The organism is Tumebacillus amylolyticus (assembly GCF_016722965.1).
Lineage (GTDB): Bacteria > Bacillota > Bacilli > Tumebacillales > Tumebacillaceae > Tumebacillus > Tumebacillus amylolyticus.
Genome location: NZ_JAEQNB010000006.1, coordinates 230,687 through 288,357, shown reverse-complemented (window position 1 = coordinate 288,357; position 57,671 = coordinate 230,687). Strand labels below are relative to the sequence as shown.

Sequence of the window (57,671 nt, the reverse complement as noted above, 5' to 3'; positions counted from 1 at the left end):
AGGAGTTGCAAGTGATCGAAAAAGCGGCCGTCGCCATCGCAAACGGCCGGATTGCACTCGTCGGTACTGAACAAGATGTGCGCGAGACGTTGCAAAAAGCGGGCGTCGAAATTCACGAAGAACTCGACGCCGGCGGACGTTTGGTCACACCGGGTCTCGTCGATCCGCACACCCACCTCGTTCACGGCGGTTCCCGCGAGCACGAACTGGCGCTGAAACGCTCCGGCGTCCCGTACTTGGAGATTCTCGCGATGGGCGGCGGCATCCTCAGCACCGTAACTTCAACCCGCAAAGCAAGTGAGGACGACCTCTACACCAAAGCCCGCAAGAGTCTCAACGAGATGATGCTCCAAGGCGTCACCACCGTCGAAGCAAAAAGCGGCTATGGCCTGACTCTCGAAGACGAGTTGAAACAGTTGCGTGTCGCAAAACGCCTCAACGAAACGCATCCTCTTGACCTCGTCTCGACCTTTATGGGCGCACACGCCGTTCCGCCGGAGTACAAGGGACGCGAGGAGGAGTTCGTCGATCTCATCGTCAACGAGATGCTCCCACGCGTCACCGACGAAGGCTTGGCGGAGTTTTGCGACGTGTTCTGTGAACATGGCGTTTTCTCCGTGGAGCAATCTCGCCGTATCTTGATGGAAGGCAAGCGTAACGGCTTGATTCCGAAGATTCACGCCGACGAGATCGTGCCGCTCGGCGGGGCGGAATTGGCAGGAGAAGTGGGCGCAATCTCGGCGGAACATCTGCTGGCCACTTCAGATGAGGGCATGCAAGAGATGGCGAACGCAGGTGTGATTCCCGTCTTGCTCCCGGGGACGTCGTTCAACCTCGGCCTTACCCAACACGCTCGAGCTCGCGATATGATCGACACCTACGAACTGCCGGTCGCGCTGTCCACCGACTACAACCCCGGCTCTTGCCCGACCGAGTCGATCCAACTGATCATCGCGCTGGCATCTGTGAACCTCAAGATGACCCCTGAGGAAATTCTGACCGCTTGCACGATCAACGCCGCCAACGCGCTGGGTCGCGGCTTTGAGATCGGAACGATCGAAGGAGGCAAGAAAGCGGACCTCGCGATTTTTGACGCCCCGAACTTGGCGTACTTGCCGTATCATTTCGGCATCAACCACACGTTCGGTGTACTCAAGGACGGTCGTGTCGTCGTCTGGGAACGCGGGGTAACCGTATGAGCGAGATCCCGTTCCTGAAAACTCCCGAGCAAGCGGCGTTTCGCGATCATATGGAAACCAAAGTCGCCCACTGGCTGACCCAGTGGGACGGCCGGGAATCAATCGCGGCGGGTCTCATCGGCCTGCCGCTCTCCAAACCGTCGATTTCGCACTCCGGTGCTTCCACCACCCCGGCTGCCGTCCGAGCGGCGTTCAAATCGTTCACCACGTACAGTTTGGAGTACGGTGTCGACCTGCAAACCCTCGCTGTGCGCGACTTGGGCGACATCCAGATGCACCCGACCGACATCCACGAGTGCCATCGCCGCATCGAAGAAGGTCTGAGCGCACTCTATCAGGAACACCCACACCTCGTCCCGATCTTGATCGGAGGCGATCACTCGACCTCGTGCCCGTCGATCAAAGCGTTCGCCGCCAAATACCCGGACAAAAAAATCGGCATCCTCCACTTCGACGCCCACCACGACGTGCGCAATCTCGAAGACGGAGGTCCGACCAACGGCACGCCGTTCCGTGGACTGTTGGAGTCGGGAGTCGTGGAGGGTCGTCACATCGTCCAGATCGGCATCCGGGGTTTCATGAATTCCAAAGCCTACCACGAGTATGTGAAAAGCCACGGCGTTCACATCTTCACGTCTCGCGATGTCCGACGTATGGGCATTGACGCTGTGCTCGACCAAGCGTTGGAGCTGGCGGGGGACGGGACGGAAGCGTTGTTTGTCTCGTTTGACGTCGATGTGATCGACCAAGCGTATGCACCGGGTTGTCCGGCGGTCGGCACAGGCGGGATGAACCCTTGGGACGCGCTGGATGCTCTGTACAGACTCGGTCAGCTGCCGCAGGTACAGGGTCTGGACTTCGTCGAGTTCGATCCGACCGTCGATGTGCGCAACTTGACCACGCGAATGACGGTGCAGTTTTTGCTGACGTTCCTCGCCGGTTTCAGCCAACGTCCAACGTCGGAGTGAGCCTCCGCCTCCGGTTGGATTGCGGTTTGCCTTTGATGTGGTAAACTGGGAATTGAAAAATAGAGAGATTCAGGGATTTCGAGGAGGGTAATTAGGTTTGAGTAGTGGCACTTCCAGCACGGCAAGTTTTTTCCGTAATCGTTTCGTTCGTGCGATCTTGTTGTCCGGCCTGTTCTTGCAGTTGGGCATCTGGATCCGAAATTTTGCAGTTTTGTTGTACGTTATGGAGAAGACCAACAACGATCCGACCGCGGTTTCGTTGATTTCGGTGGCGGAGTTTGCGCCGATCTTCCTGTTTTCGTTCATCGGCGGTACGTTTGCAGACCGTTGGCGTCCGAAGCGCACGATGGTTTGGTGTGACTTCCTGAGTGCGATCTCCGTGTTCGTGGTCTTGCTGACCTTGTTGGTGGGGACGTGGCAAGTGATCTTCTTCGCGACGCTGGTTTCTGCGATTCTCTCGCAGTTCTCGCAGCCGTCGGGGATGAAGCTGTTCAAACTCCACGTGCCGGAAGAACAGATGCAGATGGGCATGTCGATGTACCAGACGATGTTCGCGATGTTCATGATCATCGGCCCGGCACTCGGTACCTGGGTGTATCAAACCTACGGCATTCATTGGTCGGTCGGGATCATGGGCATCGCGTTCCTGCTCTCCGCAGCGACGTTGATGTTCCTCCCGCCGGATCGAGTGGAGGAACAGAGCACGACGACCTCGCTTGGACAGGAAATGAAAGAGGGCGTTCGCTATGTGCTGAAACGCCCGGTTCTGCGCAGCATGGCAGGCGGTTTTATGGGGGCGGGCTTGGCAGTCGGTCTCATCCAGCCGCTCGGCGTGTTCGTCGTCTTGGAGCAGTTGGGCCAGCCCAAGGAGTTCCTCCAATGGTTGCTGATGATCAACGGCGTCGCCATGATCGTCGGCGGAGGTCTCGCCATGACGATCGGCAAAAAAATGCCGCCGCAGTTGATGCTCACCATCGGGATGATCGTCTCTGCGATTACGGTCGTCATGATGGGCTTCTCGACGAGCATCTATCTGACATTTGCAGCACAGTTCTTCAGTGGGCTGGTAATGCCGCTGATCCAGATTGGCATCAACACGATGATGCTCAAAGCAACGGAGGAGCAGTTCATCGGTCGTGTCAACGGCATCCTCAACCCGCTGTTCATGGGGATGATGGTGATCACGATGAGTTTGGCCGGCATGTTGAAAGGTCTGACCTCTCTGTCGATCGTGTACACGATCTCGGGTGTGTTTTTCCTGATCGGGATGGTCGCCGTTCTGCCGCTGTTCCGCTTGTTGCCGAACAAAGTAGAGAGCGCCGAAGCGTAAGTGAAAAAGAGGGACTGTACCGCCTGGGCGGTACAGTCCCTTTTTTTAGGATCGTTTCTTGTAGGTGCCGAGGAGTTCGCGGAGAATCACTCGCCACGACTTCAACCCTTGTGAGCGATTGCGACCGTAGAGCAGGCGGGTGAGACCTGCCAAGGCTTGGTCTCGGTCGGGCGTATAGGGGTGCCAGCCGATCTCGCGAGGCTTCTTGCCGGGGCTCGCCATCACAGACGTCTGGTGAGAGAACGTGTGCAACCCAATCGGCCCGTGGTAGCGGCCCATGCCGCTTTGTTTAACCCCGCCAAACGGCAAGTGAGGGTTCGCCATCGACGTGATGACTTCGTTGATGCAGACGTTGCCGGAGATCAATTGCCGGGTGACGCGCTTCGCTTTTGCGAGATCGAGGGTGAACACCGACGCGTTGAGACCGTAGATGGAGTCGTTGGCGAGGCGCAGGGCTTCCTCCTCCGTTCGAAACGTCATGATCGGAAGCACCGGCCCGAACGTCTCGTCGATCATCAGTTGCATGCTGTGGTCGACTCCCGACACGACCGTCGGTTCAAAGTAGAGAGTCCCGTCCTCAGCCGCCCGACCGCCACACTCGACCTTCGCACCGCGAGCCACGGCGTCGCGTAAGTGAGTCTGCACGATCTCCACTTGCGGGGGGAACGTCATCGAGCCGTAGTCGACGCCTCGGCGGAGCGCGGCTGTTTTTTCCAAGACTTTGGTCAGGAAGGCTTGGTAGACCGCTTCGTGAACGTACACGCGTTCAACCGACATGCAGACTTGACCCGCATTCGTAAAAGCACCCCAGACGGCGGCGTTGGCGGCACGTTCGAGATCGGCGTCTTCGAACACGATCATCGGGTCCTTGCCGCCCAATTCCAGTTCAACGGGGATCAAGTGTTCGGCGGCGGCCGCCATGATCTTGCGACCCGTTGCGACACTGCCGGTGAAGAAAATTTTATCAGGACGAGACGCGGTCAACGCCGCTCCCGTTTCACGGCCCCCGTGCGCAACTTGAAACACCCCGTCGGGGAGCTTCATCGCTTGGAAGCAGCGCTCGATCAACACACCGACACCCGGAGCGACTTCGGAGGGCTTGAGCATCACGCAATTTCCTGCAAGCAGTGCGGAGATCACAGGTGTTACCGAGAGCAGGAACGGGAAGTTCCACGGTGCAATGACCGCGATAACGCCCATCGGCTTGTATTCAATATAGGAATGGTTGCCGAAGAAGACGATCGGGGTCTTCACACGCTGAGCTGCCAGAATTTTCACGGCATTCTGCTCGTAATACGCCAGCGAATCGGCGACGGGGAACACCTCCAACACCATCGCTTCGGTATACACTTTGCCCGTATAGGAGGCGAGTTCGCGGGCGAGCTCTTCCACATGATCTGTGATGTATTCGCGCAGACGAGCGACATAGCGCAGGCGTTCCGTCAGCGGAGTGGACGCCCAGCCGGGAGATGCGGAGCGGGCCCGCTCCATGCCGGCGCGAACTTCGTCGGCGCTCCATTCCTCTACAGGGGTCAAAATTTCACCTGTAGCCGGGTTGATTTGGGTGAGGCTGCTCATGGAAGTTCCTCCTCTTGCAGTTCTTGGTATGACTATTGTACTTGATCCCAGACCCTCTTGCATATCATCTAGCAACGACAGATGCAGGGGGAGAGGAGGCGTGCCTATGAACATGAGCGATCCGGATGTCTTCATGGCGGTGAGTTGGCTGGAAGTGGTGGGGGTGTTTTTCATCGTCCTCGCCCTGTTTGAAATTTTCCAGATGTCCAAGCGATAGAAAAAAAAAGACCTTCCCCACACGACGGTGGGGAAGGTCTTCGTCTCTCTAGATGCAGGAGCCTTCGTGAACATCAGCAGTTGAGGGGCGCGATCCGGCGCTTTCCTTCTCCTCGCGATAGAGGGCGACGCGGTTGCGTCCGGCTCGTTTGGCACCGATGTACATGGCACGGTCAGCGAAGCGCATCAGCGACAGCGAGTCTTCGGCATCGTCCGGATAGGCGGCGATCCCAATCGAGACGGTCAATTTGATGGTCACGATGTTGCCGTCCAGCGTCGGCACGGGAACTTCCATCGCTTCCACGGTGGAGCGAATGTCTTCGCCAAGACGCAGAGCCTGCGCCGAATCGGAGCCCGGCAACACGATGATAAATTCCTCTCCGCCGTACCGGGCGGCGAACTCTCGGCCTTCCAGCGCGTCTTCGAACGTGCGGGCGATGGTCTGCAAGACTTTGTTGCCCGCGAGATGTCCGTACGTATCGTTGATTTTCTTGAAATGATCCAAATCGATCAGCAGGAGAGACAGCGCAACTCCGTCGGTCAGCATCTCCATCTCTTCCGTCAACCGCTTCTCCCCATAGCGATGGTTGGGCAATTGGGTGAGTTCGTCGTACAAGCTCTGCTTCTCGACGTTCTCGTAGCGCATCGCATTGTGGTACGAGATCGAGAGTTGGTTGGCGAGGATGGAAACGGCATCGAGCGTCGTGGCGTCAAAAATATTGCTCTTCGGTGCGAGCAGGCAACAGAACCCGTAATCGGCATAGCTTGAATGGAACGGAGCGACCACCAAGTTTTTGTACACCGTCCCGGCAAACTGCGGGTCATCGCCGAGCCGCTTCGTGAGCGTCGGGTCATCGCGCAGAGAGTCTTCATGCTGGGAGAGATAGCGGTGCAGCGCGTCGAGGTCTTGGCTTCCACACCCGGCCGAGCGGGAGATGGCGTTCAAGTTCTCGTCTTGACGGAGGAAGATCACACAGTGGACGTTGTCAAACCACTTCGGTAATTCTTCCGTCACGCGGGCAAACAAGGCTTCTACTTCCAAAACACCTGAGAAGTCCCCAGTCAGAGCGGCCAAATTGCGAAACAGCGTGTTCGACCTCCACACGTCGTTGAACAGTTTGAAAACGTATACGCAGAGCACCATCGGCATCCCGAAGGCGATCAGGCCGTACAGCCCGTCCCCCTCATAGAGCATGATGACGAGAAAACCGAGGGAGGCAGCAAACAGGGTGGAGAAGATGTCGAACTTGGTGCGCTTCAAATGCGCCTGAAAAGTCGTTGTGCCGTCTAATTTGCGGAAGTACAGGAAGAGAATCAGGTGGTTGAACAGAAAGTGGGCGGCACAATACCCGAACAGCGGGAACAAATTCACCGACATCTTGTCATGGTGGGTGCCGCCGAGCAGATAGAACGTGGCGGACGAACCTCCATTAACGAACAGGAACATCCCGTTGTTCGCAAGGGTCTTCCAAAATTCAAACTTCCGTTGTCGGTACCATCTAGAGAAGAAGTGAACGACCTGACTCGTGAACACGAGCGCAACCAGACCGAACTTCACAAAAATCACAAGATCCACACACAGCAGCAACGAAATCGAGAATTGATCGCGCTTCAGAGGAAAAAACTCCGTAAACCCGTACAAGCCAAACAGCGTGACCAAAATCAAAGCGTCATGGGTGTGAAGATTCGGTGAGATCGAGATGGCAACGATGAGAACGAGGATCAAGCCGAGAAGAGTCGTACCAGTCGCGAGTTGCTTAAATGACAAGGCTCGAATCCCCTTTCCACGACTTACTTTAGAAACAAATTCTCCAAGAAACTTCAAACACCTTTTCAAATCCCGAAAAAAATATGGGTAAATCTACTTGGTTCAGTATACCTAAGGATTTAATCGGATCATGTAGCCGAAAAGACAGGAAAGTACGCTTCGACCTATTTATCGAAGCGTACTATAGGTATAAAGTATTGTTTAGTACTTACGGAAGTGGAAGTTCTCGTCCTGCCGACCAGAGGATGTACCAATCCTCGTGGCTGAGTTCGATGCGTGTGGCGCCGACCGCTTCGCGGATGTTTTCCGGGTTGTTGCTGCCAAACAGCGGGATGATGCCCGCCGGGTGTTGCATCAGCCAAGCGAGGCTGAGTTGTGCCGGAGTGGCGTTGTATTTCTCACCGAGGACTTCGAATGCGGTGAGCAACTTCGGCAGACGGGGGTCGTCTTGGTGTTTCTCCAAGTTTTTTCCCGCCAGCACGCCGCCGCCAAGCGGAGAATAGGCGAGTGGGCGAATGTTTTTTTCCAGAGCTTGATCGAGGACGCCGTTGTACATCGTCTCTTGGTTCCACAGCGAAATCGCCGGTTGCGTGGAGACGATCGGCACGTCGAGGTAGGCTTGCAAAGCCAATACATGTGAAGGCAAGTGGTTGGAAACGCCGATGTAGCGGACGAGACCATCCTTGACAAGTTGGTTCAGCGCGGAGGCCGTCTCGCGCGGGTGTGTATGCGGATCGGGGCGGTGGATCTGGTAGAGATCGATGTAGTCGGTCTGGAGACGTTTCAAGGAACCTTGGACGCTCTCTAAGATGTAGGGTTTGGACAAGTTGTAATGATACGGAGTCTGCTCATCGCCGAGGATGATGCCGCATTTGGAAGCGAGAAACAAACGTTCGCGCAGGCCGGAGTTCATGTCGAGGAACTCGCCGAACACGCTCTCACACATCGTGCGCCCGTAGATGTCGGCATGGTCGTAGAACGTAATGCCCGCTTCGACCGCCGTTTCCAGAGCTGCGATGCCGCGCTTCAGATGATCGGCGGAGAACTCCTCCGGGTCCCACGTGCCCGCCAACCCCATACAACCCAGCGCCAATGCGCTGACTTCCACTTCCTGCGGACCAAAGGAAAGGGTGCGGGTAAACTGTGCTGTCATGTTTTCAACTCTCCTTGCGCTCATAAATTCAATTCTACAAGTATAGCAAAACCCTACAGGCTTGCAAAGTTATTCCACTGTGTGCAAGGAGGAAGTATACTGACAAGGTACATAATTGGAAAAAGGTGGCGAGGAGACTTTGAAAAAAATCTACGTAGTTCGTCATTGCAAAGCGGCAGGACAAGCGGAGGACGCACCCTTGACGGAGGAAGGGCAAGAGCAGGCCGAGCAACTGGCCGATTTTTTACAAAATGTAGGAGCGCAGCAGTTGGTAGCCAGCCAGTATCTGCGCGCTGTGCAGACCCTGGAACCGTTGGCCGCTCGTCTGGGTCTGTCGATCCGTCAAGACGAGCGTCTCGGCGAGCGTGTGCTGTCCGCCAAGGACGAGCCGAATTGGATGGAGATGTTGCAAGCGGCGTTTGAAGATCTGCACTTGTGTTATGAAGGCGGGGAATCCGGCATTCAAGTGATGGAGCGCGCCGTGGGAGCTGTCCAGGAGATCTTGACGTCTGGTGCGGAAACAACCGTGCTTGCGTCTCATGGAGGTCTTGTCACGCACCTTTTGAAACATTTTGACGACTCGTTTGGTTTTGAGTCATGGAAAGCGTTACGCAATCCGGATGTTTTCGTACTGACGTTTGAAGGGGATGCTGTGCAAATCAAACGGGCGTGGAAGTAACATAGGGGATGAATGAAAAGCACCGGGCGTAAGCTCGGTGCTTTTTATTTTTATGTCAATTTAGTGAATATAGATAGTCTAATTTGACTATTTACGTAGCGAGGACGATTTCTTTATTCTCAAGTAGAAAGAATTGAGGTATATTTATTTTAAACTATATTTCTTTACTCGAAGATGACTCTTAATATTTCGTTTGCTGAAACGATGGGGAGGTTGAGTATGAACGACAAGCACCCTTATATACAGTTTGATATCCGTCCATCTAAACATTTTGAACACAACTGTATCGACGATGTGATCGCTTCTCTTACCGAATGGTTAGAACGGCGGTATGAATTGATGTACTTCGGCTCTTGGAATTTCGGGTTTGCATCGGAAGGAACCGGTTCCTTGGGGGAGCGGTTGCACGTGAAGCCAAGCCGCTATCGGGAGTTCTTGGAGCGCTACCACGGGATGAAAAGCACCGTGTTGACGTCGGGAACGTCGGAGGACGCGCTGCGGATGATCGTTCGTGAACTTCGCGCAGACCGCCCGGTGGTGCTGACGATGAATTCGTACTGGGTTCCTTGGGATGAGAATTATCAACAAAACGATGTCGTTCATTCGTTGATCATCACAGGACACAACCCGGAAACGGACGACCTGTATGCCACCGATCCGTATTTCAAAATGCAAGGGGCTCTGCTGCCGGTTCAAGAATTTCACCGAGGTTTCCAGCACGTGACGATGATGGAAGTTGTCGCCGATGAAGTGATCGACACCGGCGTGCTCACCGATCTGCAAGCTTACTTGGAGCAGACCCTGGAAGAGGGCGTGCCGTTTCAGCAGATGGAAGTCTTCGCCGATGCGTTGGCGACACACTTCGACTTGCAGCGAGAGACGGAGGGATTCGCGCATTTTACAGACGTTCCCCTGTTCTCACAACTGGGCGACGTTGCGGACGGGCGCGTGAAGTTTGCGCTGCTGCTCGACTTCTTAGGGAGCCAATTCCACAGCGGATTTTTCGCATTGGGTGAATCCATGAAAAAAGCGGCGGCGAACTGGGGCGTGATCCGAGGGTCGCTGATCAAGATGTTTTTGACGAAAAAGACGTCCCAGGCGTTGCTGGACAAATCGGCAGAGCGGATTCGACAAGCAGCGGTTGTGGAGTCGAAGTTGGCGGCCGACCTACTTGCGTTTTTGAAACGCTTGCAGAGTGGAGCAGATCTGGACGGCGCGATGGAGATGACGGCTGCAACGACCGAGATGCGGTCGGAGTTTGTTGCACCGCAAGGAGATCTGGAAACGAAGCTGGCCGCCGTTTGGCAAGAGGTGTTGCGTGTTGAACGAATCGGTGTAGAAGATCCATTTTTCGAATTGGGGGGGCAGTCGTTGCAAGCGCTGGCTTGTGCGACGCTTTTACATAAGGAACTGGGGATGCAAGTTCCGGTTCGGCTGTTTTTTGAATATCCGACGATCCGTGAGCTCGCAGAGGCGTTGCAAGCGGGGCAGGGACTGGGATTTACGTCCTTGCAGGCCGTTGAACAGCGGGAGTTCTATCCGCTGACGTCCCAACAGAAGCGGATGTATGTGTTGCATCAGTTTTCCGGTGCCGCGACCTCTTACAACATTCCAAGCGCGATGGTGATCCAAGGAGCGATTGATGCGGAACGGTTGGCGCAGAGTTTGCAACGGCTGGCCGTACGGCATGAGTCGTTTCGTACTTCGTTCCATCTCGTCGACGGCGTCCCGTTGCAAAAAATCGCGGAAGCAGTCGAGATGCCGCTTGAACGCGAAGATGCGTCCTCGTGGTCGTGCGAGAGTGAGCAGGAGCAAATCGAGCGAAGTGTGGCGTCGTTTCTCCGTCCCTTCGATTTGCAAGTTGCACCCTTGGCACGGTTCGCGTTGGTGAAGTTGGCGGACGATCGGCATCTGTTTCTCGCCGACCTGCACCATATCGTGGCAGACGGCGTGTCGCTTGCGGTGCTCAACCGGGAATGCATGGCGTTGTATCACGGCGAGGAATTGCCTGATGTGCGCGTACAGGTCAAGGAGTACGCGGTCTGGCAACAGGAGCAGGTGCGCTCGACGGTTCTGCAAGAGCAGGAGCGATACTGGCTGGACACGCTGGCGGGGATTCCGCCGATGCTCGACATCCCGCTCGATTACGTGAGACCTTCCACCCAGACGTTTGCTGGCCGCCGGTTGTTTTTCACGGTGTCAGAGGACGTGACGGCGGGCTTGAAGCGCATCGCGACGGAGACGGGAAGCACGTTGTACATGGTGCTGCTCGCGCTCTACTCGATGTTGATCTCGGCGTATGCACGAGAGCAAGACGTGGTGGTCGGCACCCCGATTTCCGGGCGAACGCATGCGGATACGGAGCAAGTGATCGGGATGTTCGTCAATACGCTGGTGATGCGCAACTGGGTGGATGGAGAGTTGGTGTTGGCGGAGTTTGTGAAGCAGGTGAAAGAACGTGCTCTGCAAGCGTACGAGAACCAAGACTACCCGTTCGAGGAATTGGTTGAAAAATTGCATGTTCCGCGCGATATGGGCCGCAATCCGGTGTTCGATACGCTGTTCGTCATGCAAAACACGGAGAGTTTGGCTTCTGTTGTGAACGGCCTGACGTGTACCCCATGTGCATTCGATCATTCTGTTTCGAAGTTCGACCTCTCGATGGAAGCGACCGAACAGAGCGGTGTGTTGGAATTCTGTTTGGATTATCGTACGGACTTGTTCGCAGAAGATTCGATGCGCGGGATGATCGAGCATTTCCAAGCCTTGTTGCGGTCCGCCGCCGATGATCCGCTGGCAAAGATCGCGGATCTCGCGCTGATGAACGAGGCGGAGCAAGATCGACTGTTGGTGCCGCGGACTTCCGATGCAGATGTGCGTTGGGAGGAGAGCGCTACGCTGCACGGGTTGTTCGAGGAGCAGGTACGTCGAACGTCCGATCAGGTGGCGGTTGTCTGTGGAGACGAGCAGGTGACGTACCGAGAACTGGACGAACAGGCAAACCGAGTGGCACGCGTTCTGAGGGAAAAAGGGATCGGCCCCGATGGGCTCGTCGCGGTGATGATGGAGCGGTCGGTGAAAATGATCGCCGTGTTGCTTGGCGTCTTGAAAGCGGGCGGGGCCTATCTGCCTCTCGATCCCGAGTACCCGGAAGATCGTATTTCTTTCACGTTGGAGGATAGTCAGGTTCGATGGCTGGTGATCGATCAAGTTTTGATGGACCGGATGAAATTCAGCGGTGACGTGCTTGGCGCGGATGACCTGTTGGCAGAGCACACAGGAAGTTCGTTCGAGCATGGGACGGCTGAAGTTCGTGCCGAGAACCTCGCGTATGTGATCTACACGTCCGGCACAACCGGACGACCGAAAGGGGTCATGATCGAGCATCGTCAAGTGGTGCAGTTGATGACGCACGAGCCGAAGAAGTTTTCTTTTTCCGAACGAGATGTGTGGACGATGTTCCATTCGTTTTGCTTCGACTTCTCGGTTTGGGAGATGTATGGGGCTCTGTTGACGGGCGGAAAGTTGGTCGTGGTGCCCAAGGAGGTCGCTCGCGATCCGCAGGCGTTTGCCAAGTTGGTTTCCCACGAGGAAGTGACGGTGTTGAACCAGACGCCGTCTGCGTTTTACGCACTCCAACAGGCCGTGCTCGATCAGCAGCAACTGTCGTTGTCTGTGCGCGTGGTGATCTTCGGCGGTGAGGCGTTGAAGCCGGCCTTGCTCAAGAGCTGGAAGAGCCGCTGGCCGCAGACGAGCTTCGTAAACATGTACGGCATCACCGAAACCACCGTCCACGTCACCTACAAGGAAATCGGCGACGCGGAGATGGAGCGCAATTTGAGTGCGATCGGGCAGCCGCTTCCTACGTATGCCGCTTATGTGTTCGACGAGCAGAAGCGTTTGGTTCCCACCGGTGTTCCGGGTGAACTGTACGTCGGGGGGGCGGGCGTGGCACGTGGCTATCTGAACCGTCCCGAGTTGACCGCAGAGCGCTTCGTGGAGAATCCCTACCGTCCGGGAGAGCGCTTGTACAGATCGGGAGACTTGGTGCGTTTGTTGCCCACGGGTGAGTTGGAGTATCGGGGTCGCATCGATCACCAAGTTAAGATTCGAGGGTATCGCATCGAGACCGGAGAGATCGAGCATCGACTGCAACAACTTGACTTTGTGGAAGAAGCGGTCGTGCTGGCGGTGGCAGACGTACAGGGAACGAACGAGTTGTGCGCGTATGTTGTCACCTCGCAAGACGTGGAGGTTCAGCAACTGCGCGGGCACTTGGCTCAGGATCTGCCCGCTTATATGATTCCTGCGCATTTCGTTCGTCTGGAGCGGATGCCGCTTACGTCGAACGGAAAAGTGGATCGCCGTGCGCTCCCGAAGCCGGACGAAAGCCAGCGCATCGGGACTGTGTATGTCGCGCCTGTTGATGCGTTGGAAATGGAGTTGGCCGCGCTCTGGCAAGACGTGTTGCGTGTGGAGAGAGTGGGCGCCGAGGATGACTTTTTCGCTCTGGGTGGTCATTCCTTAAACGCGACGACGTTGGTGGCGCGGATCGCCAAACAGTTGGGACGAGAGGTACCGTTGGCGCAATTTTTTGCAACGCCGACGTTGCGGGGACTTGCAGACGTGTTGCGGCGCTCGTCAAAAGCGGATGCAGTACGGATTGCCCCCGTCGCACAAACGGATGTCTACCCGGTGACGTCTGCGCAGAAGCGACTTTTGTTGTTGCAAGAGCTGGACGGTGTCGATACCAGCTATAACATGCCGGCGGCATTTTTGCTGGAAGGGCAAGTGGATCGAGAGCGATTGACCCGTGCGTTCCAACAGTTGACCGCACGGCATGAAAGTCTGCGAACCGAATTTGATTGGCACGGGAAGGAACCGGTCCAGCGCGTGTGCGAGGACATTCCGTTTGAGTTGCTGCAGATCGAAGGCGGATTGGAAGGCTGGGTTTCTCCGTTCGATTTGACCTGTGCTCCACTGTGGCGGGCGGGATTGTGGACGCAGGAGGAGAGTCGGCATGTGCTGGTTCTCGACATGCACCACATCATCTCCGATGGCGTTTCGATGACGTTGCTGATTCAGGATCTGATTGCGCTCTATGCTGGGGAGACACTTCCGGAGTTGGAGTTGCAGTACAAGGACTACGCCGTCAAAGAGCAAGAGTTGCACAATCGCGAGGCGATGCGAGTGCATGAATCGTATTGGTTGCAAAAATTCCAAGGCGGGGCTCCCATTCTGCAAATGCCGTTCGATCGCCCGCGCCCTGCTGTCAAAAGCTTCGCGGGGAGTCTGGTGAGTTTCCGGGCAGAGGCAGCACTTTCTGCAAAGTTGGACGCATTCGCAAGGCAGACGGGTACGACCCTGTACATGTTGCTGGTGGCGGCGTTCACGGCACTCTTGTACAAGCACGGGGGTCAGGAGGACATCGTCATCGGGACTCCGGTTGCGGGCCGCCTCCATGCGGACGTGGAACCCATCGTCGGCTTGTTCGTCAATACGTTGGCGTTGCGCAATCAAGTGAATCCGGAGGCGTCGTTTGCCAAGTTCTTGCATGAGGTGAAGTCCAACACCTTGAAAGCCCTTGAGCACCAAGCGTACCCGCTCGATCAACTCGTCAACGCGTTGGAAGTGCCCCGAGATTTGAGTCGCAATGCGCTGTTCGATGTCATGTTCGCCCTCCAGAATTTTGCCGGGGCAAGGATCGAACTGGACGGACTCTCCATCCGTCCTTATGAAATCGAGCAGACGACGAGCCGAATGGATCTGACGTTGATGGCTGAGGAACGTGACGAGGGGCTCCACTTCGTGTTTGAGTATTCGACCGCGTTGTTTGATCGCCGCACGATCGAAAACTTGGCCGCCCGCTTCCTCGTGCTGTTGGAACGAGTGACGGCAGACGCTGACGTGAAGATGAAAGACCTCGATGTGCTGACAGACGTGGAAAAACACAACCTGCTGGCGCCAACTGTAGCCCCTGTCCCGACGTTGGAGTTGAACGGGTTGACGATCCACCAAGTATTTGAAGATCACGTGCGTCGCGCGCCGGATGCGCCTGCGGTTTCCTGTGGGTCGGACATGTTGACCTACGCTGAATTGGATCGTTGGGCGAACCGGTTGGCGCGCAAATTGAGACGTCAGGGTGTGTCGCCCGATCAGATCGTGGGCGTGTTGACAGAGCCGTCTGTGGAGATGATGGTCGCGATTCTCGGCGTCTTGAAAGCCGGGGGTGCCTATGTGCCGATTGACCCGGCGCACCCCCTCGATCGGATTGCGTACATGTTGGAGAACAGTGGGGCCAGCGTGCTGGTGACGCAGCAGAAGGTGTACGCAAGTCTACAGGAGCAGTTGACGTTTACAGGCGATGTACTGAGGGTCGAGGACCCGGCGTTGGCTGAGGAAGACAGTTGCGCACCGGCTCCTGTGGCCACTTCGGAGAACCTTGCCTATGTGATCTACACGTCCGGTACCACGGGGCGACCCAAAGGTGTTGGAGTTGAACACCGGAACTTGCTGGAAGTGATCTTGCGTTTGCCTGCGGAAGACTTCCGTTTCGGGCCGGGAGATGTCTGGACACAGTTTCATTCCTATGGATTTGATTTCTCCGTCTGGGAGATGTTCGGCTGTCTGCTCACCGGCGGGAAGTTGGTCGTCGTGCCGCGCGACATCGGGCGGGATACTCCTGTTTTCCTCGAATTGGTTCGCCGCGAGAAAGTGACGGTTCTTGGACAGACGCCGTCCGCCTTCTATTCGTTCACGTCTTGGGAAGACAAAGGATCGCCGGACCTACACGTCCACACGGTCATTTTTGGGGGAGAAGCGTTAAAAGCACCGCTGCTTGCCTCTTGGAAAAATCGGTATCCCAACTCCCGCCTGATCAACATCTATGGCATCACCGAGACTGCGATCGTCGGGACGTACAAAGACGTCGGATGCTATGAGATCGAACACAATGTGTCATCCATCGGCAATCCGTTCCCTGCGTACACTTGCACGGTGCTCGATGAACATCGAAAACTCGTGCCACCAGGTTCGGTGGGGGAGTTGTACATCGGAGGACCGGGCGTGGCGCGCGGATATGTGAACAACTCGGAGTTGACCGGCGAACGATTTATACCACATCCCTATAACCAAGCAGAGCGCGTGTACAAGTCGGGCGACTTGGTGCGGGTCTTGCACAACGGCGAGTTTGAATATCTAGGCCGCCTCGATCATCAAGTCAAGATCCGTGGGCACCGCATCGAGATTGGCGAGATCGAGCATCGACTACAAGAGCATGAGGCGACGTTGGAAGCGGTCGTTCTCGCGATGGAAGATGAGCGTGGCTTGCAGGAATTGTGTGCGTATCTGGTGACGGAGGGCGAAGTGTCACTGACAGAGATCCGAAGCCATCTGGCGGAGCAGGTGCCGGGGTATATGATCCCCGCCCACTTTGTTTTGTTACAAAAAATGCCCTTGACCGCAAACGGCAAGGTCGATCGTCGGGCACTGCCCAAACCGGATGCATCGACGCGTCTGGGGTGGCAGTATGTCGCGCCCTCCGATGAGGTGGAGACGCAGATGGCTGCGCTGTGGCAGGAGGTACTTTCTGTGGAGGTAGTCGGCGCAGAGGACGACTTTTTCGCAATCGGGGGTCACTCCTTGCTTGCGACGGTGCTGATCTCGCGCATTCACAAAGAGTTTGGGGTGTCGATCCCGTTGCGTCAACTGTTCCTCACGCCGACGGTGCGTTCCTTTGCCGAGGAGATTCGAAAGAACCGTGCCGGGCACTACAACTCGATCGGCGAGGCTGCTCCGGCTGACTGCTATCCACTTTCGTCCGCTCAGAAGCGGATGTTTCTCCTCCAAGAGTTGGAAGGTGCAGGCACGGCGTACAACATCCCTGCGATGTTCGAACTGGAAGGGAAGTTGGATCGAGACCGCGTCGAAGAGGCGTTTCGTCGCTTGATCACTCGACATGAGAGTTTGCGGACATCGTTTGCATGGCGAGCGGGGGAGCCTGTTCAGGTGGTTGAAGAGCACGTGGAGTTCTCGCTGGAACACGTGGAGGCGAGCGACGTTGAGAAAGCAGCGAAGGAGTGGGTCCGTCCCTTTGATTTGACACAAGCTCCGCTGTTGCGAGCCGGTTTGAGCCACGGGGCCGAGCGTCATGTGCTGTTCCTCGACTTGCACCATATCATTGCGGACGGTGTGTCGATGGGTGTGTTGGTGCGCGACTTTGCGGCGCTCTACGCAGGTGAGGAGTTGCCGCCGCTTCGCTTGCAATACAAGGACTACGCGTTGTGGCAACAGGAGCAACTCGACAGTACGGAGATGCAAAAGCAAGAGGCGTACTGGCTGAAGGAGTTCGCTCAAGGGGTGCCCGTTCTCGACCTGCCTACTGATCGTGAGCGCCCTGCGGTGAAGTCGTTCGCCGGTGCTCTGTGGAGCCACAAAGCCGACGCAGAGCTGACTGCGCGATTGAAGCTCTTGGCGCAGAAGACGGGCAGTACGTTGTACATGGTGTTGTTGGCGGCGTTTCAGGCCTTGTTGTACAAACACAGCGGCCACGAGGACATCGTGATCGGTTCGCCTGTCGCGGGACGAACCCATGCGGACTTGGAGAACACCTTGGGAATGTTTGTCGGGACGGTGGCGTTGCGCTGTCAGCCGACCGGAGGCAAGACGTTCACGGAATTCCTTAAAGAAGTGCGGGAAACGGCGCTTTCGGCCATCGAGAATCAGGACTATCCCTTCGATCTCTGGGTCAGTCGCTTAGACCTGCCTCGCGATATGAGCAGAAGCGCTTTGTTCGATGTCATGTTTGTCATGCAGAACTTGGAAGACGTCAAATTGGAAGAGGTCTTCGGAGAACTCGTGATCCGTCCCTATGAGACGGAGCATACCACCAGCAAATTTGATCTGACGCTGACCGCCAAGGAAGAGGATGACGGACTGACGTTGGCTTGGGAGTATGCAACCGAGCTGTTTGACGAGCGCACGGTAACCGGGTTTGGGAGACGGTTGCAGATGCTCTTGGAGGAAGTCACGTCCAACCCGGACGTGCGTCTTGCCGAGTTGACGTTGCTCGCGCCGGACGAGCACAAGTTTTTGCTGAGTGGTCTGCAAGCAGAGCAAGAGCCGGTGACAGAGACCGACTTCGACTGGGAGTTTGAAACAGGAGCTCTTGCTGCGACGAGCCTGCATCAGCGAATCGAGGAGCAAGCGCGCCGCCAACCTCACCGTGTGGCGGTCGTCTGCGGAGACGAATCCTTCACGTATGCAGAGTTGGATGCCAAAGCAAACGGCATCGCCGTTGCGCTCACGGCGCATGGCGTGACCTCGGAAGCGATTGTGGGGGTATTGATGGAGCGGTCGCTCGACATGATCGCCGCCTTGCTTGGGGTTTTGAAGGCGGGAGGTGCCTATCTGCCTCTCGATCCGGATGCGCCACGAGAGCGCATCGAGTTCACATTGGAGGACAGTGGGGCTCGTTGGCTGGTGACGCAACGAGGGCTGGCTCAAGAGATCGAGTTTTCCGGCATCCTCCTCTCTGTGGAGGACATGGACCCAGTGGTCAACTCCGCGTCCATCGCGGTGCAAGAAGAGCAGTTGGCGTATGTGATTTATACCTCGGGCACAACCGGGAAACCGAAGGGCGTGCAAATTCAACATCACAACGTTCTGCAATTGATCGACCAGACCGCAAAGAAGTTCTCATTTGACGCTGAGGATGTCTGGACGATGTTCCATTCGTTCGCGTTCGATTTCTCGGTTTGGGAGATGTATGGAGCTTTGATGCACGGCGGGAAGCTCATCATCGTTCCCAAAATGATCGCGCAAGACGCGGGGGCCTTCCTGCACTTGGTACAGGAGGAGAACGTGACCGTGCTCAACCAAACCCCCTCTGCGTTCTATTCCCTGCAGCAAGCAGCGGTGGAGAGAGGCGAATTCCCTGAGCGTGTACGTCTGGTGATCTTCGGCGGAGAGGCGTTGAAGCCAATCCTGCTCAAACCGTGGAAGCAAAATGCGCCCCAAACGAGGCTGGTCAACATGTATGGGATCACGGAGACCACCGTTCACGTCACGTTCAAAGAGTTGAGTGGAAGTGACTTAGAAAGTTCCGTGAGTACGATTGGCACACCGCTGCCTCTCTATACCTGCTACGTGCTGGATGAAAACCGACGCTTCCTCCCGCCGGGAGTACCGGGCGAATTGTATGTCGGAGGTTCGGGAGTCGCTCGCGGCTATCTGAACCGCGAGCACTTGACGGAGGAGCGATTCGTCGAGAATCCCTATCGACCCCAAGAACGTTTGTACAAGTCGGGCGACTTGGTGCGCTTGCTTCCAAACGGAGAGCTGGAGTATCGCGGACGCATCGACCACCAAGTCAAGATTCGCGGATATCGTATCGAGATTGGCGAGATTGAGCATCGACTACAAGAGCATGAGGCGACGTTGGAAGCGGTCGTTCTCGCGATGGAAGATGAGCATGGCTTGCAGGAATTGTGTGCGTATCTGGTGACGGAGGGCGAAGTGTCACTGACAGAGATCCGAAGCCACCTGGCGGAGCAGGTGCCGGGGTATATGATCCCCGCCCACTTTGTTTTGTTACAAAAAATGCCCTTGACCGCAAACGGCAAGGTCGATCGTCGGGCTTTGCCCAAACCGGATGCATCGACGCGTCTGGGGTGGCAGTATGTCGCGCCTTCCGATGCGATGGAGACGCAGATGGCTGCGCTGTGGCAGGAGGTACTTTCTGTGGAGGTAGTCGGCGCAGAGGACGACTTTTTCGCAATCGGGGGTCACTCCTTGCTTGCGACGGTACTGATCTCGCGCATTCACAAAGAGTTTGGAGTGTCGATCCCGTTGCGTCAACTGTTCCTCACACCGACGGTGCGTTCCTTTGCCGAGGAGATTCGAAAGAACCGTGCCGGGCACTACAACTCAATCGGCGAGGCTGCTCCGGCTGACTGTTATCCACTTTCGTCCGCTCAGAAGCGTATGTTTCTCCTCCAAGAGTTGGAAGGTGCAGGCACGGCGTACAACATCCCTGCGATGTTCGAACTGGAAGGGAAGTTGGATCGAGACCGCGTCGAAGAGGCGTTTCGTCGCTTGATCACTCGACATGAGAGTTTGCGGACATCGTTTGCATGGCGAGCGGGGGAGCCTGTTCAGGTGGTTGAAGAGCACGTGGAGTTCTCGTTGGAACACGTGGAGGCGAGCGACGTTGAGAAAGCAGCGAAGGAGTGGGTCCGTCCCTTTGATTTGACACAAGCTCCGCTGTTGCGAGCTGGTTTGAGCCACGGGGCCGAGCGTCATGTGCTGTTCCTCGATCTGCACCATATCATTGCGGACGGTGTGTCGATGGGCGTGTTGGTGCGCGACTTTGCGGCGCTCTACGCAGGTGAGGAGTTGCCGCCGCTTCGCTTGCAATACAAGGACTACGCGGTGTGGCAACAGGAGCAACTCGACAGTACGGAGATGCAAAAGCAAGAGGCGTACTGGCTGAAGGAGTTCGCTCAAGGGGCTCCCGTTCTCGACCTGCCTACTGATCGTGAGCGCCCTGCGGTGAAGTCGTTCGCCGGTGCTCTGTGGAGCCACAAAGCCGACGCAGAGCTGACTGCGCGATTGAAGTTCTTGGCGCAGAAGACGGGCAGTACGTTGTACATGGTGTTGTTGGCGGCGTTTCAGGCCTTGTTGTACAAACACAGCGGCCATGAGGACATCGTGATCGGTTCGCCTGTCGCGGGACGAACCCATGCGGACTTGGCGAACACCTTGGGGATGTTTGTCGGGACGGTGGCGTTGCGCTGTCAGCCGACCGGGGGCAAGACGTTCATGGAATTCCTTCAAGAAGTGCGGGAAACGGCGCTTTCGGCCATCGAGAATCAGGACTATCCCTTCGATCTCTTGGTCAGTCGCTTAGACCTGCCTCGTGATATGAGCAGAAGCGCTTTGTTCGATGTCATGTTTGTCATGCAGAACTTGGAAGACGTCAAATTGGAAGAGGTCTTCGGAGAACTCGTGATCCGTCCCTATGAGACGGAGCATACCACCAGCAAATTTGATTTGACGCTGACCGCCAAGGAAGAGGATGACGGACTGACTCTGGCTTGGGAGTATGCAACCGAGCTGTTTGACGAGCGCACGGTAACCGGGTTTGGGAGACGGTTGCAGATGCTCTTGGAGGAAGTCACGTCCAACCCGGACGTGCGTCTTGCCGAGTTGACGTTGCTCGCGCCGGACGAGCAAAAGTTGTTGCTGAGTGGTCTGCAAGCAGAGCAAGAGCCGGTGACAGAGACCGGGGAGACGGACGACTTCGACTGGGAGTTTGAAACGGGAGCTCATAGCCTGCATCGGCGAATCGAGGAGCAAGCGCGCCGCCAACCTCACCGTGTGGCGGTCGTCTGCGGAGACGAATCCTTCACGTATGCAGAGTTGGATGCCAAAGCAAACGGCATCGCCGTTGCGCTCTCGGCGCATGGCGTGACCTCGGAAGCGATTGTGGGGGTATTGATGGAGCGGTCGCTCGACATGATCGCCGCCTTGCTTGGGGTTTTGAAGGCGGGAGGTGCTTATCTGCCTCTCGATCCGGATGCGCCACGAGAGCGCATCGAGTTCACATTGGAGGACAGTGGAGCTCGTTGGCTGGTGACGCAACGAGGGCTGGCTCAAGAGATCGAGTTTTCCGGCACCCTCTTCTCTGTGGAGGACATGGTTCCAGTGGTCGACTCCGCGTCCATCGCGGTGCAAGAAGAGCAGTTGGCGTATGTGATTTATACCTCAGGCACAACCGGGAAACCGAAGGGCGTGCAAATTCAACATCACAACGTCCTGCAATTGATCGACCAGACCGCCAAGAAGTTCTCGTTTGACGCTGAGGATGTCTGGACGATGTTCCATTCGTTCGCGTTCGATTTCTCGGTTTGGGAGATGTATGGAGCTTTGATGCACGGCGGGAAGCTCATCATCGTTCCCAAAATGATCGCGCAAGACGCGGGGGCCTTCCTGAACTTGGTACAGGAGGAGAACGTGACCGTGCTCAACCAAACTCCCTCTGCGTTCTATTCCCTGCAACAAGCAGCGGTGGAGCGAAACGAATTCCCTGAGCGAGTACGTCTGGTGATCTTCGGCGGAGAGGCGTTGAAGCCAATCCAGCTCAAACCGTGGAAGAAAAATGCGCCCCAAACGAGGCTGGTCAACATGTATGGGATCACGGAGACCACCGTTCACGTCACGTTCAAAGAGTTGAGTGGAAGTGACTTAGAAAGTTCCGTGAGCACGATTGGCACACCGCTGCCTCTCTATACCTGCTACGTGCTGGATGAAAACCGACGCTTCCTCCCGCCGGGGGTACCGGGCGAATTGTATGTCGGAGGTTCGGGAGTCGCTCGCGGCTATCTGAACCGAGAGCACTTGACGGAGGAACGATTCGTCGTGAATCCCTATCGACCCCAAGAACGTTTGTACAAGTCGGGCGACTTGGTGCGCTTGCTTCCTAACGGAGAGCTGGAGTATCGCGGACGCATCGACCACCAAGTCAAGATTCGCGGGTATCGTATCGAACTTGGGGAGATTGAACATCGACTTCTCCAACATGACACTGTGCAAGAAACGGTCGTGCTGGCGATGGAGCAAGAGCTCTGCGCCTATGTGGTGACAAAAAGCGAAGTGTCGCTTCAAGAGTTGCGTGGGCATCTCGCAGAGACATTGCCTTCCTATATGGTGCCGTCCCATTTCCTCCTCCTCGATTCACTCCCTCTGACCCACAACGGGAAAGTGGACCGTCGAGCCTTGCCTACGCCCAATGCTTCCGTTCGTCTCCTATCCGAATACGAAGCACCCTCCAACGACCGTGAGCGTCAACTCGCCGAAATCTGGCAAGACGTGTTGCAAATCGAGCGGATCGGGGTGGGAGATGATTTCTTCGCAAGTGGAGGACATTCGTTAAAGGCAGTTCGCATGACAGCTCGGGTCTACGAGCGTCTTGGACTCGAAGTCTCCCTGCGGGATGTGTACCAGCATCCGACGATTCGCCACCTCGCCAATCATCTGGGTCGTGATGAATCCCCCCGTGAACTCTTGGTTCACCTCGGGGGGGCAGAGCAGGCGGTACGAACGCTGTTCGCCTTCCCGCCACTTGGTGGTGACGCCTACACCTTCAAGGGGTTGGCAGCGCATCTTTTGGACTCGGAGCTTTATGGATTTGACTTCCTCGTGACTGAAGATCGTATCGAACAGTACGTTCGACTCCTGCGAGAGGTGCAACCGCAAGGCCCTTACCACTTGCTGGCGTACTCAGCCGGTGGGAACCTCGCATATGAAGTGGCTCGAACCTTGGAAGCAGAAGGGCTGGACGTTGCAATGCTTCTCTTGGTGGACTCCTTGCCAGGGCTTGAAGAAGAGTTGAAAGAGTTCAATGATGCAGACCTGCTCCGCTTCGTGGAACAAATCGGCGGCGGGTATTGGTCCGAGTGGCTCTCTCAACCCGGCCTGCGAAAACGCATGGTGGAGGAGATGAATGTCTATCTGGCTGTTTGCGCGAAGATGCAGTTTGAAACGAAACTTCACGCACCCATCCATCTGATCAAATCGACAGACCCGGTTCCGGATCGTGAGCGTTGGGCACAGATCACGCAAGGAGAGTTCCACGCGTACCAAGGGGTAGGGGGGCACTTTGAAATGCTGGGAGCGTCCGCACTTTCACACAATGCGGAACGAATTCGCCAGATCTTGGGAGACAGGAGGACGCAATCATGATCCATCCGCTGACGCATCCGCAGAAACGCATCTGGTACATCGAGCAGACGTATCCCGGAACGCCGATGTACAACATTGGAGGTGCGGTGCGTGTGCAGGGCCGAGTGCATCTCGACGTGTTGGAGCAGGCGATTTCCCGGTTCATCCAGTCTCATGAAGGTGTTCGCTTGCAGTTGACCTTGCAGAACGGGGAGGTCGGTCAATACGTGGCCGACTTCACGGGTCTGCACGTCACCCGACAGATCTTTCAAACGGAAGTGGAGTTTGAGACATGGGCGAGGGCGGAGTTCGAGACACCGTTTGAGCTCTATGACAGCCCGCTTTTTTCCTTCACATTGTTCGAGGTGAAGGAGACGCTTCTCTCCGGCTACTTTGTCAAACTGCACCACATCGTCGCAGACGGCTGGTCCGTTCAACTGATGACGAATCAAATACTGGCATTTTATGAAGGAATTTTGCAGGGGGAACGCGCGACCGCGGAGGACGCTCCACGATATCTCGCACGCATTGAACGGGAGCAAGCGTACTTGGACTCCCCCCGATCCGAGAAAAACCGTGCCTACTGGTGCGAGAAATTCCGGACGCTGCCAGACGGATTTTTACTAAAAAGCACGGAGGACGTGCGGGGACAGCGCAAGGTCGTGGAACTGGACAGCTTGCTTTCCGAACGGATTCGCGAATTCACGTCCCGACATGGATTGTCACTGAACTCGCTGTTCGTCTCGTTGATGGTGTTGTATCTGCACAAGCGAACACAAGCTCCTGAGCTGATCCTCGGCATCCCGGTGTTAAACCGCTCCGGCGCGAAGGAAAAAGCCACGTTTGGCATGTTCACGGGCACGATGCCTCTGCGCGTCGCACTGGATGATGAGTGGAGCAACACCGAGTTGTTGAAACAAGTGCAAGCGGAGATAACGGCGAGCCTCTTTCACCAACGCTATCCGTTCGACAAGCTCGTACAGGACATCGAACTGAAAAAGCGCGGGTATGAGAGCTTGTTCCAAGTTTCTGTAAACACGTACAACACGCAATTGAACCGTACCTTGCACGGGTACGCCCTTGAGAACCAGGAGTTCTACAGCGGATACCAACCCTATTCGTTGCAACTTGTGGTCAAGGAGTGGTCTGGTGATGGGCGGCTGACTTTGTTCTTCGATACGAAGTGCGGCGATTTTACGGAGCGACAAGTGGAGGAGTTGGCGGCGCGGATGCTCGTTCTGTTGGAGGACGTGATCGCCAAGCCTGATGATCGCCTCTCGCAGTTGTCGCTCGTCTCCGCGAAGGAACGCCACGATCTCCTAGAGGGTCGGAATCAGACGCAGACGGCATATCCACGAGAGAAAACCATCGTGCAGCTTTTCGAAGAGCAAACGATCGCAACACCCGATCGGGTGGCGGTTCGAGATCGAGGTCGAACGTGGACGTATAAGGAACTCAATGAAAAAGCCAACCAGTTGGCGTCCTCCTTGCCTTCGAACTCGTTGGTGGCGGTGCTGTCCAAGCATTCGGCGGAAGTGGTCGCAGGACTGCTCGCGGTGCTGAAGTCCGGCAGTGCTTATGTGCCCCTCGATCCAGAACATCCTGCGACTCGCATATGTGAAGTGTTGGAAGACTCCGAGGCGGAGGTCCTCTTGACAGACGGAAGCGTGCACATCCCGAAATCGTTCACCGGACAAGTGATTGTACTCGGGACGTTTGAGGGGCCGACGGAGAACACAGCACCTCGGGCTCGCCCGGAAGATCTGGCGTATCTCATCTACACGTCCGGCTCCACAGGCAAACCCAAGGGCGCCATGATCGAGCATCGCGGGCTGGTGAACTACATCACGTGGGCTGCAAACACGTACGCGCCGAAAAAAGGGCAGATGGCGTTTCCCTTGTACTCTTCACTGGCCTTTGATCTGACGGTCACCTCGATCTTCACTCCGTTGATCTGCGGGGGAGAAGTGATCGTGTATCGAGAGGACGGCACGGAGTTTGTGTTGCATCGCGTGTTGCGTGAAAACTGCGCAAACGTGCTCAAACTCACGCCGGCGCATCTCGCGTATCTGAACGGTCTCGACCTTCGCGAGTCTAACGTGGAGAAGTTGATCGTCGGCGGAGAAGATCTGAAAGCGTCACTCGCAAGTGGAATTCACCAAAGCTTCGGCGGCGACGTCGAAATCTACAACGAATACGGCCCAACCGAGACGGTGGTCGGATGCATGATTCATCGCTACGATCCAAGCCTTGGCACGTCTGGTTCAGTTCCCATTGGGGTTCCCATTCAGAACACGCAACTCTATGTGCTCGACGAACAGGGGCAGCCGGTGCCGGATGGGATGTCCGGTGAGATTCACATCGGCGGTGACGGCGTGGCGCGAGGATATCTGCATCGCGCGGAACTAACCCGAGAGCGATTTGTGGAGAATTCCTTCCGACCGGGCACGCGCATGTACAAGACGGGCGACCTCGCCCGCTGGTTGCCAAGCGGAGTTCTGGAGTACCTCGGACGCCGTGACCACCAAGTGAAGATTCGCGGTCATCGCATCGAGTTGGGGGAAATCGAGAACGAATTGCTGGCTCACGAAGATGTGCGCGAGGCGGTCGTGATGGTTCGTGAAGACGAGCGAGGACAGAACTACCTCGTGGCCTACTTCATCCCGGAACAACCTGCAACTCCTCAAAAGCCGGTTGGAACAGCGCATCTCCGGCGTCACTTGATCGAGTTGATGCCCGCCTATATGGTTCCGTCGTACTTGCTTTCGCTGGAGAAATTTCCGCTCACCGCCAACGGCAAAATCGACCGTGACTCCTTGCCCGACCCGTTGATGATCGAAGAGGCCGCTCCCCGAACGGAGGAACTCGCAGACGAAACGCAAGAGATCTTGATACAGGTGTTGCGAGAACTGTTGCAAGTCGAGGAAATCAAGCCTCGCGATAACTTCTACTTCCTCGGCGGCGATTCGGTCAAAGCGATTCAACTGGCAAGCAAGCTGAGAGAACACGGCTTGCACATCGCCGTCAAAGATGTGCTCGCGTACCCGGTCATCTGCGAGTTGGCGGCGGCCGTTGAACACCGTGTCACTCCGTCTGCTCCACAAAAAGCGGCGGTCGGGGAAGTGTTGCCGACACCGATTCTGTCGTGGTTCGCCCGACAACGTTTCCCGCTGGCACACCATTGGAACCAATCGGTGCTGTTGCGCGTACAGCGCGACATTCAGGTGGCGCATCTCCAATCGGCGCTCGATTTGTTGGTGGCTCACCATGACTCGTTGCGGCTCACGTTCAACGTGGAGAGCAATCGTTTTGCGTATGCAGAACGATTGGACAGCCACGTGCCTCTCCAAGAGGTGAAGACAACCTCCGATTGGCTGCCCACGATTGCAGAGTCTGTCAAAGCAAGCATGAATCTTGAAACAGGTCCTGTTTTTCAAGCGGCGTTGTTCGAACTCGGACCTGAAGGACGGCGGTTGTTGTTGACTGCGCACCATATCGCGGTAGATGCGGTCTCCTGGCGCATCTTGTTGGAGGATCTCAGCCGCCTCTGTACGCACTTGCAAGACGGGACCTCTCCTCGATTGCCGGAGAAGTCGCATACCGTCCAAGCGTTTGCAGAGCGGTTGCATGAACAGGGAGGCACGCTGGTTCAAGAGGAACTCTCTTATTGGAAGGAAGTAGATGGAGACGGGCCGTTGTCGCCAGAGTTGGAGCCAGCAGAGAGCGAACGATGTGAAAGGCGAGTACGACTGCTCGCAGACGAGACGCAGACGCTTTTAACCACTGCAAACGTCGCGTATTCCACACAAACGAACGACCTCCTCGTCACGGCGCTGGCCCTCGCTCTACGAGACCTCACGGGACACACGAACCTCGTGATCGAGCTGGAAGGTCATGGGCGTGAGTCACTTTTTCCCGAACTGGACTTGACTCGTACAGTCGGTTGGTTCACATCGATGTACCCGGTTCGCTTGCAACTCCCGAGTTCTGCACATTCTGATCCCGGCACGGCTCTGAAAGCGGTAAAAGAACATCTGCATCGCATCCCGCAAAAAGGCATTGGGTACGGAATCTTGCGTGAAGTTGTCGGAGCCATCTCCACGCAACCGAGGCGGGATGTGCGCTTCAACTATTTGGGCGAGTTTTCACAGGAGCTTCCTCATGGTGGTTTTAGCATCGCGGAGGAGGAAAGTGGAGTGGACGTCGCGCGGGAGAATCCGATGACATGCGGACTGGACATTCAAGCGATGGTGCAAGCGGGGCAGTTGGAGATCAAGATCTCCAGCGAGCTCTACCGTTCCTCCACAGTCGAAAGCCTGTTGCAGGCCTTCCTGAAAAACTTGCGGGTTCTGCTGGACCATTGCGGCGGAGCAGAGGAGCGTATGGACATCACCCCGTCCGACTTTGACACGCTGGATCTCTCACAGGATGAATTGGACGGGCTGTTCGAGTAACGAGGGGGCATAGGCATGAGAAAAAAACGATTCATCGGCTGGACGGCTCTGGTGCTCTCCCTGTTGTTGCTCCCGCTTTCGACGGCAGCAGAGGCGCAAGGGTTGCATTCGTTCGACGAAGCTGCCGTTCAAGCGTTTATCGAAGACGAGCAGGGGGCTTCCAAGATCCCCGGTCTCGCCGTTGTCATCGTCGAGGGTGACAAAACGATCTATCAAAAAGGATTCGGGTACGCCAACACCTCCGACAAACGTCCTGTTACGGAAAAAACACTGTTTGAATTGGGTTCCAATTCAAAAGCGTTCACGGCGCTCGCCGTGCTCCAACTGGAATCCGAAGGCAAACTGCATCTGTCCGATCCAGTTACGAAGTACCTCCCTTGGTTCGCGATGAAGGGGAAGGGCAACAGCGATGAGATTACGGTCGGCGACCTGTTACACCACACCAGCGGGATTCCGGCGAAGTCGCTGGGGGAACTCCCGGTCAGTCAAGGCGACCGCGCAATCGAAGAGACGGTGCGAGCGATCCTGCCTCTGGAACTCAAGTGGGAGCCGGGCACCAAGTTCGAGTACGCGACCGTCAACTATGACGTTCTGGGCCTGATCATCGAGCGCGTCACGGGCCAGCCCTTTCAGGCTTATTCGCAAGAGCATGTCTTGCACGCGCTCGGGTTGACCTCCACCTATGCGGGGCGAGAGTCCGTTCCGACCGATCAGTTGGCGCTCGGATACAAACGTAATTTTTTGCACGCGTCTCCCTACGAGGCTCCGTACTTTGAAGGCAACACACCTGCGGGGTACTTCATTTCCGACGCAGAGGACATGGCGCAATGGCTGAAAATTCAACTGGGCACGGCGACTCCGCCGATGCTGTCCTCCGACTTGATCCGGAAGTCTCATGAGCCGGATCGCTCGGTCGCACCTGACGCGGACGGCTCGTCCTATGCAGACGGGTGGAGCATCTACCAAAGCGGTGGTGGAGAAGTGGTTCACCAAGGGCAGAATCCCAACTTCTCCTCCTACCTTGCGTTTCGTCCCGGAGAAGAGATCGGCGTGGCGGTGCTGGCTAACCAGAACAGCGATTACACGTCGCACATCGGCGACGGCATCTTGAAACTCATGCTTGGCAAGGAGATCAAACCACTGGTTTCCGATACGACGAAAAAAATGGACCAGATCGCATCTGCCGTTCTCTTGTTGCTGGTCCTCGGTTTGCTCTCCCTGATCGCTCTGGTGGGTCGGCAGGTTCTGCAAGTCGCACGAAGAGCCCGCACGTTCCGGTTCCCACGGGGCAAGTCTTGGGTGCGACTCCTCACAGCGCCCGCCATGCTCGGGTTGTTTTACGAGGCGTTGTACCAACTGCCAGACCTGCTGTACGGGGGGATGCCTTGGACTTTTATCAAAGTTTGGGGTCCGGAGACGTTGTGGCTCGCCGTTCAAGGAGCCGCCCTCCTTGGGACTGTGTACGCGGTGTATGCCGTTCTCAACGTGTTGTTCCCCAAGCCTGATGATCGGTCTCTGCTCTCGCTCGTGCTGTTGAGCGTGATTTCCGGGTTTGGCAACGCATTCTTGATCTTCGTGATCAACGAGACGTTCGTACGCACCGACAATCTCAAAAACGGACTGTTGTTCTTTTTCCTGCTTGGGATCGTCATGTACGTCCTCACCCAGCGGTTCATCCGGGCCAGGATCGTCACCTACGCAAACGAACTCGTCTACAGCAAGCGCATGGAATTGATCGACAAGCTCCTCAAGACTCCGTACTACAAGCTGGAATCTGTCGAAAAGGGACGCATCGAAGCGACTCTGAACAACGACACCGAAGTGATCTCCCGTTCGCTGAACCTGATGGTAACCAGCGGGACGAGCACCGTCACGCTGTTGTTCTGTTTCCTCTATCTGGGGCTTATGAACGTGTATGCGTTTCTGATCTCGCTCGTGATCATCGGCATCACGGTCGGCCTCTACACGCTCGTCGGGCAACAGGTGGACAAGGTCTACAACGAGACGCGAGATATCCAGAACAAGTTTTTCCGACTGATTCAAGATCTGACGCGCGGCGCCAAAGAATTGAGCTTGCATCGGAAAAAAAGCGAGGGCTTCCGCGACACGATGGACGAGACGTGTGGCGAGTATCGGGACAAGCGGACGCTTGGCGACGTGAAGTTTGCCAACGTGTTCGTGCTCGGCGAGCTGCTGTTTGTGATCGTGATCGGTGTGGTTGCGTTCGTGTTTCCCGAAATTTTTACCAACCTTCCGAAAGACACCATTCACAATTACGTGTTGGTCTTCCTCTACATGACCGGCCCGGTCAACGACCTGCTCAACGGATTCCCGCAACTCGTCGTCGTGCGCATCTCTTGGCAACGCATCCAGGAAATGCTGAAGTCGATCTCCGATCTGCAGGGGATGCAACAGGCGGCCGCAACGGCAGAGCCTGTGGAGGCGCCGGTGCTTTTGAAACTCAGCGGGGTGAGCTACACGTACAAACACGGGGAAGGTCACACGTTCGGCGTCGGTCCGATTCATTATGAGTTCCGTTCCGGCGAAATCGTGTTCATCACCGGGGGGAACGGGAGCGGCAAATCGACCCTCTCCAAGCTGATCACCGGGCTCTATGCACCCGATGAGGGGGAGATTCGATTGAACGGGCGGGTGGTGACGCCGGAAGAACTCACCCAGAACTACTCGGCGATTCTCAGCGACTTCCACCTCTTCGATCGTTTGTACGGCATCGACGCAGAAGCCAAAGCGAACGAGATCAAACACTATCTCGACCTGCTGCAACTCAGCGACAAAGTGCAGGTCGAGCAGGGCCGTTTCAGCACGACAAAGCTCTCCACCGGTCAGAAAAAACGTCTCGCTTTGCTCTTGTCCTACTTGGAAGATCGACCGATTCTCTTGTTCGACGAATGGGCGGCCGACCAAGACCCGGAATACCGCCGCTTTTTCTACCAAGATTTGCTTCCGCAGATGCGGGACAGCGGCAAGTGCATCATCGCCATCACTCATGACGATCACTACTTCGACCTCGCTGACCATATTCTCGCGATGGACATGGGTCAGATTCGAAACCAATCACCCGAGGAGGTACGAACATGAGCAAAGAGATCAAATGCGTGGTCTGGGACCTCGACAACACAGTCTGGGACGGCGTGCTGCTTGAATCGGCAGACGTAACGCTCAAGCCCGGAATCGCCGAGATCGTTCGCGAGCTCGACAATCGTGGGATCGTACAGTCGATCGCCAGCAAAAACAACCGCACAGACGCGCTCGCCAAATTGCAAGAATTCGGACTCGCAGACTATTTCCTCTATCCGGAAATCCACTGGAACGCCAAGTCCACTTCGGTGGAGAACATCCGCAAGAACTTGAACTTGGGAATCGACACGTTCCTTTTCATCGACGACCAGCCGTTCGAGTTGGAGGAAGTCCAGAGCGTTCACGAGCAAGTGCTGTGCTTCGATGCAGCGGAGTATGAGGGGCTGCTGGAGTTGCCGAGGCTCAACCCGAAGCTGATCACAGACGATTCTCGCCGTCGTCGGTTGATGTATCTGGAAGACATGCAACGCAACGCGGACGAAGAATCGTATGAAGGTCCCAAAGAGGAGTTTCTGGCAACGCTTGACATGAAGTTTGTGATCTCCGAGGCGCAGGAAGTCGACTTGCAGCGGGCGGAGGAGCTGACCCTGCGCACCAACCAGCTCAACTCGACGGGCATCACCTACGACTATGACGAGTTGGACGCGTTGCGCACCGACGAGAACCACCAACTCTTGGTCTGTGAATTGACCGACAAGTATGGCTCGTATGGAAAAATCGGACTTGCCCTCGTCGAGATCAAGCCCGATGCCCACCACTTGAAGTTGCTCTTGATGTCTTGCCGCGTCCTGTCGCGCTCGGTGGGCTCTGTGTTTCTCACGTATTTGATGCAGAGCGCGAAGGAGGCCGGCAAGAAATTCCGCGCCGATTTCCGACAGACCGAACGCAACCGGATGATGTTTGTGACCTACCGCTTCGCCGGTTTCCGAGAAGTGAGCAACGAAGCGGGGATGACGCTGTTGGAACACGATCTGGCGGTCATAAGCCCTTATCCCGGATACATTGACTTGCACGTCCCGGCCACGAGCCACAACTAAGGAGGAAGAAAGCTGATGACGACAATGGAAGAGCAAATCCGTTCCTTTATAAAAAGCAATCTCGTCGTGTTCGCAGGAGACGCTGTGTTCACAGACGACGATAACATTTTTGAACTGGGGTATGTGAATTCGCTGTTCGCCATGCAGATGCTGTCTTACATCGAGAACGAATTCGCCTTGACCGTTGACAACGACGATCTGGTGATCAGCAATTTCGCCACCGTCACGAACATCGCCACGTTGATTCGAAAAATCCAAGGGAGCCAGTCCGCATGAGGACGGCGCAAGAGATCCTTCAAGCGGCGCAGGCGTTCGCCGAGGAGGAACTCCGCCCGCAAGCCGGGGCGTTTGAAGCTGAGGAGGAAATTCCGCGCGAGGTCATACGTCGATTGGCGCAACAAGGCTTCCTCGCGGCGAGTTTCCCGGTGCAGTATGGCGGTCTGGCTCTCGATCCGGTCGAGTACGGTCTGTTTACCGAAGAGATCGGCAAGGCCTGCAACTCCATGCGGGAACTGATCACCGTCCATACTTCACTGGTTGGAGAATCGTTGCTCCGATGGGGCACTCCTGCGCAAAAAGAGCACTGGCTCCCCAAGATGGCAAGGGGTGAACTCTTGGCGGCCTTCGCATTAACAGAACCGGACGTCGGCTCTGATGCCCGTGGCGTGCGCACGACCTACGTGAAAACGGAGGAGGGTTTCCTCCTCCAAGGGCGCAAGAAATGGATCTCGTTTGCCGACATTGCCGATCTGTTTCTCGTCATCGCGTCGGACGCACAGACAGGCGAGGTGACCGCTTTCCTCGTGGAACGCAGTCAAACGGGCGTCTCCACGACCAAGATGAGCGGGCTGCTCGCGAGTAAAGCGTCACATCTCGCCGAGATCGACTTGCACGACGTCGTCGTGCCGCACGAAAACGTGCTGGGCCGCATCGGGGGCGGGTTCTCCTACATCGTGAACAGCGCATTGGATCACGGACGCTACAGCATCGCTTGGGCAGGGGTGGCCATCGCACAGGAATCGCTCAACGCGATGGCGACCTACGCGAGGACGCGTCGACAGGGCGGCAAACTCATCTGCGAATACGATGCGGTGCAAGCGCTGCTCGCAGACGCGCACGTCCAACTCCAAGCGGCCCGCGCTCTCTGCTTGAGTGTGGGACGCTTGCGAAAGGACAAGCACCACGAGGCGATGATCCAGACTTCGATCGCCAAAGTCTTCACGTCCAAGATGGCGATGAAAGTTGCCACCGATGCGGTGCAAGTGTTTGGTGGGAACGGGTTTTCAAATCAATATCCGGTTGAGCGGTTGTTCCGTGAAGCGAAGGTGCTGGAAATCATCGAAGGAACTTCACAAGTGCTTCAACCGGTGATCGCGCAACAGGTGTTGCGAACCTGTCACCATCGAGGGGCAGAAGCATGAGGCAAGACAGAGAGGGAGAGGTGCAAGTGGCGAACGCGGTGTTCATGTTTCCGGGAGTCGGCTCCCATTACTCCGGAATGGGCAAGTATTTTTTTGACAATTTCCAAGTGGCTCGCGAGACATTTGAAGAAGCAAGCGAGACACTGGGTTTCGACATGGCGACGCTTTGTCTGGACAAGTCGCACAAGGCGGAACTCGACCAACTCCAACATGCGCAGACCGCGTTGGTCACCGTCAGCGTGGCGACCTATCGCGTGTTCCAGCAGGAGATCGGCCTGAAACCGGACGCGATGCTCGGCTATTCGCTGGGCGAGTATTCCGCACTCTGTTGTGCGGGCGCGTTTGGGCTCTCCGATGCTCTTCGCTTGGTGAAAGCGCGTGGAGAGATCGTCAGCGAACACGCCGCATCGGTCGATGGCACGATGGCGTGGGTGACCAATCTCGCTCCCGCTGCGGTGGAAGAGATTTGCGCAAACGTGTCGGAAATGGGAGAGCCGGTGTACGTATCAGCCTATGACACGCCGCTGAAAACATCGATCTCCGGCACACAGGCGGCCATTCGTCTGGCAGGCGATCTCGTCGTCAAGCAAGGGGGGATCGCGATTCCGATCAAGATGAGCGGCCCGTTCCACTCGCCGATCATGCAACCGGCAGCCGACCGTTTCTTGAACTTATTGCAGGAGACGCAGATGCGCGTTCCCTCCGTTCCTGTAATCGCCAACCGCAACGCCCTGCCTTACGGAACCTCTGAAACGGTAGCGGACAACTTGTACCAACAGTTGGTGCATCCCGTTCGTTGGTTGGATTCCTTGCGCTATCTGCTGGAAGCGGGCCTGACGACCGCCGTGGAGATCGGACCGAAAAACGTCTTGCAATACCTCTTGCAAGCCGTCGCACCCGATGTGCTGTCCTGCACGTACGACAAGGAAAAAGACGTGCGCAAGTCGGAGCGGATGTTGGTCGTGCAGCAAGAGGACTATCCGCACATCATCGCTCAATGTTTGGCTGTCGTAGCGGGGACGAGGAACCACAACCGAGACGGTGCCGATTACGAACGCCGCGTTGTGAATCCGTTCCGACACGTTCAAAACGCATGGGAAGAGCGAAACGCATCCGGTTTGGCGACGAGTCAAGCCGATGTGCAAGAAGCTCTCCAGATGATGCAGACGGCGCTGGAAGCCAAGCGTGTGCGCCAAGAAGAACGCGAGCGCCATCTGCGCGACGTACTCGGGCGAAAATTGTTGAAAATTCAAGCCTAAGGGCAAAGGGAGTTCCTTCCATGTTCAAAAAAATCGGAATTGTAGGAGCCGGCACGATGGGGATCGGGATGTCGGTCGATCTGGCGCTGCACGGTCTGGAAACCGTGTTGGTCGACGTCACAGAGGAGCAACTGCAAAAAGCGGAAGCGGAAATTCTCCAAACGGTGCGCTTTGCACCCTTGGTGAACAAAAAACTTCCACGCCTGCAAGCAGATGAAGTCCGTGCAAGGCTGCACTTGACCACCGACCTCGACGATGTCGCCGATTGCGACTTCATCGTGGAGAACGTGCCGGAAAACTGGAGTATCAAAGAGCCGATCTATCGTCGACTGGACGAAATCTGCAAGGAAGAGACGGTGTTTGGCGTCAATACGTCCTGCATTTCGATCACAAAAGTCGGGGGTGTGACAAAGCGGCCGGATCGCATCATCGGCATGCACTTCATGAACCCGGTCTATTTGAAGCCGACCATCGAAGTGATCCGGGGCTACCTCACGTCTGATGAGACGGTGGCGAACGCAGAAGCCTTCCTTGCCCAACTGGACAAAGATGCGATCGTCGTCAACGACCAGACCGGGTTCGTCTCCAACCGCATCTCACATTTGTTCATGAACGAAGCGGCGTTCGTCGTCATGGACGGAGTCGGCACGGCCAAGCAAGTCGATGAAATTTTCAAGAAATGTTTCGGGCACAAAATGGGCCCGCTGGAAACTGCCGATCTGATCGGGCTGGACACCGTTATGCACTCGTTGCAAGTGCTGTACGAAGAGTATCAAGATCCGAAGTTCCGCTGTTGCCCGCTGTTGAAAAAGCTGGTGGATGCCGGGTACTGCGGACGCAAATCGGGGCAGGGGTTCTATTCGTATTCCAACTAAACCAAGGGAGTGTGCTTGCACATGGCTGAGAAAAAAATCGAAACGATCCTTCACGACTACATCTCCGAGCATGTAGACGACGTGGAGTTTGACCACGAAACCGAACTGTTCGAAGAAGGACTGGTGAACTCGCTGTTCGCCATTCAGTTGATGACGTTCTTGGAGAAAGAGTTTGGCATCAAAGTCACGATGGATGATCTGGACATGGACAACTACAAATCGGTATCGGCGATTGCGTGCTTCATTCGAGCCAAGCAAGCGGCACAGGTGTAACGCCATGAAACAACACCTGTCCTCTGCTCAACAGGAGCTCTACTCCGAGTTCCTGACGTTTGTCCACGAACACGTGGAACCCAGCGCCAACCGGTGGGACATCGACCAAGGCATCCCGCATGAGACGATCTCGCTCTGTGCAGCGCGCGGATATCTGGGTGGGACGGTTCCGACCGAGTTCGGCGGTCAAGGTTGGGACTATGTAACCTACGGCCTATTTAATGAAGCAATTGGCCGTGGGAGCATCTCCCTGTCCGGCATGTTCAACGTACACACGATGGTGACCGAAACGCTTTGCAAGTGGGGAACAGACGACCAACAGAAGTTCTGGCTTCCAAAGCTTGCCTCCGGGGAACAGGTGGCGGCACTTGCGTTGACCGAGCCGGGAGCGGGTTCCGACTTGCAGATGATGAAGACGAACTATCGCCGAGAAGGGGACACCTTCATTCTCAACGGCGTAAAAAAATGGATCACGTTCGGCGCAGCAGCCGATGTGTTGTTGGTGTTTGGGAAACTGGATGGGGAACAGCCGATTGCTTGCTTGGTCCACAAGGACACGCCGGGCCTGACGATCACCCACATCCCGGACATGCTCGGGTTCAAAGCGTCGTACCTCGCGATGCTGGAGTTTGACAACGTCCAAGTTCCCGTGGAGAACATGATCGGTCGCCCGGGTTTTGCCATCTCCTATCTCGCGCCGTATGCCTTGGAATTCGGGCGCATCTCCATTGCCTGGGCATCGCTTGGGCTGTTGCGCGCGTGTGTCGAGACTTGCGGGGCACATGTGATGGATCGTGCGGCGTTTGGAGCCAATCTGATCGACCACGGAATGATCTCTCACATGATCACCGATATGGGCGTCGATTTGGAAGCAGCGACCTTGCTTTGTCTTGAAGCATGTCGAGCCAAGAACGAGCACCGGGCGGATGCCACGGAAAAGATCATGATCGCCAAATATTTCGCATCGCGGGCAGGAGCGCGCCACTCTGCAAATGCCGTGCAGATTATGGGAGCCCTCGGGTGCAATGACAACCACTCCGTCTCTCGGTATTACCGCGATTCGAAAACGATGGAAATCGTCGAAGGCAGCAACCAGATTCATCAACTTTTGCTTGGAAAAAGCTTTGCGAAAAAAGCCAAGCGGGCGGTGCGCAAATGAGGTTCCCGTTGATGCACCAGTATTTGGAGGAGCAGGCTGCAAAAACGCCGGATGCGGTTGCAGCCGTTTTTCGAAACGAGTCCCTTACGTATCGTGAGTTGAACGCCAAAGCGAACCAACTCGCTCATCACTTGCGTCAACAAGGGGTCAGGCCGGAGAGTGTTGTCGGGTTGATGCTCGACCGCTCGCTTTGGATGATCATTGGCATCTACGGCATCTTGAAAGCGGGCGGCGCCTATCTGCCACTCGCACCGTCAAACCCTGTGCAACGGTTGCAGTACATTCAGGAGGACAGCGGCGTTCAGGTGGTTCTGACGGAGAGCAAGCACCTCGGAAAGCTTACCGCGCAGATGATCGCGCTGGACGACGAAGATCTCTACACCGGTTCGGAGGAAGACCTTCTTTGCGTAAACCAACCATCCGACTTGGTGTATGTGATTTACACCTCAGGCTCTACTGGCAAGCCCAAAGGAGTCATGATCGAGCATGGTGCGTTGGTGAATCGCCTGGAATGGATGCAAGCCGCGTACCCGATCGGGTCAAGGGATGTCATCTTGCAAAAAACTCCGTTCACGTTCGATGTCTCCGTCTGGGAGATGTTCTGGTGGTCGATGGTCGGGGCAAAAGTTTGCTTCCTCGCACCGGGGATGGAGAAATTTCCACAAGCGATTATGGAAGCCACCGAAACGCAACAGGTGACGGTGATGCACTTCGTGCCTTCGATGCTCAACGCGTTCTTGAACTACGTGGAAGGAGCCGGCGAGATGTCTCGCTTACAGTCTCTGCGTTTGGTGTTCGCAAGCGGAGAAGCGCTGGCGTCTCAACATGTCGAGAAGTTCAACGAACTGCTCCATCACCGCAACGGAACGCGGTTGATCAATCTCTACGGTCCCACAGAGGCGACGATCGACGTCTCCTCGTACGATTGCCCGACAACAGGTGTCCTCAGCGGCTCCGTTCCGATTGGAAAAGCGATCACCAACATCGGCCTCCATGTGCTAAACGTTCAGGGGGACCTCGTCCCGGACGGGGAAGTCGGAGAGTTGGTCATCACGGGGATTGGGGTGGCGCGAGGATATCTGAACAATCCAAAATTGACGGCTGAGAAGTTTGTGGACTCTCCTCTTGGACGCCTGTACAAAACGGGTGACCTCGCACGGGTGTTGCCGGATGGGAACATCGAATACCATGGACGGATCGACCATCAAGTCAAGATACGCGGGTTGCGCATTGAGTTGGGAGAGATTGAAGCGTGTGCGCTGGACTACGAAGGAGTGGATCAGTGTGCGGTGGTCGTGCGCGAAGAATCGGAGACGGTCGTCAAGTTGGTCGCTTGTCTCGTGACGGAGACATCCTTCGATCTCAAGGGTCTTCGCAAACATCTCAAAGACCGACTGCCGGACTACATGCTGCCCGGAGCGTATGAGCTGTACGTGACCTTGCCGTTGACAGACAACGGGAAAGTGGACCGCAAAGCATTGGTGGCACGAGAAGTGCTGTAAGCAAAAAGAGGGAGGGTTCTTACGTTGGTGTCTGCAGCAAAGATTCGAAAACAAGACCTCGAAGACATCCTCGCACTCACGCCCGTTCAGGAGGGGATGCTGTTCCACCATCTGCACGATCCCGACGGGCGTCAGTACCGGGAAGAGTTGCGGTTGCGCATTCATGGGGAGATTTCGATCCCCCTGTTCGATGCGGCTTGGCAGCATGTCGTCCGAACGAACGAAATGCTCCGCACGGTCATTCGCTGGCAAGGTGTCAAACAGCCGGTCCAACTCATCTTAAAAGACCATCCGCCTTATCTGCTCCACACGGAGGGGCAGGTTTCGGATGAGATGTCGGTCTACGATCTGTCGTCGGTTCCTTTTGGAGTGGAGTTGTGCAAGCTGTCCGAGACGGAGTACGAGATGGTACTCCGTCATCACCACATCTTGTACGACGGATGGAGCAATGGCATTCTCCTGCGCGAGTTCGTTACCGCCTATCGCCAACTGGCGCAGAGCGAGAGTCCGTCCCATCCAAGAAAACCGAAATTCAAGGAATACATCCGCTGGGTGCAAGCACAAGACCAAGCCAAACAACAAGCGTTCTGGAGTTCCTATCTGGAAGAGTTGGGGGAGCAGGTTCCTTTTTCTATAAAAAACAAAGGAGCACTGACCGCAGCAAAACCATCTAAGCATGAACTCGCGCTGGGCGTTGAGCGGAGTGCCCGCATGCGTGAGTTTGCCCGCTCGCAAGGAGTCACGCTTGCGACTCTTTTCTACGCGGCGTGGGGTCAACTTTTGCAACGATACAACAACTCCGAGGACGTGGTGTTCGGAACGACGGTGTCGGGTCGCTCAGGAGGCTTGCCCGGTGCGGACGATGTGGTGGGGCTGTTTATCAACACGTTGCCTTTGCGCGTGAAGCACCGCAAAGGGCAGACTGCGGCAGACTTGCTGCAAGAGATGCAACGGGCGCTGAATGAAAGAGCCGAGTTTGAAAGCACACCGCTGGTGGATGTGAAGGCTGCGTTTGACACGATTTTGGTCGTGGAGAACTATCCGCTGAATACTGAACTGCTTTCCGGTGGGGCGGGGCCGTTCGCAGTGACCGGATACGAAATGCGCGAGATGACCAACTACGATCTGACCGTCGCAATCGAGTGTTTCGACTCGATCAACGTGATCCTGACATGGCCGGAAGCGCTGTTTGACGAAGAGATGATCGCCCGCTGTGCGGCTCATCTCGTTCAGCTCCTAGACGAAATCGTCGCTGATGCGGCGACTCCGGCCGAACGTTTAAACCTGCTGACGGCTCAAGAGCGTGCAGATCTGTTGGAGTCGACGCGGACGGAGGCATTTTTTCCAGAGCTCATGATTCATGAGTTGTTCGAGGAGCAGGTGCGTTTGCATCCGCAGAGAGTCGCGCTGGAATTTCAGGGCGGAAAGCTTACGTATGGCGAGCTGAACGAGCGGGCGAATCGTATGGCGCGCGTGTTGCGTGACAGAGGAGTCGGTCCGGAGTCGCTCGTCGCGCTTTGCACCGATCGCTCTCTTGAGATGTACATCGCGCTGTTCGCCATCTTGAAAGCGGGCGGTGCCTATCTGCCCCTGGCACCCCATCTGCCGCTGGAACGTGCCGCTTACATGTTGGAGGAGAGCCAACCGGTGCTCCTGCTCTGCCAACGAACGTATGCGCACACGTACCGCGGACTGTGTGAGGTACTGGAACTGGAAGACGAGCAGTTTCAGCAGGGCTCAGGCGAGGATCTCGGTCTGTCTGGCTCGGCAAGCCAATTGGCGTATGTGCTGTACACCTCGGGTTCGACGGGTCGACCGAAGGGCGTTTTGATCGAACATCGTTCGGTCGTCAACCGTCTGCATTGGATGCAACAGACGTACCCCATCGGGGCGGACGATGTGATCTTGCAGAAAACACCGTACATGTTCGATGTTTCGGTGTGGGAACTGTTCTGGTGGTCGTTTGTCGGGGCGCGGTTGCACATTTTGGCTCAAGGCGATGAAGGAAACCCGCAAGCGCTGTATGAGATCATCGAGAGCGCAAATGTGACGACGATGCACTTCGTGCCGTCGATGTTGCAGGTGTTCTTGGAGTACGGGGAACTGACGGGTGGAAGTTCGCGTCTCTCCTCGTTGCGGCAGGTGTTCGCAAGCGGTGAAGCGCTCGGGTCGAAGCAGGTGGAGACGTTCCGGCGCTTGCTCGCCGATGTGAAACTGGTCAACCTGTACGGCCCCACAGAGGCGACCGTCGATGTGACGCACTATGACTGCGCTGATCATCGGATCGAGCGCCCGGTACCGATTGGCAGGGCAATCGACAACATCCGTCTCTACGTGCTGTCCTCGCAAGGGCAACTCCAACCGGTCGGTGTGCCGGGCGAATTGTGCATCGCAGGCGTCGGAGTGGGGCGCGGGTATCTGAAGCGGCCCGAGCTGACCGAGGCGGTGTTTGTGCCCGATCCGTTTGTGGCGGGAGAGCGGATGTACCGGACAGGCGATCTCGTTCGCCAACTCTCGGATGGAAATCTCGACTACTTGGGGCGTTTCGATAACCAAGTGAAGATTCGCGGGTACCGCATCGAACTCGGTGAAATTGAGCATCGGTTGGCACAGGTGGACGGGATTCGCGAGGCGTTGGTGCTCGTGAAGGGCGATGCGTCCGAAGATCGTGAACTGGTCGCCTACGTGGTCGCCGACGCGTCCCTTGACATCTCGGGGACGCAATCAGAACTGCACCAACATCTCCCTGCCTATATGGTTCCGCAAAAATTCGTACTGTTGGAAAAAATGCCGCTGACACCGAACGGCAAGGCCGATCGAAAAGCGTTGCCGGAACCTAACGCCGTCTCGAAGCCGAACGCTCGCCAAGCGGGGACTGTAGTGCAGCAGATCGCCGCCATTTGGCAAGATGTCTTGGGTGTGGAGAAAGTGGGCTTGCACGAAAGCTTCTTCGAACTTGGCGGCAACTCCCTCAAAATGGTGCGGGTGTTTTCCCGCTTACAAAGCGCGTTTGAAAAGGAAATCACGATGCCGACTTTGTTCCGTTACCCGACCGTCTATGATCTCGCTGGATACTACCGAGCGGAAGAGAGCATCGAAGAGCCTACAGGTGTTGCGATCGAGGATTCGCAAGCCGACGATGTGGCGGTGGTGGGCATGGCGGTGCGCGTTCCCGGTGCGGGAGACGTCGAGCAGTTTTGGACGAACTTGGCGCAGGGGGTGGAATCGATTGCTTTCTTCACCGACGAAGAGCTTCGGGAGGCAGGAATTGCCGAAGAGGTGATCGCCAAGCCGAACTATGTGAAAGCCAAGGGCTATCTCGAAGATGCGGATCTGTTCGACGCGGCGTTTTTCGAGTACGGAGCGAAGGAAGCAGAGATGTTAGACCCGCAAGTGCGCCTCTTGCATGAATGTGCGTGGGAAGCGTTGGAACATGCGGGGGAAGCGGCCCGTGCAGGAGGGGCGTCGGTCGGTGTCTATGTGGGCGGCTCTCCGAACTTCCACTGGTTGCGCCACGTCGCAGGCGATGCGTCGAGCGCGCTGGAGGAGTTTCAGGCGATGTTGCTCAATGAGAAGGACTTCTTCAGCACGAGACTGTCGTACAAGCTCAACCTTACGGGGCCGAGCGTGACGGTGCAGTCCGCGTGTTCGACGTCTCTCGTTGCCATCGAGAAGGCATGGGGGGATTTGCGTCGCGGAAGTTGCGATCTCGCGCTGGCAGGCGGGGTGAGCGTGACCTATCCGACGAAAACCGGGTATCTGCACGAAGACGGCATGATTCATTCGCCGGACGGCCATTGCCGAGCGTTTGACGAACAGGCACAGGGGACTGTCGGCGGCAATGGTGTCGGAATCGTCGTGCTCAAGCGTCTCCAAGATGCATTGCGCGACGGGAACAGGATCTACGCGGTGGTCAAGGGCGCGTCCGTCAACAATGACGGAGCTCGCAAAGCGTCGTTCACCGCTCCGGGCGTCGACGGGCAAGCGTCTGTGATTCGAGCCGCACATCGGGCTGCACACGTGAAGCCGGAGGAGATCTCCTATGTGGAGACGCACGGAACCGGCACGCCGCTTGGCGATCCAATCGAGATCGAAGCGTTGAAGTTGGCGTTTGGCAACCTGCAACCGGGAAGCGTGCGGATCGGTTCGGTCAAAACGAACATCGGACATCTCGATGCGGCGGCGGGTGTGGCCGGTTTTGTGAAAACGGCCTTGGCTCTGCATCACAAGCAACTGCCGCCGAGTCTGCACTATCACCGACCCAACCCGAAGATCGACTTTGAAAAAAGTCCGTTTCGCGTCAACGCGACCCTGACTCCTTGGGAACAGGAGGTGCGCCGAGCGGGGGTGAGTTCGTTTGGCATGGGGGGCACCAATGCCCATGTGGTGCTGGAACAGGCGCCGGAGCAGGTATTCGACGCGCCGCATCGAGCTTGCGAACTGCTGGTACTCTCTGCGAAAACGGAGGGATCGCTGGCACGAGCAGCCGAAAACTTGGCGCATCATCTGGAGACGCACCCGAACGAAGAGCTTGCCGATGTCGCGTACACGCTGCAGATTGGGCGTCGAGACTTTGGCGTCAGACGTTCCTTGGTCGTGCGAGATCGACAAGACGCGCTGGATCAATTGCGAGGACTCGCCGGAGAGCCTGCCATCGCCAAAGCGTCGGAGCGACGTCCCGTGGTGTTCCTGTTCACGGGACAGGGTTCGCAATACGTGAACATGGGTAAGGGACTGTACGAGAACGAGCCGATCTTCCGTGATGCGGTGAACCGTGGACGTGAGATTCTTCGTCCGCTCCTTGGATTCGACGTGCTCGACGTGTTGTACCCTGCGACTTCGGAAAGTATCGAAGAGGCAACGCAACGCATAAACCAGACCGCACTCGCGCAACCGTTGTTGTTTGTCGTCGAGTATGCGATGGCAACTCTCTTGATGTCCTGGGGCATACAACCCGAGCAGATGATCGGGCACAGCATCGGGGAGTATGTCGCGGCTTGCCTGGCTCGGGTCATTAGCTATGAAGACGCGTTGCGCCTCGTGACGATTCGCGGTCAACTCATGCAAGAACTGCCGAGCGGCTCGATGCTCAGCGTCAACCTCCCGCGAGCGGACGTTGAGGTCCTCTTGACCGAAGAGTTGGCGGTGGCGGCGGTGAATGCGCCGGATTTGGTCGTGGTTTCCGGGCCGAGTCATGCGGTGGAGAAGTTGGACGGGCTCTTGCAGGAACGGGGCGTGAAGACTACCTTCTTGCACACGTCGCATGCGTTCCATTCGCCGATGATGGACCCGATTCTCGACGTGTTCGAACGAGAAGTTGCGTCTGTCGCCCTGTCGGCGCCACAACTTCCTTATCACTCCAATGTGACAGGTACGCAAATCACAGCGGAACAAGCGACATCGCCGGCGTATTGGTGTAGACACCTGCGGAGCACGGTGGCTTTTTCGCAGAGCGTGGAGGAGTTGTGCCAAACAGAAGACTCGCTGTTTGTAGAAATTGGGCCGGGACGTGTCTTGTCGACGTTTGTCTTGCGTCATCCGGCACGGCAGACTCAGCAGGCGGCGGTGTATCTGACACGCCATCCGGTGGAGCAGACCGACGACAGCGCGCACTTGTACAAACAGATCGGCCGTCTCTGGACGATGGGGGCGCGAGTTGACTGGAAAGCATTTTATGGTAACGAAAAACGTCGTCTGGTACCCTTGCCGACGTATGCGTTTGAACGCCGCCGTTTTGGTGCCAATCCGACGACCCCTCGCTCGCGGGTGGAGAACGTGTTCACCGGCAAGCAGTCGGACATCGCCGATTGGTTCTATCTCCCGTCGTGGGAGCGCATACCGCTTACGGAGAACGAAGAGGTGGCAGCTTGGAAGGACGAAGATGTCTGGTTGGTCTTCACAGATCGAAACGGCTGTGTGGAACCGCTTGTTGCACGATTGCAAGAAAAGTTTTCCCGCGTGTTGACCGTACGGGCAGACGAATGGTTTGCTCGCGTGAACGAAAGCACCTATACGATCCACCCGCGTGAAAAAGCCGATTACGAAGCGTTGCTTGCAGACCTAGCACGGCGAGGGCTGACCCCGCGCAAGATCATACACGCGTGGAGCCTGCAGGAGTCCGATCCGCACGAACTGACGCTGGAGAGCGTGGAACAAGTGTTGGACGAGGGCTATTACAGCTTGCTGTATACCGCACAGGCGCTCGGTCAACGCGAATACGAGGGAAACTTGCACCTCTATGTGTTGACCGACTCCATGCAGGAAGTGACGGGGGCGGAAAACCTGCGCCCTGAACAAGCGACGATCCTCGGCTTCACGAAGATCTGCGGATTGGAATTTCAAAATATCACCTGTCGCGCACTGGATGTCGAAGTGCAAGCGGTGTTCCCGTTCTGTGAGCAGGTGTTGCAGGAGTGCTTGAGCGACGCTCAAGACCTCGTCGTCGCGTATCGAGGCCGCCATCGCTGGGTGAAGACCGTCAAACCATCACGCTTTGAAAAAAACGGCGCGTCGGTCGAACGACTGCGCGACGGCGGCGTGTACTTGATCACCGGGGGGTTAGGCGGGATCGGGTTCGCCATCGCGCAAAACTTCGCTTCCACCGTGAAGCACGCAAAACTGGTGTTGACAGGTCGTTCCGGCAAGCCCGACCCCGACAGCCTCATCGGACGCAGTTTGCGCGAGATGGAAGCGGCAGGAGCAGAAGTGTTGGTGATGCAAGCGGATGTCGCAAATCTTGACGAGATGCGCAGAGTCGTGCTTGAGGCCGAACACAAATTTGGCCGCCTCGATGGCGTGGTGCATGCGGCAGGGGTCGCCGACTATCTTGGGATTCTCATGAACCGCACCAAAGAACAAAACGACGCCATCCTCGCCCCAAAAATAGCGGGCACGCTGGTGTTGGATTCTCTTTTGCAAGGGAAGTCGCTCGATTTCTTCGTGCTCTGCTCCTCGATTGGCAACGTGGCCTATCACCAGAAGTTTGGGCAGAGCGGGTACAACGCTGCGAACGAGTTTCTAGACGCGTTTGCGTGGTACAGGAACGCCCGTGACGGAGTGTTCACCGTCGCGATCAACTGGCCGGATTGGCAGGAAGTCGGGATGTCGTTGCAATCGGCCGAGACCTGGGCGAAGCAATTGAACACCGACGTCGAGACGATCTTGCATGACGGGCTGACCGCAGCAGAAGGGGTGGAGGTGTTTCGCCGGATTCTGCGTCACTCGCACCCGCAAGTGGTGGCATCCCCTCAAAACCTGCTCTGGAAGTTGGAGCGTGGGGCGTCTCATTTTACCGATCTGTTGGAGCAAGGGAGCCAGAGCAAGCCGCAACAAGTGCGTGCCGAGAGTTTGACCGCGTACATCGCACCGTCCAACGAGATCGAGAAACAACTGTGCGAGTTGTGGCAGAACTTGTTCGCACTGGGACAGGTGGGGGTCCACGACAACTTTTTCGATCTGGGGTTGAGTTCGCTCGATCTCGTGCGCGCAAACGCCAAGTTGAAAGAGCTGTTCAAGCGAGAACTGCCCATCGTCGCGCTGTATGAGCATTCCTCGATTCACGCGCTGGCTAAGCACCTCAGCCGTCGTGATACCGGACAAGAAGAGCAACGCAAAGCAGAGCTGAACAAATCGAAATCGGTTATGAAAAACACGCTGTCGAGACTTGGGAAACGCCAGTGAATAGATCGGAGTGAAACGCGTGACGAATGAAACAGAGGAACAGCGCCGAACAGGGTTGGAAATCGCGGTCATCGGGATGAGCGGAAAGTTCCCTGGAGCAAACACCCTCGAAGGGTTCTGGGAGAACTTGAAGCAGGGTGTGGATTCGATCTCCCGGTTTAGTGACGAAGAACTGATCGAGGCGGGGGTCGCCCCCGAACTGATCAAGCGTTCGAATTACGTAAAAGCCAAAGGGATCGTCGAGGACGTGGAATATTTTGACGCTCCGTTTTTCTCCTACTCACCCCGCGAAGCGGAGATCACCGATCCGCAAATACGAATCTTGCAAGAAACCACGTGGGAAGCGTTGGAGATGGCCGGGTATGACCCGCAGGCGTACAACGGGCTGATCGGGCTCTACGTCGGCGCGGCGACGAACTTCCATTGGATGGAGCAGAGCCCGCTGATGAAGAGCACGAGCGCTGCCGAATTCTCGGAAGCGGGGACGCTGTGTTACAAAGACGCGATCTCGACGCTCACCTCCTACAAACTCGGATTAAAAGGGCCGTCGTTTACGCTGTACACGGCCTGCTCCACCTCCTTGCTCGGCATCCACCTCGCGTGCCGCTCTCTATTGGTCGGCGATTGCAACATGGCGGTGGCAGGCGGTGTGTCGGTTTCGTATCCGAAGAAAAAAGGCTATCTCTACGAACCGGGCATGACCTCTTCTCCCGACGGACATGTTCGCGCGTTTGACGCAGATGCCCAAGGGGCGGTGTTTAGCGACGGCGTAGGCATCGTCGTGCTCAAGCGCTTGGAAGATGCGTTGGCGGATGGCGATACCATTCACGCGGTGATCAAGGGCACAGCGGCGAACAACGATGGAGGACGAAAAGTCGGCTACACCGCGCCAAGTGTCGAAGGTCAAGCGGATGTGATTCAAGCGGCCCACTCCTTCGCAGAAGTGGAGCCGGAGAGCATCGCGTACATTGAAACACACGGAACCGCCACGCCGCTGGGGGATACGATTGAGTTCGAAGCGCTCAAGCGGGCTTTTTCTGAAACAGAAGAAAAAGGCTTTTGCGCCATCGGCTCTGTGAAGAGCAACGTCGGCCATCTCGATACGGCAGCCGGCGTGACGGGCTTTATCAAAACCATCCTCTCGCTCCAAAACAAAGCCATCCCGCCGACGCTCCACATCCAACGACCGAATCCGAAAATCGATGTGGTGGACAGCCCCTTTTACCTGAGCCGTGAATTGACGGATTGGGAGACCAACGGCCTTTATCCCCGTCGGGCGGGGGTGAGTGCATTTGGCTTTGGGGGCACGAACGTACACGTGGTCTTGGAAGAAGCGCCAGAGGGAAAAAGCGACCTCTCTACACGGAACTCCCATCTGCTCGTGTTGTCAGCCCGCAGTGAAACAGCACTCGTGCAAGCGGCAGAGAACTTGGCGTTGCATCTGGAGAACCACCCCCACGTGGAATTGGCGGACGTCGCGTACACCTTGCAAGTGGGACGCCGCAACTTCGCCGTGCGCAAAATGCTTATGGTTCAAGACGTGAGGGACGCACAGGAGCAATTGCGCGACGTCCGTAACTTCACGACTGTCAAACAAGACAGTCGCGATGTGCTGTTTCTCTTGCCGGACCATCCGCAACAGGCGATGCGTCTCGCGGTGGAGATCGCGTCTCAAGATGCGGAGTTCCGTGAGGCTTTGGAGCAGGTGCTGGAGATCGCGGCTCATTTTTCCCAAGCACCGTTGCAAGAAGCGTTGCTCTCGGGGGAGTGCTCGTCGGTCACAGCAGATCTCTTGCTGGTTGCGATCGGATTCGCGCTCTCCAACCGTCTTGCAGAAGGGCTGGAGCCCGCCGGGCTCATCGGGTTTGGCATCGCCGAATATGCTGCGGCCGCGGCGGCGGGGGTTTGTACGCTTGAGGACGCGTTTGCCCTCGTCACAGGACGTCAGGAGGCAGACTTCGAACGCCGTGTACGTCGCGTGCTGTTCGAACAACCGCAAGTGCCGTTCCTTTCAAGCGTCACGGGCACATGGATCACGGACCTTCAAGCTACCGATCCGCTCTATTGGGTCGAACAGGCAGGGATGAACCTGCGTCAAGAAGAGGTTTTGCACGACATGCTCTCCCGCGCAGACGGCGTGGTGCTCTCGATGCAAGACAGCCAATTCCGTGCAGGAGCGGCGACACTCGTTCAACTCGGGGCGAGTCCGTTACAGGCGCTTGGAACTCTTTGGGAACAGGGGGTATCGGTTGACTGGTCACAACTCTACCAAGAGGAGCGCCGTCTGCGTATCCCGCTCCCCACGTACCCGTTTGAGAAACAGCGCTACTGGTTGGACCCGGAAACGCGGGAGACAGAGAAAAAGCGTTCTGGCGTGCTGGACAAACTCCCGAATCTCGCGGATTGGTTCTACGAGCCGGTCTGGGAGCCGAAGCCGTTAACGCAAACCGTCACATCCGATCCGCAGACCTGGCTGTTGCTCGCCGACGATGCAGGAATCGGGGAGGCTTTGCAGGCTCGCTTGCAAGCCCTCGGTCATAGAGGCATCCTCGTACGAAACGGCTCGTCATTCCTCCAACACAGCGCCGATTCCTACACGGTGAACGCTTTGGTGGCGGAGGAGTACGATGTTTTACTTCGTTCGTTGAAAGTGAAAGGACACGTACCTGACCAGATCGTCCATCTGTGGAACGTTTCTCCTGAAGACGAGGAGTTGGCGTTCCTCGACAGCGGCTTCTACAGCTTGCTGCATCTGGCGAAGGCGATCAGCGCGAACCACCTGATTCACGCGTTGGACATCACCGTCGTCACCAACCAGATGCAAAATGTCACAGGGGAGGAGCAGATCTCTCCGGAGAAGCAAACCCTGCTCGCGCCGGTGAAAGTACTTCCTCAGGAATATCCAAACATCCGTTGTCGCAGCGTGGATGTGGAACTGAACGAATTGGATTCGACGGTTGCTCATCTCATCGCGGAACTTCAGTGCGAAATCACCGATACGGTGGTTGCCTACCGTGGCAAGGATCGTTTGATCAGCACGTTCCGCCAACTGCCGGCCCATCAGATCACGGAAGGGCTGAACCTCGCACCAAACGAGGCGGCACCTCGCTTGCGAGAGCGTGGCGTCTACCTGATCACGGGAGGCTTAGGCGGTGTCGGGTTGAAGCTGGCCGACTATCTCGCTCGCTCGGTGCAGGCGAAATTAGTTCTGATCGGTCGAACCGGTCTTCCGCCGCGCTCGGAATGGGAGTCGTACCTGAACACCCACGACGAAGGAGACTCACTCGCCTCTCGCATCCGTTCTGTTCAAAAATTGGAACAATTGGGTGCCGAGGTACTGGTGCTTGGAGCCGATGTTGCAGACGAACAGCAGATGCAACATGCGATTGAAACAGCCCAAGCAACCTTCGGGCCGCTGCACGGCGTTGTACACGCGGCGGGAGTCTTGCGCGTTCGATCCGCACAATGCGTCATGGCGGCGATCACCAAGGAGGAATGTGAAGAACAGTTTCGTCCGAAGTTGCAAGGGATGCGGGTATTGGAGAAACTGCTGATCGACCGCGAGTTGGACTTCTGTTTCTTCGTCTCTTCACTTTCCCCAATCCTTGGCGGTCTGGGCTTCGTCGCGTATGCGGGGGCGAATTTGTACCTCGACGGCATGGCAGACAAACTGAGCCGACGAACGAACAACCGCTGGATGAGCATCAACTGGGGCGATTGGCAGTACACAGGTCAAGCGTTTGAAAAACCGATGCTCGGCGAAACCCTCGAAGTTCTGGAGATGACGACAGAAGAGGGGATCAAAACCTTCCAATGCGTGCTCGCGACGTCGAATTTGCCCCGTGTCATCATTTCGTCGGGAGATATGAACGCGCGCTACGAGCAGTGGGTTACGTTGGAATCCCGTGGCGAACGCCGCAATTCCAAGGCGGAGAGCACCGCTGCCGCCCGTGGGCGTAAACAGCCACAAGCAACGCTCTATGGCACGCCACAAGCTGAGCAGGAAGCGATGATTCTCGAAATCTGGAAGGACTTTTATCGGGTGAGCTCCGTCGATGTCAATGACAATTTCTTCGACCTCGGGGCAACCTCGCTTGACATCATCCAAATTCACGCCAAACTCGTCAAGCGTCTCGAAAAGCATGTTCCGATTGACGCGATGTTTGCATACCCGTCGATCCGTTCGCTTGCCGGGCACTTGAGCGGCGGCCAACCTCAGGAGATCGTCCCTGCACTCGAACGACAGCGGTCGATTGGCTCTGTAACGGGGGATATCGCCATCATCGGCATGGCGGGACGCTTCCCGGGGGCTCAAGACATCGAAGCCTACTGGGAAAACTTGACGGCCGGGATCGAATCGATCCGCTTTTTCACCGATGAGGAACTGTTGGAAGCGGGGGTCCCGGAGGGGGATGTCAAGAACCCGAATTATGTGAAAGCGAAAGGATATTTGGAAGGAACCGATCTCTTTGACGCCGCGTTTTTTGACTACACACCGCGCGATGCGTCGCTGATGGACCCGCAATTGCGCGTGTTCCATGAATGTGCGTGGACGGCGCTTGAACATGCGGGCTATGACGGGGAAGCGTATCCGGGCTTGGTGGGGGTTTACGGTGGAGCCTCTCCGAACTTGTATTGGCAAGTGCTCTCGACTTTGTCGGAATCGAGTGAACCGGCGGGGCAGTTCCTGATCTCGTTGCTCAACGACAAAGACTCGCTGACGACGCAGGTTTCGTACAAATTCAATCTCAAGGGCCCGAGCGCCAACGTCTTCACCGGCTGCTCGACCTCGCTGGTTGCCATCCACAGTGCGAGCCAAGCCCTGCTAAACGGTCATTGCGATCTGGCGCTTGCAGGCGGCATTACGCTCTCCCTCCCCGACAAAGCGGGCTACATCTACCAAGAAGGCATGCTGTTCTCGGCAGACGGGCATTGCAAGTCATTTGACGAGAAAGCAAACGGGATGCTGTTTGGCGACGGAGTGGGGATCGTGGTGTTGAAGCGACTGGACGACGCGCTGGCCGATGGAGACACCATCCACGCAGTAATTAAGGGAAGCGCGATCAACAACGACGGCAACCGCAAGATCGGCTACACAGCTCCGAGCGTCGACGGACAGACCGAAGTGATCCGGATGGCCCAACAGGCTGCGGGTATCAGCCCGGACAGCGTCTCCTATATCGAAACGCATGGCACGGCGACGAAGTTGGGAGACACCATCGAGATCAAAGCACTTCGTCAAGTCTTTGACCCTGAGAAAAAACAAACTGTGCCCATCGGCTCCGTCAAATCCAACATCGGTCACTTGAATGCGGCTTCCGGTGTGGCAGGTCTGATCAAAACCGTCTTGTCGATGCAACATGAACAGATTCCGCCGAGCTTGAACTTTACAGAGCCGAACAAGTCGATCGACTTCGAGAACAGCCCGTTTTTTGTCAACACCGAACTGCGGGAATGGAAGCGAGTCGAGGGTCTGCGACGAGCAGGAGTCAGCTCGTTTGGGATCGGGGGAACCAACGCACACATCGTTTTGGAAGAGGCGCCGCAGATGGTTCCGACATCCGAGAGCCGTCCGCACCAGATGTTGATGCTCTCTGCGAAGAGCCCGGCCGCCTTGGAGCGGATGACCGCGAACCTCGCGACTCATTTGCTCCAGCATCCCGACGTCAATCTCGCAGATGCCGCTTATACGTTGCAAGCGGGCCGACGAGCGTTTAAGCACCGTCGCGCATTGTTAGCCTCCACAGCAGCAGAAGCGGTTGAGAAGCTGACGAATCCGGAGAGCCGTCATGTCTATTCGTGGCATGCTGTGGGCGGCCAACCGAAAACGGTCTTCCTTTTCGCTGGAAATGGCTCGCAATACGTCAATATGGGCCGTGATCTCTACGAGAACGAGCCGGTGTTCCGCCAAGTGATGGACGAGTGCTTCACGATTCTGCGCGGATTGGTTGGCTTTGATATGAAAGAGATCCTCTATCCGTCGGACGACCAAATGGAAGAGGCCAAACAGAAGCTTGCGAAGATGGAAGCCTGCCAGCCGCTGATCCTCTCGTTCGAGTATGCGTTGGCGAACTTGCTCATGCAGTGGGGCGTGCAACCGTCCGCGCTGATCGGTTATTCCTTCGGGGAGTACGTCGCAGCTTGTTTAGCGGACGTGTTCACCCTCGAAGACGCTCTGCATCTGATCGTGACACGCGGTCGTCTCATGAGTTCCTTGCCCGCCGGCGCGATGCTTTCCGTACCGCTTGGAGAGATAGAGATTCGCGAACTGATGGACACCTATCTCCAGGAGAGTGGAGCGCAATTGTCGCTTTCCATCGTCAACGGACCCTCTTGCATCATCGCGGGTTCGGACGAAGCCATCGCAGGGTTTGAAGCAATTCTGCGCTCGAAACGGTTGATGTGCATGCGCGTCACCATCGAGGGAGCTGCCCATTCCCACCTCTTGGACCCGATCTTGGAGGAATTTGCGACGCACGTACAACGCATTGCGTTGCAAGCGCCGTCGATTCCGTACATCTCCTGCATCACCGGAACGTGGGTAACAGCGGAACAAGTCACAGACCCGAACTACTGGGTGCGCCACATGCGCGAGACTGTGCGTTTTGCTGACGGGATTCAAGAGTTGAAAAAGGACCCGGCCTGCCTGTTCGTAGAGATCGGACCCGGTCGAGATCTCAGCGTCATGGTACAGCGCTTCTTGGAGCCCGGCGACGCGGCGGCGCGCCTGCTGAACACGATACGACCGCAGCAACAAGACCTGTCAGACCTCCAATACTTGCTCACCCAGACCGCACGTCTCTGGACGCTTGGGGTAGAACTGGATTGGCAAGAGTTTTACAAAAACGAGACGCGTCGCCGCATCCCGATGCCGACCTACTCGTTTGAACCTGTCTCGTACAAACCGCAAGGCAACCCGTTCGATCTTGGCTCCCGATTGGCATCGCAACCGAAGTCATCCGGAAAAAAAGCCAAGCTCGACGAGTGGTTCTACGCGCCGCGTTGGAGCACAACTTTGACCCCGGTAACTCAACCGCAGGAAGGGGAGCGCTGGCTGATTTTCGCAGACCCATGCGGACTGGGAGCAGCACTGGCAACCGAATTGCAACAGCGGGGGGAGGATGTCACCGTCGTGTACGCAGGGGACGGCTTCTCCGAACAGGGAGACCGGAGCTATACCATCAACCCGCGGGAATCCAACGACTATCGCTTACTCTTGCAAAAAGCGGGCCTGCCGACCCGCATCCTTCATCTCTTTAGTGTCACGGAAGCAGCGCGAGACTTCACGCCGGAATTCGCAGCCCGCATGCAGGAGATCGGATTCTACTCGCTGTTCTCACTGGCACAAGCGCTCAGCGGTCTGCAAGTCGGTGGAGAGATCGCCATCCGCGTCATCACCAACGGGGTACAGCGGGTGACAGGAGATGAAACACTCATTCCGGAAAAAGCGACGACGCTCGGCGCCTCTCTGGTGCTTCCGCAAGAATACTCGTACTTGACCTGCTCCAACATCGACGTGTTGCTCCCGCGTGCAGGTTCCCGTCAAGAAAAACGCCTCCTCGAACACCTGATCGAGGAAGCGCGGGCAAATACCTCCGACAAAACCATCGCGTATCGAGGGCTCACCCGTTTCGTGCAAAGCTATGCTCCGATTTCTCTGCAACGTCCTGAACCTGCAGAGTTGCCCTTGAAGCAAGGCGGTGTCTATCTGATCACCGGTGGCACGGGTGGCATCGGGCGCATTTTGGCGGAACATCTCGCTCAAAACTTCCAAGCGAAGCTCGTTCTGACTTCGCGAAGAGGGCTTCCGGAGAACGATCCTTGGATCGAAAAATTGGAGTCTCTCGGTGCGAACGTATCCGTCATGGCGGCCGATGTAGCAGACCGCGTACGTATGGCGGAAGTAATTGCGGACACCGAAGCTCGTTTCGGTCCGCTCAACGGTGTGATTCACGGAGCCGGCGTGATCGGTGGTGACACCTTCAACCTGATCAAAGAACTGACGCCCGCCGACTGTGAAGCGCACTTCCAGCCCAAGATGTACGGCCTGCTCGCCATGGAAGATGTGCTCCGTGGCAAACCGCTTGACTTCTGCTTGCTGATGTCTTCGATTTCCGCCGTTCTCGGCGGACTTGGTTACATCGCCTACGCCGCTTCGAATCTGTACATGGACGCGTTCGTCGCGAATCACAACCTCGAGGCAGACGTGCCGTGGATCAGCGTCAATTGGTCGGACTGGAAGTATTGGGAGGACGGGGAGAAGGAGTCTCAAATTGGAGCTTCCGTACACGAGCTCTCGATGTCTCCCGAGGAGGGAGTAGACGCGTTCCACCGCGCCCTCGCGTGGCAACAGGGCGACGTGCTGGTACACAGCCCCGGCGATCTGCAAGCCCGCATCGATCAATGGGTCAACCTCCAGTCGCTTCGTGCCGAAGAGGACGACCAGCAGGAAGACCTCTCCACCTACCATGCACGCCCGATGTTGCTGAACGACTACCTCTCACCGCGCAATGAGCGGGAGGAGAAGTTGGCGCGCATCTGGCAGCGGATCTTCCGCGTAGAGCAGATCGGCGTACGCGACGAATTCCTCGAATTGGGAGGCGACTCGCTGAAAGCGATCACCGTCGTCTCGCGGATTCACAAGGAGTTCAACGTCGAAGTTCCGGTGGGGGAACTGTTCAATCTCTCGAACATTGAAAAACTGTCGGCGTACATTGCCGAGGCGGACAGCAGCGAGTACGATGCGATCCCGACGGCTCCGCACAAGCCGTACTATGAGCTCTCTTCGGCGCAAAAACGCTTCTACATCTTGCACCGTCTAAACCCGGAGAGCACCGCTTACAACGACACCTCTGTGGTGTTGCTGCAGGGCAAAGTAGACAAAACGCGTCTGGAAGACAGCTTCCGCCGCTTGGTTGCCCACCACGAAATTTTCCGCACGACACTTGAGATGGTCGGGGACGAGCCGAAACAAAAAATCCACGCGAACGTGGAGCTTACGGTCGAGCATTTCGATGCGACGCAAGAGGAAACCCTCGAGTTGATCACAAACTTCGTGCGTCCGTTCGACTTCGCCGTCCCTCCCTATCTGCGCATCGCGCTGATCCGTCTCGCAGCCGAGGAGCATGTCTTGGTCATCGACTTGCACCACATCGTGACGGACGGTGTGTCCTACGACATCTTCGTTCGGGACTTCCTCACGCTCTATTCAGGCGAAGAGTTGGCTCCGCTGCGCATCCAGTACAAGGACTACACAGAGTGGCAGAACAGCGACCAAGAGCGCGAAGCAGTTTCCCGCCACGAAGCGTACTGGTTGGAGCGCTTCCAAGGCGAGATCCCGGTCTTGGAGCTGCCGACCGACTTCCCGCGTCCGCAGACTCCGGATGCTGTGGGACGAACGCTTACGTTTACACTCGACGCTTCGCTGACAGCGAAGATCCGCGAGATCGCCGCTCGGGAAGAGACCACCCTGTACACCGTCTTGCTCGCGGCGTATACCGTGCTGCTCAGCAAATACAGCGGTCAGGACGACATCGTGATCGGCTCTCCGATCACGGGACGACCGCACGTAGACTTGCAGAACATCATCGGCGTGTTCGTCAACATGCTGGCGATGCGGAACCGTCCACAAGCTCACAAGTCGTTCCGCGAGTTCTTGAACGAAGTGCGTGTGGACTCGCTCTCGGCGTATGATCACCAAAAGTATCAGTACGAAACCCTCGTCCAGACCCTGGGCCTCCAAGGAAACTTGAGCCGCAACCCGTTGTTCGATGTCGCGTTCGTGCAACAGCACATGGATACCGAAGCGCTGGAAGTGGACGGACTGCGCGTAACTCCTTATGACTACGATCACAAACGAGCGCAGTTTGACTTGTTGCTGCGTGCGGTGGAAACCCCGGATTCCATCGAGTTGACGATGGAGTATGCTGCCGCGCTGTTCAAACGAGAAACGGTGGAGAAGATGTGCGAACGCTTCCGGGAAGTGCTGGAGAGAGTAACGAACGATGTGAACCTATCGCTTGGCAACCTCCACTTCCAACATGATCTACAGGAACTGCAGGCGGTGGCGTTGCCGGATGACCTTGGAGACTTTGAATTCTAAACCACACACGCGAAGGAGCGATAGAGGCATGGCTGTACAAATCGTCACAGAAGACCTGATGGTTATCGCCCACCAAAAATCGAAAGAACGAGCGTATTGGACGGAAAAAATGGCAGGGGAGTTGGCGGACAGCCGCTTCCCCGGCGACCGTCTGCACGCGCAACGATGTGAGGGAGAGCCATTCGTGGCTCCCTTCGTCATCGAAGGCGAACTCTATGATCGGTTGCAAAAGCTCTCCAACCAATCGGACTTACGCCTCTTCATGGTGTTGACGGCCGGTCTGACCTTGTTGCTGAACAAGTACACGGGTCTGCAAGACATCGTGATCGGAGCCCCGGTGAACCGCCAGCAAGGAGAGGCCGACTTCATCAACACCGTGCTCGTCTTGCGCCAAGCTTTGCAAGAAGACCTCTCGTTCAAACAATTGCTCATGAAGGTGCGGGACACATTGGCAGGAGCGATGGAGCACCAGAACTTCCCGCTGATCACGTTGCGCGACCAGTTGGACCATCCGCTTCCCGACGGGAGATCCTATCCGTTTCGAACCGCGATTCTTCTCGAAGAACTGCACGACGCCCACTACCTTGACTGTGCAGAACCTGAGTTGGTGTTCTCGTTCCGTCGAGGGGAGAACCGACTCGAGGGTGAGATTCAAGACCGCGCTTCGCGGTTCCAATCGTCGACGGTAGAGCGATTGGGCTCCCACTTCGTCGCTTTGCTTCAACAAGGCGTCAAGAATCCGGATGCGCCGCACGTGAGCCTCGATTGGATACCGGAGGACGAGCGCGAAGAACTGCGCCGCTTCAACGACACCGGAAGCGAATACCCGCGCGAGAGCACCGTGGTGCAATTGTTTGACGCTCAAGCTTTTGCCACCCCGGATCGCATCGCAGTGGCGGGCGAGGAGATGCACTACACCTACGCTCAATTGCAACAGCAAGCCAACCGTGTCGCCACCGCCTTGCGCCAAAAGGGCATCGGTCAGGGGCAAATCGTCGGATTCCTGCTCGACCGGACGCCCGACGCCGTTGTTGCCATGCTTGGGGTGTTGAAAGCGGGAGCGGCCTATCTGCCCGTTTCTCAAAAACTCCCGGAGAACCGTGTCCAAGGAATACTGGAGGACTGCAACTCTCCGCTGTTGATTACGAAAGACGTCCTCCGCGAACTTTTAACTGTGGAAGCGGGTGAACTGCCGGAC

21 protein-coding genes (2 of these 21 running past the window's edge) are annotated in these 57,671 nt (G+C 56.6%); 18 read left to right on the top strand and 3 right to left on the bottom strand.

Translation table 11 applies throughout. The annotated features are described in order from the left end of the window. The 3 genes from hutI to JJB07_RS18900 all read left to right on the top strand — a co-directional run. Positions 1-1,199 carry the 3' portion of an imidazolonepropionase gene (gene hutI, locus JJB07_RS18910; RefSeq protein WP_201637634.1) on the top strand. 97 nt of this gene lie to the left of the window's left edge, so 1,199 of the gene's 1,296 nt are visible here — the last part of the coding sequence; its start codon lies beyond the left edge, outside the window; it ends in the stop codon at positions 1,197-1,199. Continuing rightward, the gene (gene hutG, locus JJB07_RS18905) at positions 1,196-2,167 is read left to right on the top strand and encodes a formimidoylglutamase (protein WP_201637633.1); all 972 of its coding nucleotides are present in this window, start codon (positions 1,196-1,198) and stop codon (positions 2,165-2,167) included. Before hutI ends, hutG begins: the two co-directional genes overlap by 4 nt. Before the next feature lie 97 nt (positions 2,168-2,264). Then, positions 2,265-3,497, top strand: coding sequence for an MFS transporter (locus JJB07_RS18900; RefSeq protein WP_201637632.1), 1,233 nt, complete (start codon positions 2,265-2,267; stop codon positions 3,495-3,497). A gap of 45 nt (positions 3,498-3,542) precedes the next feature. Here the strand turns inward: JJB07_RS18900 and JJB07_RS18895 are convergent, their stop codons facing one another. The 3 genes from JJB07_RS18895 to JJB07_RS18885 all read right to left on the bottom strand — a co-directional run bounded on the left by JJB07_RS18895 (position 3,543) and on the right by JJB07_RS18885 (position 8,212). Beyond that, positions 3,543-5,075: an aldehyde dehydrogenase family protein gene (locus JJB07_RS18895; RefSeq protein WP_201637631.1), complete on the bottom strand. Its 1,533-nt coding sequence runs from the start codon at positions 5,073-5,075 to the stop codon at positions 3,543-3,545. Positions 5,076-5,340: 265 nt separating this feature from the next. Beyond that, entirely contained in the window at positions 5,341-7,059 is a 1,719-nt protein-coding gene (locus JJB07_RS18890) for a GGDEF domain-containing protein (protein ID WP_201637630.1), read from the bottom strand. Positions 7,060-7,267: 208 nt separating this feature from the next. Further along, complete coding sequence (locus JJB07_RS18885; RefSeq protein ID WP_201637629.1) at positions 7,268-8,212, bottom strand: aldo/keto reductase; 945 nt, start codon at positions 8,210-8,212, stop codon at positions 7,268-7,270. 139 nt (positions 8,213-8,351) lie between these two features. On the opposite strand from JJB07_RS18885, the gene JJB07_RS18880 reads away from it, so the two are divergent. From JJB07_RS18880 to JJB07_RS18810, 15 genes are all read left to right on the top strand, one after another. After that, positions 8,352-8,891 (top strand): histidine phosphatase family protein, encoded by a 540-nt coding sequence (locus tag JJB07_RS18880; protein WP_201637628.1) that lies wholly within the window; start codon positions 8,352-8,354, stop codon positions 8,889-8,891. A gap of 219 nt (positions 8,892-9,110) precedes the next feature. Beyond that, entirely contained in the window at positions 9,111-23,633 is a 14,523-nt protein-coding gene (locus JJB07_RS18875; RefSeq protein ID WP_201637627.1) for a non-ribosomal peptide synthetase, read from the top strand. After that, entirely contained in the window at positions 23,630-28,066 is a 4,437-nt protein-coding gene (locus JJB07_RS18870; protein WP_201637626.1) for a non-ribosomal peptide synthetase, read from the top strand. Before JJB07_RS18875 ends, JJB07_RS18870 begins: the two co-directional genes overlap by 4 nt. A 15-nt stretch (positions 28,067-28,081) precedes the next feature. Next, a complete protein-coding gene (locus tag JJB07_RS18865) occupies positions 28,082-31,165 on the top strand; it encodes a cyclic peptide export ABC transporter (RefSeq protein ID WP_201637625.1) in 3,084 nt (1,027 codons plus the stop codon). Next, on the top strand, positions 31,162-32,202 hold the full coding sequence (locus JJB07_RS18860) for an HAD-IIIC family phosphatase (RefSeq protein ID WP_201637624.1): 1,041 nt from the start codon (positions 31,162-31,164) through the stop codon (positions 32,200-32,202). The genes JJB07_RS18865 and JJB07_RS18860 overlap by 4 nt, the downstream gene beginning before the upstream one ends. A 15-nt stretch (positions 32,203-32,217) precedes the next feature. Next, positions 32,218-32,478, top strand: a complete 261-nt coding sequence (locus JJB07_RS18855; protein WP_236588197.1) for an acyl carrier protein — start codon at positions 32,218-32,220, stop codon at positions 32,476-32,478. Beyond that, positions 32,475-33,623: an acyl-CoA dehydrogenase family protein gene (locus JJB07_RS18850; protein WP_201637623.1), complete on the top strand. Its 1,149-nt coding sequence runs from the start codon at positions 32,475-32,477 to the stop codon at positions 33,621-33,623. Before JJB07_RS18855 ends, JJB07_RS18850 begins: the two co-directional genes overlap by 4 nt. Continuing rightward, entirely contained in the window at positions 33,620-34,882 is a 1,263-nt protein-coding gene (locus tag JJB07_RS18845) for an ACP S-malonyltransferase (protein ID WP_201637622.1), read from the top strand. The genes JJB07_RS18850 and JJB07_RS18845 overlap by 4 nt, the downstream gene beginning before the upstream one ends. 20 nt (positions 34,883-34,902) lie before the next feature. Then, complete coding sequence (locus tag JJB07_RS18840; protein WP_201637621.1) at positions 34,903-35,757, top strand: 3-hydroxyacyl-CoA dehydrogenase family protein; 855 nt, start codon at positions 34,903-34,905, stop codon at positions 35,755-35,757. A gap of 21 nt (positions 35,758-35,778) precedes the next feature. Then, positions 35,779-36,030: an acyl carrier protein gene (locus tag JJB07_RS18835; RefSeq protein WP_201637620.1), complete on the top strand. Its 252-nt coding sequence runs from the start codon at positions 35,779-35,781 to the stop codon at positions 36,028-36,030. A 4-nt stretch (positions 36,031-36,034) separates the two neighbouring features. Next, positions 36,035-37,189: an acyl-CoA dehydrogenase family protein gene (locus tag JJB07_RS18830; protein WP_201637619.1), complete on the top strand. Its 1,155-nt coding sequence runs from the start codon at positions 36,035-36,037 to the stop codon at positions 37,187-37,189. An 11-nt stretch (positions 37,190-37,200) separates the two neighbouring features. Then, positions 37,201-38,691 carry a non-ribosomal peptide synthetase gene (locus JJB07_RS18825; RefSeq protein WP_201637618.1) on the top strand — a complete coding sequence of 497 codons (1,491 nt, stop codon included), beginning with the start codon at positions 37,201-37,203 and terminating at the stop codon, positions 38,689-38,691. 27 nt (positions 38,692-38,718) lie between these two features. Beyond that, positions 38,719-46,371 (top strand): hybrid non-ribosomal peptide synthetase/type I polyketide synthase, encoded by a 7,653-nt coding sequence (locus JJB07_RS18820; RefSeq protein WP_347338372.1) that lies wholly within the window; start codon positions 38,719-38,721, stop codon positions 46,369-46,371. A 19-nt stretch (positions 46,372-46,390) separates the two neighbouring features. Further along, positions 46,391-56,473, top strand: coding sequence for a type I polyketide synthase (locus JJB07_RS18815; RefSeq protein ID WP_201637616.1), 10,083 nt, complete (start codon positions 46,391-46,393; stop codon positions 56,471-56,473). A gap of 28 nt (positions 56,474-56,501) precedes the next feature. Further along, positions 56,502-57,671: the start of a non-ribosomal peptide synthetase gene (locus tag JJB07_RS18810; protein WP_201637615.1), read on the top strand. It continues 4,515 nt past the right edge of the window; only the first 1,170 of its 5,685 coding nucleotides appear in the window; the start codon lies at positions 56,502-56,504; its stop codon lies beyond the right edge, outside the window.

Excerpts from the sequence above, each read along its gene's own strand:
- JJB07_RS18895 (WP_201637631.1), bottom strand. The coding sequence starts at position 5,075 with ATGAGCAGCCTCACCCAAATCAACCCGGCTACAGGTGAAATTTTGACC.
- JJB07_RS18870 (WP_201637626.1), top strand. The coding sequence starts at position 23,630 with ATGATCCATCCGCTGACGCATCCGCAGAAACGCATCTGGTACATCGAG.
- hutG (WP_201637633.1), top strand. The coding sequence starts at position 1,196 with ATGAGCGAGATCCCGTTCCTGAAAACTCCCGAGCAAGCGGCGTTTCGC.
- JJB07_RS18830 (WP_201637619.1), top strand. The coding sequence starts at position 36,035 with ATGAAACAACACCTGTCCTCTGCTCAACAGGAGCTCTACTCCGAGTTC.
- JJB07_RS18865 (WP_201637625.1), top strand. The coding sequence starts at position 28,082 with ATGAGAAAAAAACGATTCATCGGCTGGACGGCTCTGGTGCTCTCCCTG.
- JJB07_RS18825 (WP_201637618.1), top strand. The coding sequence starts at position 37,201 with ATGCACCAGTATTTGGAGGAGCAGGCTGCAAAAACGCCGGATGCGGTT.
- JJB07_RS18840 (WP_201637621.1), top strand. The coding sequence starts at position 34,903 with ATGTTCAAAAAAATCGGAATTGTAGGAGCCGGCACGATGGGGATCGGG.
- JJB07_RS18850 (WP_201637623.1), top strand. The coding sequence starts at position 32,475 with ATGAGGACGGCGCAAGAGATCCTTCAAGCGGCGCAGGCGTTCGCCGAG.
- JJB07_RS18835 (WP_201637620.1), top strand. The coding sequence starts at position 35,779 with ATGGCTGAGAAAAAAATCGAAACGATCCTTCACGACTACATCTCCGAG.
- JJB07_RS18845 (WP_201637622.1), top strand. The coding sequence starts at position 33,620 with ATGAGGCAAGACAGAGAGGGAGAGGTGCAAGTGGCGAACGCGGTGTTC.
- JJB07_RS18875 (WP_201637627.1), top strand. The coding sequence starts at position 9,111 with ATGAACGACAAGCACCCTTATATACAGTTTGATATCCGTCCATCTAAA.
- JJB07_RS18855 (WP_236588197.1), top strand. The coding sequence starts at position 32,218 with ATGACGACAATGGAAGAGCAAATCCGTTCCTTTATAAAAAGCAATCTC.
- JJB07_RS18860 (WP_201637624.1), top strand. The coding sequence starts at position 31,162 with ATGAGCAAAGAGATCAAATGCGTGGTCTGGGACCTCGACAACACAGTC.
- JJB07_RS18885 (WP_201637629.1), bottom strand. The coding sequence starts at position 8,212 with ATGACAGCACAGTTTACCCGCACCCTTTCCTTTGGTCCGCAGGAAGTG.